Raw genomic sequence first — 42,466 nt, 5'->3', positions numbered from 1 at the left:
CGTAGGGCAGCACGATGGTGTGCGCCTGCGCGTGCGGCAGGTTGAAGCTGCCGCCGAGCGTGTGGCACAGCTTGTGGTGCAGGGCCATGCCAACCGACCCCAGGCAGGCGCCGGCCAGCCAGGCGCCGTACAGCGCGCCGGAGCGGGCTTCCAGGTCGGCCGGGTTGTCCATCACCGCCGGCAAGGCCACGGCGAGCGCACCGATCGACGCCTCGGCCATCAGGCTGATGATCGGATTGGCATCCTGCGCGTACAGCGCCTCCACCGCGTGCGCCATCGCGTTCATGCCCGAGCAGGCCGACAGTTGCGCCGGCAGCGTGAGCGTCAGCTCCGGGTCGTAGATGACGGTACGCGGCAGCACGCGCAGGTCGCGCCCGGTCTTCTTCAGGCCGCCATCGGTCAGGCCGTAGATCGGCGTCATCTCCGAGCCGGCATAGGTCGTGGGCACCGCTACGATGGGCAGGTCGGAGGTCAGCGCAATGGCCTTGCCCAGCCCGATGGTGGAGCCGCCGCCAACCGCCACGCAACAGTCGGCGCCAAGCCGCGCGGCCTCGGCGCGCGCCGCCTCGGCGGTCTCCATCGGCACATGCATCTGCGCCTTGTCATGCACGCCGGCCGCGCGCGCCCCGAGCGCCTGCGCGACGCGCTCGCCCAGTGGCCGTTGCTCCGGCGTCGTCAGCACCAGCGCGCGGCGGGCGCCGAGCTTCTCCACCTCTTCCGGCAGCCGTGCCAGGCCCCCGGCTTCGAACACCACGCGCGACGGCAGCGACTGATAGGCAAAGCGCAGCATGATCCCTCCTCAGCGCTTGAAGTGCGGCGGCACCTTGGCATCCACGTTGACCCAGACGGAGCGGGCCTCGGTGTAGTCGTGCATGGCTTCGAAGCCCATCTCGCGGCCGTAACCGGACTGGCCGACGCCGCCGAACGGGCTGCCGGGATTGACGCGCTTGTAGCAGTTGATCCAGCACATGCCAGCGTGGATGCCGCTGGCCAGCTTGTGTGCGCGCGACAGGTCGCGCGTCCACAGGCCGCTGCCGAGCCCGTAGGCGGTGCCGTTGGCGATGGCCAGCGCCTCCTCGTCGGTGCCAAAGCGCAACACCGTCACGAACGGGCCGAACACCTCCTCCTGCGCAACCCGGTCCTCCGGCTTCGCTTCGACGATGGTCGGCTGCACGTAGTAGCCCTGTGCCAGCGTGGCGGCATCCGGCGCCTTGCCGCCCGCCAATATGCGCGCGCCCTGCTCCTGGGCGACCGCCACATAGGACAGCACGCGGTCGCGGTGCTGGGCGGACGTCAGTGGGCCCATCTCGGTCTCGGGGTCGAGCGGATCGCCCAGCCGGATCGAGGCCGCCAGCGCACTGAAGCGCTCCAGGAAGGCGTCGGCGACGCGCTCGTGCAGCACCAGCCGCGAGCCAGCGATGCAGGCCTGCCCCTGGTTGTGGAAGATGGCCCAGGCCGCGCCGTTGACAGCGGCATCGAGGTCGGCATCGTCGAACACGATATTGGCGCCCTTGCCGCCCAGTTCGAGCTGGACGCGCTTCAGGTTGCCCTGCGACGCCTCGACGATGCGGCGACCGGTCGCGGTAGAGCCGGTGAAGGCGATCTTGCCCACGCCGGGATGCTCGGCCAGCCGCTGCCCGGCGGTGTGGCCGTAGCCGGGCACGATATTGACCACGCCGGGCGGGAAGCCGACCTCGGCCATCAGCTCGGCGATGCGCAGCGTTGACAGCGGCGTCAGCTCCGACGGCTTGAGCACCACCGTATTGCCGGCCGCCAGCGCGGGGCCCATCTTCCAGCTGGTGAACATCAGCGGGAAGTTCCACGGCACGATCTGCCCGACCACGCCGATCGGGGCGCGCTGCACGTAGTTGAGGAAACCCGTTTCCACCGGGATGACCGAGCCCTGCAACTTGTCGGCCATGCCGCCGAAATAACGGAAGCACGCCGCGGTGCGCGGCACGTCGAGGCCACGCGAATCGCGGATCGGGTGGCCGGTGTCGAGCGATTCGAGGTGCGCCAGCTCGTCGCCGTACTGCTCGATCTTGTCGGCGAGCTTCAAAAGCAGGCGGCCGCGCTCGGCGGCGGCCATGCGCGACCAGGCCGGGAAGGCGCGCGTGGCGGCGGCCACGGCAAGGTCGACGTCGGCCGACTCGGCGGCGGCGATGGAAGTGATGACGCTGCCGTCGTGCGGGTTGTACACGTCGATGGTGCCGCCCGCGAGCGCGTCGACGAAGCGTCCGTCGATGAAGAGTTTGGTCAGGATAGGCAAAATCGTCTCCTCGCGGCACGGGAAGTGCCGTGCCGCGCGATGGGTCGATGGGGTTCGATGGGAAGCACGGGCTGGCCGCGCCGGGAAGTACCGGGGCTGCCGGCCTTCAGAAATCGACCGGATAGGGCTTCAGCTCGCCGCTCTCGTAGCGCTGGGGCAGGCCGGGGGTGGCGTTCTCCCACACCAACAGCATCGAGCGCTTGGTGGAATAGCCCTGGTGGCGGATGTCGGCCGGCATGGCACAGATGTCGCCCGCGCGCATGGTCACGCGTGCACGCGGCGCGCCGGTGTTCTTGTCGCCGATGTCCCAGACGATTTCGTCGGACAACTGCAGGAACCATTCGACGCGGTCATTGCCATGGAAGACCGGCAGGATGAACTCCTCCGTGGTCGGGCAGAACAGGCTCTGGCCGCATACCGAGGTCACCGACGGGTTCCACGTCACGTCCGAGCGCGACAGGTACTTGAACAGGTTGAATGCGTGCAACTGGCCTTCGAAGCCAGGTTCGACATGGACTTCCGGCTCGTCCTGCGCCACATCGGCAAAGGCACGGTTGACCGGCAGGTCGTCGCGCAGCGGCGAGTCATCCTTCAGGCCTGGCATGCGGCGCGTAGCGATGCGCGAGCGCTCGATGGCGGCGCCGTTCTCGCCGTGCTTGCGGCCGAACGCGGTGCCGGTTTCCGCGGGCGCGGCGAACGGGTCGAAGCCCTCGTTGGTCCAGTCGTGCAGCATGGCCTTGAAGGTGGCCATGATCACGGGCGTCTCGAAGGTCTCGGTGTAGTCCACTCCGGCTTCCTTCATCACGCCGTTGAACGAGCCGGCGTAGACGTCCACCTTGCCATAGTGGTTGCGCGTGCCGAAAACATGGTCGAAGTTGACCCAGCCGTAGAAGAAGCCCCAGGCCACGTCGCGCATCAGTGCGCGCAGGAAGGCATCGGCCGGGATGGCGTGGGTGCGGGCCTGGCCGCCGGATGGCCAGTGGATCTTGGCAAAATATTCGTCGCGCGTGAACTCGAACCGGCCGAGGCGGAAGGTCTTGTAGCCGGTGACGGCATCGGGTCCTGTGGACACCACCTTGTCGGCGGCGAAGGTGGTGGGCTTGTCTGCAATGTCGAGCATGGCCATGGCTGGAATCTCCTTTCGGATCTTGTCTGTTCAGTGCAGGCAGATGTCCGCCCACTTCTCCACCGACAGCTCGCCGATGCGCGTCTGCACCAGCAGCACGCCGGCCCGGCTTGCCGTGAAGCGGTACGCGGCACCGGCCGGCAGCAGCGCCTGATGACCCTTGCGCAGAATCACATGACCCATGGCTTTGCCAGCCGGCGCGTCGCCGGCAGGCACGGTGCCCTGGCCGGCGGTCACCGGCTGCGGCGGGGCGATGAAGTCGATGCGCGCCTCGCCGTCGAGCAGGATGGCGAACTCATCGTGCGCACAGGTGAACCACGGCGACACGCCCTCGGCGCGCAGGGTCTCGATCACGTACTCGAGATTCTTGCCGACCACGACCTTCTCGTAGGGCGCGGATTGCGAGGCGACTTCGAACACATTGGAAAACACATAGTGTTGCGCGCTGCCCTGGGTCAGCTCGATGCCGCCCTTGCGATAGTGTTCGAGCGAACCGAACTCGGTCTTGAAGGTGGTACTGGTCACGTCTGTCTCCTGGGTGGTGCCAATCGTCTTGTTGCTGCTTTGTTGCTTCAAAGATAGGTTCTATCGCAGCGCAACAACAATTGGCCTGCCGGCGACTGCCGTGTTCGCGGATCGCGAATAGTGGGGGCCCGGAGGACGCCTCAGCGCACCCAGCCGCGTTCGAGCAGCGGCACGTCCCAGGCAGGTTCGCCCGCCAGCGCCGCCGACAGGTACTCCACCAGCACCCGCACCTTCACCGCCTGCCGCTGCGTGGCCGGATAGACCGCCGCGAAGGTGTAGGAGGCCAGCGTGTAGTCGGTCAGCACCGGCGCCAGGCTGCCGTCGAGCAGTGCTTCGCTCGCTACCAGCGTCGGCAGGCAGACCACACAGCTACCGCCGAGCGCGTAGTCGCGCAGCATGTGCACCGAATTCGAACGCACCTGGCCCGGCATTTCGATCTCGACGGTCGGCTCGTCGCCGCGCTGGAATGCCCAGCGGTTGCGCGACGGGTAGCCCGAGTAGAGCGCCACGGTGTGGCTCAGCAGTTCCACGGGCTTCTGTGGCGTGCCGTGGCGCTCCAGGTAGGCCGGTGCCGCGCAGAAGAGGCGGCGCACGGGAAAGAGCCGCTTCTCGATCAAGGACTCGGAAATCGGCGGAAAGATCTGGAAGGCCACGTCGAAGCCTTCCTCGATCGGATCGACCACGCGGTCGTTGACGATGATGTCGAGCTGGATGCTGGGGTAACGGTCGGTGAAGCCCGCCAGCAGGCGGGCCAGATGCTTGATCGCGAAGCCGGGCAGCACCTGGATGCGCAGCTTGCCGCTCGGCGTTGCGCGCACGTCGCACATCTGGTCGGTCAGGCTGTTCAGGCGCGCGACCGCATCCGCGCACTCCTTGTAGTAGGCCTCGCCCACCTCCGACAGCCTGACGTGGCGCGTGCTGCGGTGGAAAAGCGGCGCGTCGATGAATTTCTCGAGCTGCTGGATGCGGTTGGTCACCACCGAGTTGGTCACGCCGAGCTGGCGCGCCGCCTCGGCGAAACTGCTGGTCTCCGCTACCCGGACAAAAGCTTCAAGGCTGAGAAAGCGGTCCATGGCGTCTCCGTAATATCCGGCAGGTTCGATTTGCCTGCCTGCTGGCTTGCGTCATTGCCGCGAGGGGGATCGCCCACCGCTGGCTCACCGAGAGCATAGCAAAGATCGCCGCCGCGCCCTGCGCACCCTGATCTGCGACGCCCCCCGGCGTTATTCGCGAATCCCGAATACGGCAGTCGCGGCCCGCCGCATTGTGATACCCCGGCCAATCGCCCTATCGTTCGCCCCTGGCTGCGCACAAAACATAACGAACATAACGACCGAGGAGACACGAAGATGCACTCAGACCACGCAACGCGCCATCGATGGATCCTGAAACTGGCGGCCTGTGCCGCGCTGGCGACACCGGCTGCGTCGCAGGCCACCGAGGGCGGCGGCTCGATCTATCCGGTCGGCGCCGAGAACTACGGCTGCTGCGCCCTGCCGCCGCCCGGCGTCTACGGCCAGGTCTTCGGCCAGCAATACAACGCCTCGACGCTGCGGGACAACCATGGGGATCGCATTCCCGTGCCGAATTTCCGGGTGGAAGCCACGGCCATCGTGCCGCGGTTGATCTGGGTGACGCCAACGCAGATCCTCGGCGGCTCGCTCGCCTTCCACGGCATCCTGCCACTGGTGACGCTCAAGGTTAACGCGGGCGCTGAAAGCCAGCGCAACACCGGCATCGGCGACATGACCTTCGGCACTGCGCTGGGCTGGCACTTGTCCCCGACCCTGCACCTGCTGGCCGGCGTCGATGTCTTCGCGCCGACCGGCGGCTATCGCCAGACCGACCTGGCGAACATTGGCCGTCACTACTGGGCAGTGCAGCCGCTGGTGGGCGTGACCCGCATGGACCCCGAGGGCGTGAACGCCGACCTGAAGCTTATGTACACCTTCAACGGCAGGAATGACGCCACGGATTATCGTTCGGGCCAGGAGTTGATCGCCGACTATTCGCTCGGCTACGGCATTCTCCGCAACTGGGTGGTGGGTGTCGGCGGCTACTACTACCTGCAGACCACCGACGACCGGCAGGCCGGCGCGACCGTGGCGAATAACCGGGGCCGCGCCTTCGCCATCGGCCCCTCGATCAAGTACGACAGCGGCAAGGGCTGGTTCGTCAGCCTGAAGTATCAGGCCGAGACCGGCGTGCGCAACCGTGCGGACGGTGGCGCGCTCTGGCTCAAGGCCACGTTCCCGCTGTACTGAGCGAAGGCCGGCGGCCTGAGCAACGCATCGCGTGATCGAAGCACGCGTGCGATGGCGGACTGTGCTTGCGCACTGAGGGGGTGCGCTCGCCACCTGCCCATGGTCGCCTTGGCCGCGCGACAAATTCGATCAATCGTTCTTGCGAGAAAATGGAGTTGACACATTGGCGGGTACTGGGAACTTGCCTTGGTGAGCGACACATCCGGTTCCTGCAACGGGAGCGCAATATTACGCGGTGTCCATTTGGGCCACTCGTCCGGGCAGTCAAAGAAGCATTGGGCCTTTGCGTAGCGCCACTACCGTGCTCCGATGTTGCAAACGCTGTGCCTAGACGAAACAACGCGGAGCTTGGAAGTCGATTACGCCACGGACAATCTCGCGCATCGCCAGGATCAACGGCCGGGTGTCATCGCGGCGCCACTGCACTGCATAGTGAAGCGGCTCCAGAGCGTCGCTATCCGGCAAGAATCTGAGTGCTCCCCGTTCGACAAGTGCGTCAGCCCACAACCTCGGAACGAATCCGAAACCCAGCCCTTCAACCAGCATTCCAACGACAGCGCCCCAGCTATTGCACATCAGGCGCCGGCCGACCATGAGCCCACGGCGAGCCAGCCACTGGTCGAGCACCCTGGTCCCCCCGGCACCAACGGGGAGCGTCAGCAACGTCTGCTCTCCCATGAGCATCCGTGGCTCGTCAGTGCCGGCCGTCTTGAGGAACGACTGGCTAGCGACCCACGCAAAGTCCACCTGGCCAATCCGCTCGGCTGCCAAGCTGCTGCGGGTGGACGGCCCGGCGAGAACGCCGATATCCAGCTCCCCGTCATGGAGGCGCTGCTCAAGGACCTGCCCGATATCGAGATGGGGCTCCAGCAATAGGCCCGGGTGGCGTGACGACACTTCACGCACGAGCCTGGGCAACCAGGTAAGTCCGCTCAACTCGCCCAAGCCGATACGGCATCGTCCAATCAAGCCCTGACGCTGCCCCGCGGATTGCCGCAACTCTGCGGCGGCGTGCAGCATCGCGCGAATCTGCGGCAGCATCTGCTCGCCCTGCGCGGTCAGTTCGGCGCTTCGCCCGCTGCGGTCGAACAATTCCACGCCCAATGACGCCTCCAGTTCGGCAATCCGTTTTGAGAGGGACGAGACGGACAGGTGGACGCGCTCCGCCGCCACCGTGAAGTTGACACAGGTTGCCGCCCAGTAGAAAGCTTCGAGTTGCTTAAGAGTCATAGCGAGTCCCAACGACCGATGGTCGACTTTTTCCAAAAAGCGAAATTATATCTTCGGTATTTTTCACTTTTTTCGTTGCGTGCGGGTTGCTAGATTTGCTCCAACCCATAGCAATCGCTCCCATGTCGACCGCTCCCCTCTACGATGCCGCACAGACTTCTGCACTTCACCCCGGTGGCAAGGATACCGTTGAAGCAAGCGGGCGCGACATCGCCTGGCTGAAGCAGCAGGTGTTGTCGCTGAAGGACTTCGAGCCGTTGGCTCGCAAGCGGCTGCCCAAGCCGCTGTACGCCTACGTAAGCGGCGCGGTCGAGGACAACATCTCCCTGGGTCAAAACCGACGGTCGTTCGAGGAAATCGCACTGCGACCACGCGTGCTGGCGGGCGTCTCTACGCGAGACCTGAGCTTAACCCTGTTCGGCCAACGATATGCCGCGCCATTCGGTCTTGCACCCATGGGTATCTCCGCACTTTTCGCGTACCGCGGGGACGTCGTCATGGCACAGGCAGCTTGCCAGGCGTCCGTACCGGCCATCATGAGCGGTTCGTCCCTGATTCGGCTCGAAGAGGTCATGGAAGCCGCTCCAGGGACTTGGTTCCAGGCCTACCTGCCCGGTGACATGCGCCACATCGAAGGCCTGCTTGCGCGGGTTGAAGCGGCCCGGGTCGAGACCCTCGTCATCACAGTGGACACGCCCGTGGCGGGCAACCGCGAAAACAACGTGCGTGCGGGCTTTTCCACCCCGCTACGGCCTAGTGCGTCCCTCGCCTGGCAAGGCATCACCCATCCGCGCTGGCTGCTCGGCACCTTCGCCCGAACCCTGCTGCGCCACGGCGTGCCGCACTTCGAGAACGCCTACGCCCACCGCGGTGCACCCATCGTCTCGCGCGACGTGCAGCGGGACTTCTCGGACCGCGCCCATTTCACTTGGGACCACCTGGCGACCATCCGTCGCCGCTGGCGGGGGCAGCTCGTCGTCAAAGGCATCCTGACTGCAGAAGATGCGCGCCTCGCTCATCAGCACGGCGTCGACGGCATCATCGTGTCCAACCACGGTGGCAGACAGCTTGATGGCGCCATCGCTTCAATGCGAGCCCTGCCTGAAATCGTCGAGGCCGTCCCGCAACTGCCTGTGATGCTCGACAGCGGCGTGCGTCGCGGCACCGATGTCATCAAGGCACTCGCCCTGGGCGCCCGATGCGTTTTCATTGGGCGACCGTTCGCCTATGCAGCGACGGTCGGTTCCCGCCATGGCGTTGCACATGGCATCGACCTGATGCAAGCCGAGATTTCTCGCGACCTGGCCATGCTGGGCATCACGCGCGTGACAGATGTTGATGCACATTGCATCCAGCGCCCCCTTCCGAACTGAGTTGCAGCTTCCAAGTCAATCCAACAGGTCCTTCACGGCCGACACAGGAGACAGAACAATGACTTCGCCGCATGGTTTTCGCATCCATCCGCGCCCCGCACACCTTGTCAGTTCCTCGCTGATGGAACGGTACCGGCATTTCCCCGTCGCCAACGTCAGCGACGCGATGAGCCGCACGACCGGAACCAGTCAGCTGCGCCCGTTTCACCGCCGCGATGGCAACCTGGTCGGACGAGCGCTTACCGTTCGCACGCGTCCGGGCGACAACCTCATGGTTCACAAGGCAATTGACCTCTCTGGCCCTGGTGACGTTATCGTAGTAGATGCGGGTGGCGTGGGACCCAATGCAATCATCGGCGAGATCATGCTTGCGCTCGCCATCTCGCGCGGAGCAGCCGGCTTTGTCATCGATGGCTTGATTCGCGACAGTGACGCGATTGGCAAGGAGCCACTGCCTGTCTACGCGCGCGGTGTCTCGCACCGTGGCCCCTATAAGGATGGTCCGGGTGAACTCCACGTACCGGTCTCCATCGACGGCATGGTGGTCCGACCTGGCGACCTGATTATTGGCGATGGTGATGGACTGCTGGTGGTTCCCGCCGAAGAAGCCGAAGCGATAGCGGTCCACGTGGAAGACGTACAGCGGACCGAAGCCGGCATTCTGGAATCGATCGCACAGGGTCGCGCGGACCGCGCCTGGGTGGACCGCTCGCTGGCTGACAAGGGGGTACTGTGAGCCAGTCCATCACAACCATTCAAGGGCAGCGTCAGGTAGTGCGCTTTGACTACTGGCTCGACCCTGCCTTTAACCGGATTGTGGGCGAGCGCCCCGGCATCAGTCTGCACACATGCCAACGCGAAGGCGCTGACGACGAGGCTTGGGCGCGCCTGTCTCAGGCACACGTGTACCAGATTACGGCCGCCAAGGACGAACTGCCCCGGCGCTGGTTCGTTACCGCGGAACTGCTTGCGCGTTGCCCGAATCTCATCGCGGTGTCATCAAGCGGGTCTGGCTGCGACACGATTGACATCGATGCCTGCACGGCAGCGGGCGTTGCCGTGATGAACCAGGCCGGCGGAAACGCCGATTCCGTAGCTGAAATGGCAGTGGGATTGATGTTGTCCGTCATGCGACGCATCCCCGAATCCGACCGTCGCATGAAAGCGCATGGCACCGGAAGCCGCGAAGACCTGATGGGCCACGAACTACGCGGGCGCACGCTGGGTCTGGTCGGGGTCGGACATGCCGGAAGTCGTGCTGCAGCACTTGGCCGTGCTTTCGGCATGCGCGTGATTGGCTATGACCCCCTTCTCAATAGTGCGGAGATGGCCAAGCGAGGCGCCGAGTTTGTCTCCTTCGGCGAGTTGCTGCGCACCGCTGACGTCGTTTCGCTGCACTGCCCCCGAAACGCCAGCACCCTGGGGATGATGAATGCAGACACCTTCGCGACAATGCGCCGCGGAAGCATATTCGTCAGTACGGCGCGTGGAGGCATCCACGACGAACAGGCCCTATATGCCGCGTTGTCGTCCGGCCACCTTGCCGGAGCCGGTCTGGACGTCTGGGACCAGGAACCGCCACCGCCAAGCCATCCGCTCCTGACCCTTGAGAACGTCGTAGCCACCTTCCACACGGCCGGAGTAACGCATGACGCTCGTCGCAGGAACGCGACGTTGGCCGCCACGCAAATTGTGGAGCTGCTCGCAACAGGCGAGAAGCCCGAGCGCCTTGTGAATCCCGAAGTCTGGCCCAGGGCGAGGCAACGGATAGAGGCCGCCTTGCTCGCTGCCGCCGACTGACCAAGCAATAGCCACAACAATACGCCGACTTCATGAGGGCCGGCGAGGAGACAAAACCATGCATTCCACTCCCGACTTCCGTCGTCGGCGTCTATCCGTTCTCCTGGCTGCGTGCTCGCTCGCCGGCATGGTTGGCGCTTTGGCGCCAGTCGCAGCCAGGGCCGAAGCCGCACCATGGCCGAATCGCCCAATCGAGATGATTGTCGCGTACGCTCCTGGCGGCGGCACTGACCTGATTGCCCGCTTGCTCGCACGACATCTCGAGAAGGAGCTAGGCGCAACCATTGTGGTCCAGAACAAGCCAGGCGCGGGTGGCGCCATTGGCTTTGCCGAGCTGGCACGCGCCGCACCGGACGGCTACACCGTCGGCTTCATCAACACGCCGAACCTGCTGACTATTCCGATTGAGCGCAAGACGACGTTCACCTGGAAGAGCTACGATCTCATCGGCAACCTGGTGGACGACCCGGGCGCATTCACCGTCAGCCAGTCCAGCAACATCGATTCCTTGGCCACGCTCGTGAAGTACGCCAAGGCGAACCCGGGCGCGGTCACTGTAGGCACCACGGGCGTGGGCTCAGACGACCATCTCGCCATGCTCTTGTTTGAAAAGGCCTCCGGCGTAAAGATGACGCACGTGGGCTACAAGGGCGCCGGCGAAGTCCGTGGCGCCCTGACCGGTCAACAGATTACGATTGGCGCCATCAATGTGGGCGAGGCATTGGCGTACCAGAAGGGTGGCACGCCACTCAAGTTCCTGGGACAGATGGGAGCTGCACGCGCGGTACTTGCGCCCAATGTGTCGACCTTCCGCGAGCAGGGCTACAACATCGAGCTGGCATCCTTGCGCGGGCTCGCCGCGCCCAAGGGCCTGCCGGAACCGGTAAGGAAGAAGCTGGTCGCCGCCCTGGCGAAGGTTGTCGCGGACCCGCAATTCAAGCAGCAAGCCGATGCCATGTTTGCGCCGCTGCGCTACCTTGATCCTGCCGCATATGCCGCTGAACTCGAGCGCGGTGAGGCGGGCTTCCGTCAACTGTGGAAGGAGATGCCATGGCAGGAAAAGTAAGCCGGCTTCTCCGGACTGCGGCTGGCTCCGCGACACTCGCCTGGTCCACGCTCCTGTTGGCGCAGCCGGCGTTGCCGCCCGGTCCGATTACCATGGTCGTCGGATGGCCTGCGGGCGGCCCCTCGGACGCCGTTGCCCGTCTGGTGTCTGCGCAAATGTCCAAGGCGCTGGGGCAGTCCATCGTCATCGACAACCGCGCAGGGGCAGGCGGCAACATCGGCACGGATGTCGCCTCTCGCGCGAAACCGGATGGCAGCACCATCATGCTTGCCACGGTGGCCTCGCACGGCCTGAATTCCGCGCTTTACAGCCGGCTGAACCACGACCCGATCAAGGACTTTGCGCCAATTGGCCTGATTACGACCTCACCAGGCGTGATGCTCGTTCCCAAAGACTCTCCATATCGCTCTGTCCAGGACCTGATTAAAAAGGCGCGCGCTCAGCCTGGTCAGCTGAACTTCGGCTCAGGCGGTGTCGGCTCAAGCCAGCATCTCGCGGGCGCGGTGTTCAGGAAGCTGGCCAACGTGGACGTAGCACACATCCCGTTCAAAGGCACCGCCCCTGCAATGACCGACCTGATGGCCGGCCGAGTCGACTTCGTCATCACGACGGGAGCACTCCCCTTCATCCGTTCTGGCAAGGTTCGTCCGCTTGCTGTTGCCGCGCATCAGCGACTGCCAGCGCTTCCCGACGTGCCAACTTTCGACGAAGCCGGCGTGAAGGGGTTCTATACCGATTCTTGGTATGGGTTGGTGGCGCCAGCGAACACGCCAAGGCCAGCGCTGGAGAAGCTGAACGCCGCGCTGAACCAAGCATTGCGAGACCCTGAGCTTCATAGACAGTTCTCGGAGCAAGGCTCATTGCCTGTCAAGCCGATGGGTGTGGATGATTACTGGACCTTCGTCAAGAAGCAGATGCCCATCGCTGCAGAACAAGTTCGCATCTCCGGGGCAAAGGTGGACTAGAGAAGACTCGACAACGAGAATGGCTTGGGACGCTGTCCCCGGAATAACCCACGCGTACATGGCCACTACGCCTTCATCCAACCGTATTTTTTTCGCCCCTGAACTGCTTCGCAGTGGGCAACCAGGGCAGAGAGCCCTGGTTGCCCACTGCTGCTGTATGATGCGACGGTTGGCTTTGAGAAGCCTGCTCTATCACGCAACGCCCCGTGGAAAACGAAACCTACCTGCAGTTTGACACCCTGCAAGCTCTCGCCCGCCGTACTGATGCCGTAACTGTCGACTGTGCGTGTAGCGCCCCTGAACTTGATGGTTGGACTTCTTTGCCGGTCTCCTTCCCAGAGCAACAGCTTGGCGCCATTGGCACCTTGGTTCGCGATATCTACACCGAGGCGACCTTTGAGGAGTATCACCCTCAGGACACAACCCTCTGGTCGGCCGAAGCACCGATTGCCGCCCTCTACTATCCGTACAACCGCTGCACCGTCTCGGAGTGCAACGCATGCCAACGCGCGTATTTGCGCTACGTAGAGGGTGGAGGGTACTTTGTCGACCCGCGCATCCGTCGACTGAGGACCGGTGTTCTTGTGGACGCCCCACTCTCTGAATAGGCCGGAACCTCCGGTCCTGTCCAAGCTGCGCTACTCGGCGTAGACGCCTGCCGCCTTAATGACCGGGGTCCAACGTGCGATTTCCGCCTTGGTGCGTGTCCCGAGCGTCGGCGCATCTTGCCGCGCTGCGGTCGGAACGGTGACCCCCATCTGGGCAAACCGCTGCAATACGGCCTGGTCAGCAAGCGCGAATCGCAAGGCTTGGTTCAATCTTTCGATGACTGCCGGCGGCGTACCCTTCGGCGCGTAGAGACCGTGCCAAACCTCGAGCTCGAAGTTTGACAAACCCGCCTCGGCGAACGTGGGGACATCTGGCAGGCTCGGTTGCCGCAAGGCTGCCGCCAGGGCATAGGGCTTCAACATTCCGCTCTTGATGTAGGGGCCGGTCGCCACTGGTTGGTCACATAGCAGGTCGACTTGTCCAGCAAGCAGGTCCTGTAGCGCCGGTCCGGTACCGCGATACGGCACCATGGTCACCTCCGTGCCGAGCGTCTTGGCCAGCAGCATCGCGCAGAGATGCGATGTCGAGCCGTTACCCGCGTGGCCGAAACGCACCGAGCCCTGTTTCTGCTTGATGAAGGCAATGACTTCCTTCAGGTTCGAAGGCGCGAAGCCCTTTGTTCCTACGAGAATCATCGGCACGTCAGCCGCTTGGCCAATCGGCTCCAGGTCCTTGGTCGAGTCGAAGCTCAGCTTCTTGTACAACGCCGGCGCGGTGGCAATGCCCATGTTGTGGAAGAGCAGCGTGTAGCCGTTCGCCTGTGCGTTCACAACCCGCGCCGTCCCAATCGTCCCACCCGCGCCCCCGGAATTCTCAATGACGACCGGTTCCTTGAGGTTGCGAGCCATGGCTTCACCCAATGCCCGCCCAATCACGTCAGTAGACCCTCCCGGTGCATACGGGATGATGACCTGAATCGGCTTCGTTGGATACGACTGAGCAGTCGCGATTGCTGAAGTCAGCGCTATGGCAATACCCGTGGCTGCTGCGAAAATTCGTTTCATGATGTCTCCAGTCTGAACGGCGACTTCTGTCGATTCGCCTTGTTTTTTTTGGCTTGTGGCCGTCGTAGGGACGAGCGTGACCCACCGCGCCTTTCGGCGCGGCAAATCCATACATCGAAGAATCCGGGAGCCTCCCAGCCTATCCGCTTCCGGTCGGAAGCCTTGTCGAAGCGGCTTGTTGGCCCGCGACTATGGGTGCTCGACGAAGCGGTACATTTCCGTGTGGTCCGCGCCCTTCCCTAGCTCTTTGGATGCTTGCGTACATAGAGCGTTGACATGCACGCCTAGCGGCATGGCGGCGTCTACTGCCTCGGCAAGAACGGCCGCGATGCCGACATCCTTTGCCATCAGGGCGAGCGAGAACCCGGAATTGAACGCACCGGAAAGCATGAACTGCTTTGCCTTGTTTTCCGTCGTGTTGTTCTTCCCGGTGGAGCTGTTCAGGACATCGACCATGACGTTGGGGTCGATGCCAAAGCGCTGGCCGGCAATCAACGCTTCCGCGGTAGCAATCAAACCAGCGGCCGACACGTAGTTGTTCAGCGCCTTCATTGCATGGCCTGCGCCAATGCCGCCCACATGAGTGAGCGTGGAACCCAAGTGTCCAAGGAGCGGCCGCACCCTGTCGACATCAGCGGCATTCCCGCCGGCCATAATCGCCAGAGTCCCTGCGCGCGCCCGGCTTACCCCGCCAGAGACGGGAGCATCAATCATCGTCAAGCCTGCCGCCTTGACCGCTTCCAAAAGCGTTCGCGTGCGCACCGGGTCGGCGGAACTCATGTCGACCACGAGGGCTCCTCGCTGCAGAACCTTGGTCAACGTGAGGACGGCTTCGTCGACGATTTCAGAGTTGGGCAGCATTGTCACGACTGCATCGCAGTCGCCGAACTCTTGCAGGTCCGCCGCTACACGGCCTGCCTTGTGCTCGGCAGCGAAACGCTCCCGCGTCTGCGCGACCACGTCATAGGCCAGAACGTTCACCCCCGCTGCGACCAGGCGGCCGGCCATGGGGAAACCCATCATGCCAAGGCCGACGAATCCAATCTGCTTCATGGCCGACTCCTTAGATGTCCATTTCCTTGAACACTTCCCGGGCGATGCGGAACGAGTCAATCGCCGCCGGCACGCCGCAGTAGATGGCCACCTGCAGGAAGACCTCTTTGATTTCATCCTTGGTCAGCCCGTTGTTGATGGCGCCACGCACGTGCAGCTTCAGCTCGTGCGGCCGGTTGAGCGCGGCAATCATCGCCAGGTTCAGGAAACTGCGCGTGCGACGCTCCAGGCCTGGGCGATTCCAAACATCCCCCCAGCAGTACTGGGTCACCAGTTCCTGCATATCGCGATTGAAGTCGTCGGCATTCTTCAGCGATGCATCGACGTACTCGCTGCCCAGCACTTCACGACGGGTCTTGAGGCCTTTATCGAACAGGTCTTGATTCATGTGTCTCTCCTTTGGCTAACGGGTCCCATCGTAGAGCGCACCTTTTCGTAAGTCAATAAGATTGTCTTACAATCTGTTTGGTTGGAAATCTGGGATAATTCCTGGCAACCAGCGTGGCGACCTATGGAAACTGACCTTTACATCAAGCGAGACATGACAACCCTTCGTCAACAAGTGACGGATAGGTTGCGGCAAGCCATCCTTTCCGGCCGTTTCGTCCCGGGTGCGCGACTCGTCGAACGGGAGCTCTGCGAAAACCTGGGGGTGAGCCGACCGCTTCTACGCGAGGCGCTGCAGCAGTTGCAGGCAGAGGGGTTGATTCACCTGATTCCTCACAAGGGCCCGGTGGTAGCCACCATTTCCGAAGAAGAGTCGCGCCAAATCTATGCCGTGCGCGCCTATCTCGAGGCGTGTATCGGTGAAGGATTCGCGCGCAACGCAACGGACGTGCAGATTTCCCGCCTGAGGGAAGCACTGCAGTACCTGGCCACGCCCGAAGCTTCCGCAGACACAGATGCCTTGCTCCTAGGCAAGAACACCTTCTATGCAATCTTGATGGAGGGATGCGGGAACGAGATTGCCGGGCAGATGCTGACCCAGCTCAACAACCGCATTACCCTCTTGCGCCGTCTGTCACTCGGCCGCACCGGACGGCTTGCCGAATCCATCAAGGAGCTCGATGCAGTTGTCTCGGCAATTGAGAAGCGGGATGCGGAGACCGCTCGTCAACTGTGCTTTGACCACGTTCGGAGCGCGGCAAAGGCTGCAGAGGACGCTCGCTCCCTCACTCACGCTTGAAATTAACAGCTGGTTGCACCAGGCATCTTCAACTTGCCACTCATGCCGCCGCCGGTCGTAACGCGCTGGCCCGCGAGCGCTCGTCAAGGCCATCAGCACCTTTTTTCGCAGAGCTCGACTTGTACCAGCCAGAAGATGGCCAGCAACCTATCGACGGCCGGAAGTGCAAATTGATATGGCCCGTCGCACAAAGCGACAGGCCATTCCCTCTTCAATCGTTCTGCGCTATCCGTTCACCACCGGACGCCGAGCTTGCCGAAGCGACAGTTCGCGTTCCTCCACCGCAGGCGCGGTCTCGCGCATTGTCAATGCGCAGAGCGTCGAGGTTACCCCGAGCAGCGAGAACAGTAACGCCGGACCGATCCAGCCGACAATGCCATACAAGCCAGTCGCGAGGAACGGCAGCGTGCCGGCCACCAGTGAAGCACCGTTGTATCCGAGCGAGATACCAGACGAACGCACATTGGGCGGGAACTGTTCAGCAAACCAGCTAGGTTCCACGGCAAATATCGGGTCATGACTCAGCAGCAAGGACAGCGAAATCGCGGTCACCACCATGACGCCCGCGCCCGTGTTGATCAGCATGAACATCGGGATGCCGAAGGCGATCGTAAACAGCGCTCCGATGAAGAAAACCGGGCGGCGGCCAATGCGGTCACTCCACGCGCCGTAGATCAAATGGCTGACGAGACCGATTGCTGAACCGATCATCGTGCCCCAGAGCACGTTTTCCTTGGTCGAGACCTGGGCCAGCACCACATACGACAGCATGAAGCTCGTCGTAATGTAGTAGCCGCCAGTCTCGGCCAGTCGAACGCCAACGATGCGCAGCACCTTGCGCCAGTCATTGCGCAAGACGTCCATGGCCGGCTGCTTGACGATCGTGTTCTGTGCCTTCATCGCTTCAAAGTCCGGTGATTCCTTCACGCTCAGACGAATGAAGATGCCAATTACCACCATGACAATCGAAACCAGAAAAGGCATGCGCCATACCCAATCGCCCTCAAAGAGGGCGACGGATAGCAGGAAGGCGCCATTGGCCATCAGCAGCCCCATTGGAATGCCGATCTGCGGCACGGCTCCGAAGAAGCCGCGGCGACGCGGCGGCGCATGTTCACACGCCATCAGAACGGCGCCGCCCCATTCCGCACCAAAACCAATGCCTTGAATCATTCGCAGCAGGATCAGAAGGACGGGCGCGATGACGCCGGCCTGTTCATAGGTAGGCAAAGCTCCGATCAATACGGTAGCACCACCCATGGCCAACAACGACCAAAAGAGCACGGACTTGCGCCCGATGCGGTCGCCATAGTGACCTGCGAGGTAACCTCCGAGCGGGCGCATAAAAAAACCGACCGCCAGTGTGGCGAAGGCGGCCAGGATGCCGACAATCGGCTCCGTGGTGTGGAAAAAGACCTTGCCGAACCAGCCGGCCGCGGCCGTGCCATAAATGAAGAAATCGTAGCTTTCCACCGCCGAGCCAATCATGGATGCGATGGATACCTTGACAGCACCGTCCCTCTTCGGCGCGCCTGTGGATGTCACTTGTGTCATGGGGTTGTCTCCAATGTCTTTATTGTTAGCGGCGAAGACTTCGCTGCTCCTGCCGCGAAACGTTGCTGCGTGGTCGTTGCGCGGCTATTGCCAGGTTTCAATTACCCGGCTGTCGTCACGAGCCCCTAGACCCGCGTCTGCCGCTTGGCAATAGCGTGCATGAGCGATGTCCAGGAGCGGCACTTGTGCGTCGCAGCCGCGAGCAGCATCCGCGACGAGGCCGCTATCCTTGACGAAGATGTTGATAGCGCTGGTCACCTCCACGTCCGTGCCGGCCAACATGCGCGGACCACGGTCCGATAGCATCCATGAACCGGCTGCGCCTTTCTCGATCAGTGGCAGTACTTGTGCGGGATCCAGGCCAAGCGAGCGCGCCAGACTAAGCGCCTCTGCGGCCGCCACGATGTGTACCGAGCACAAATGTTGGTTGACGACTTTGATAGCCTGGCCGTCGCCAAGCGTCGTGCCTGTGTTGCGCACAACGCCCATAGCGTCCAGCACCGGCCGCACCGCTTCGATGTCGTTGGTTTCCCCAGCGGCGAAAATCATGAGCTCACCGGTGCGTGCGCGCGCCACCCCGCCGGTAACGGGCGCATCCACGACGCGTGCTCCCGCATTGCGCAGTTTTCCGCCTTGTTCGCGGACGCTGGCAGGTCCGACGGTCGACATAATGATCCAGTGCTGGCTGGCTAGTTCACTTGGTGCCTTCTCGATAGCCTCGTCGACGAGCTTCGCGAGTTGGTCCGGCGTGGCGACCATAACAACCACAACATCGCCCGCAGGGAGATCCACCACGCGATTGACGGCATTGATGCCTTGCGCTTCGGCCTTTTCGCAGGCGGCTGTCATGACGTCCATGCCTGCGATGGTGTGGCCGGCGCGATGGATTTGCAAGGCCATAGGCAGGCCGATCGCGCCTAGTCCGATGAAATTGACCTTCATGGATGCATCCTTTATTTCAGCCATTGCTTGATGTTCTCAACCATCATTGCGGTCGAGATGCCATAGCGGTCATGTAGTGTCGGCAAGGCGCCGGCGTCCAGGAACTGGTCCGGCAGAGCAACGACCTTGAATTCCGGTTGCAGGCGCGCTTGCATCAGCGTCATGGCGACGGCCTCGGACAGGCCGCCCACGCGGCTGTGGTTCTCCGCGACGATGACCAGCCGCCCGCTACGGCGGCACTGCTCGATAATGGTCTCTTCGTCAAGCGGTTTGATCGTCGGCACGTGCAGCACACCCACGTCAGCGGCGCCGCCCGACATGGCCTGGGCTACCTCGAGTGCACGCATGGTCATCAATCCGGTGGAGATGATCAGCACATCTTTGCCGTCGCGCAGCAGCTTGGCCTTCCCGAGTTCGAACTTGTAGTCGTATTCATCGAGGACCAGGGGTACCTTGCCGCGCAGCAAGCGCATGTAGACCGGGCCCTTGTGCTCGGCGATGGCTGATACTGCCTGCTCCGTATCCAATGCGTCGCAGGGGTCGACGATGGTCAGGCCCGGGATGCCTCGCATCAGCGCGATATCTTCGGTAGCCTGATGGCTCGGCCCGTAGCCTGTGGTCAGGCCGGGCAGCGCCGCGCAAATCTTGACGTTGAGGTTCTCCTCTGCGATGACCTGGTGGATGAAGTCATAGGCACGCCGTGTAGCGAACACCGCGTACGTAGTGGCGAACGGCATGAACCCTTCCTTCGCCATGCCGCCTGCTGCAGCCATCAACAACTGTTCCGCCATTCCCATCTGGAGGTGGCGCTCAGGGAACGCCTGACTGAAGATGTGCAAGTCGGTGTACTTCGAGAGGTCGGCCGTCATGCCGACAATTTCCGGGCGCTTCTCAGCTTCCGCCACCAATGCGTGGCCGAACGGCGCCGTGCGCGTGCGCTGCCCTTCGGCAGCAATCGAAGCAATCATGGCCGACGTCGTCAGGCGCGGCTTTGCGGTATTGGTGGCAGCGCTCATTGCTGGGTTTCCTTAGCGTAGTTGGCATCCAGATCGGCGATGGCCTTTTGCCATTCGTCGGCTTCTACGCGAATGAAATGGTTCTTCTCACGCGTTTCCAGGAAAGACACGCCCTTGCCCATCAGCGTGTCAAAGAGGATGACGCGTGGAACCGGGTCCTTCACGGCACGCGCCCGGTCAAACGCGTCGATCACGGCCGGCAGGTCATTGCCGTCGACGCGCTGGACATGCCAGCCAAAGGCGCGCCACTTGTCGTGGGCCGGCTCGAAGCCCAGCACCTCATGGGACACGCCGTCCGCCTGCTGTCGATTGATGTCAACCAGCGCAATAAGGTTGCCCAGCTTGTGGTGCGCGGCGGACAGTGCGGCTTCCCACGTCGCCCCTTCATCCAGTTCGCCGTCGGACATCGAGTTGTAGACGAAGGCCGAACTACCCTTCATGCGCAATCCCAGCGCCATGCCTACGCCGATGGCCAGTCCCTGGCCAAGGGATCCACCCGAGATTTCCATACCAGGCGTGTACGTGGCCATTCCCGACATCGGCAGGCGGCTGTCGTCGGAGCCGTAGGTATCCAGTTCGGCCTCGTCGATAATGCCGGCCTCGATGAGCGCCGCGTAGAGGGCGATAGCATAGTGGCCATGCGACAACAGGAAGCGATCGCGGCCCTCCCATTCAGGTTCCGCGGGACGCAGTTGCATCGCATGGCAGTACGCCGTTGCGAGGACATCTGCATAGCCCAGTGCCTGGCCGACATAACCTTGCCCCTGTACCTCGCCCATACGCAGCGCGAAGCGGCGGATACGCCATGCATGCCGTGCTACGGCGTCGTGCGACGCGACGGTTGCCTGAGGTGACTGAATTGCTGTCATTGTCTCCGTTCCTATGTTGGTACACCTTTCTTCCCACCGGTCCGCGCCTAGGGTTAACGTGAAGCTAATTCACTAATGACTGGCTACAGAAAAGGTTACGTGAAGGCTATCATCGAGATTTCGGCCGCACAAAAGAAACGTTTGCAGCAATGAATGAATCTCGCTCACGAATCCAGTCCTTACGCAAGGTGCCCTTGCCCCTCATGCGGGTGTTTGAGGCAGCCGGACGCACGTGCTCATTCGCCGTAGCCGCGGATGAACTTGGCCTTTCGCCCAGCGCTGTCAGCCACTCCATTCGCAAACTGGAAGAGACGACTGCCTTGCGGCTGTTCGAACGCACCACGCGAGAGGTCAAGTTGACCCGTGAAGGCGAGTTGCTGCTCGAACATGTGCAACGAGGATTGGAGGAGATGCGGCGCGGCTTCGCTTTGGTGACATCAGACGAGCCTGCACCGCTGCGCTTGCATACCGCTCCCAGCTTCGCCACGCAGTGGCTCCTGCCGCGGCTCGCGCGATTTGTCAGAGACCATCCGCAAATCGATTTGCGGATCTCGGCAAGCACCGAGTACGCTCGCTTCGAGAATGACGACTTTGATTTCGATATCGTCTACGGCGAACCGCGGCCATCGCCCTATGAGAAGATTCCATTGGCGATGGAGAAGCTGACCCCGCTGTGCAATCCGGAGATCGCGCAACAGATTCAGACTGCTGAGGACCTGTACCGACAAACACTGATCCAGTGCGACGTGCAGATGTTCCAGTGGAAGGGATGGTTCGAAGCTAACCGGCTGGTGCCGCCGCATCACTATGGCTTGCGCTTCGATCGGAGTTCGATGGCCATTTCAGCAGCAGTGGATGGACTTGGCGTCGTGCTGGAATCGACGCTGCTTGCCGATCGCGAGCTGGCGAAAGGCACGCTGGTGTGCCCGCTACGCGGTAAGACGCAGGATGTGCAATATGTTGGGCACCACCTCGTCTACCCAAGGCGAATCCGGCAGCACGATTCATTTGAACTGTTCAAACAGTGGCTCTTGGGAGAGTTGCCAGAGGCTTGATGACCGTTGATGCATCACCGTCTTACACCTGATCCGTTCCACATTGTCCTAGGAAGGCTTCGACTGTTCCTTAGCTGGAGCCGGACATTTAAGAGCCCGTCTGAAAATTCGCCGTTGATGTGTTCCAACGTTCGGATGTGGGAAAAAGAACATCGAGAGCGGCAGGCAAGCATGCGGCCAAAATAAAGCGGTAGCCGTATCAACGGTGACAGTAAAAGATAACGAGAGAGTACCGGTCTTCGTCGCTTGCAGGCGGCCGGAAAACATCGTGGCAGTTGCAAGTGCGGCGGCATCCCCGGCCTGGACAGTCGTTGGGTAAGTGAAATCAGCGAAGACGATGTAGGGGTAGCCTTGGTCGTCGACAACTTCTGCGTAGGTAGTTGGATTTTCGTAGGTGGTTGTTGTCTGAGAAAGAGGAGAAGAACTACCGTTCACCGTGACCGTCCCAGTCACTGTTTCCGTCGTCTTGAGGACAGCAATGCCGTTCAACGTTGCGGAAACAGCCTTGGCGTCCGCAAACGTACCAGAACCTGTTACGGCAGCGCTCGCATCACCGGTCCAACCCGAGATTGCGACGTTGACCGTCATGCCGTTATTGACCAGATTCCCGACGGCCGTGAGAAGAGGCACAGACAGAGTTTGCGTGGTCGCACTGCTGCTACCGTTGCCGCCGCCCCCGGAACCAGCAAAGAACAGAGCGAACAGCAGCGCCAACAAGGTCCTGAGCATCGCAGCCCCTTGCAAGAAATGACCCCATTTGAAACTTGTTCCCGGGCATGGTGCTGCTGAAATTAAATGCTCTACCGGTGGCAAGCTTTGCCTGACCTGCGCCCCAGATTCGGGGCTAGATAGATGGCATCACCTGGACGACCGCAACCTTTCACTCCTTCTCCATCCAGTACACACCTTCGGTCCTGGACTCATTGAAGCCTTTTGCTGGCTCGGCTAGATTTGTGTTGTGCAACACACCACGAATAGCCCGAAACTTCCCTGTCCCTCCTGTGAATATCGTATTTCCCGAGACGTGTCGCCGACCAGACGGCTGCTCACCGGTTCCTTGCGCAGTCCCCTCATATCTCCCATAGATTTTGTCCCCATTTTGCATGGCGTACACCACATAGCCGACGACGTGGCCATCGTCGCCTAGGTTGTCAGTCACCGCACGAACCCAAGATTCTTTGGTGGGTACTCCGGCGAACAGGGGTGGGTCTTTGGGATAGATGCGATGGATTTCGAAAATGCGAATCTGGTGACCAGGCATGTCCCCTACGTCAAGGGCATGCTGTTGCGTGTACTTCGTATTCTCGGCAGAAACTTGAAATGAAATTGCAGTCTTTTGCTGTGCCTGCGCCCAGCCTTTTGGAACGCTTAGCGGCATGGCGCCGGCAACGACCATCACGACAAAAACGGCGCCCGCGTAAGCACGAATCAGCTGCTTCATAATAGCCCTCTCTTTCGCTGGTCCCCGGCTGTGATGACGCAAAGCTGAAACGACTGAAGCCTGGCTTGTCGGCTACAGGCCTTTGACGGCACCCTGTAGGTACCCACCGCTGCTCAGCCGGCATATTTATGAGGCTTGGACACCAGATATAGCCCAGAGCATTGTCTATGCCAGGAGCGACAAGTGTATGAATTCTTTGGCATAGGTAGAGCGATGCCCTGTGACAGCCAGGAAAAGACGCCAAAGCTGATTCAAACTTGAGACAGGGCTTGACCATTGTTCCCTTCGGCCATAGGAAATACCGAGTGCCCCGGCTTGGGGCAGTTCCAGAACCTGCGTTCCGAATGAGACATCCTTCGGCAGGCGGACAAATGGTCCGCAGTTCGAGCTGTTCCTGACCTTCCGGTTACGGCAGCCTGGCACGGACCGCGTCGATTGTGTGGCGAACGAAGAAACGGAGCGTCGGCGCGATGCGGCCTTCGACGCGCTCCAAAAATGCCCGCTTCCGTCTGACGTTTCGCGGGCGCAATTCACACTACTGGTGCCGGTCAAGGCAACGACCTCGTAACTTGAACGACACAGCAGTAGAAGGTTGCAATCCGTCAAATGCTGGCCTATTTTGTAGCAAGAATTAAATAGAAGTACTGCCCACCTCATCGTGGGCCTGCTTGGTGTCCGGGGCGGCAGGTAGTTAACTAAGAACAAGCGGCGCCTATGGACACTTGCTTCCAGCACACACTCTCGATACCCCGTCAGTAGCGTCCTACAGCGCACCATCTCCGGCGTACGCACGTGCTTGCCTCTACCGCTTCCTAAGTCCAGAGGCACCACGCCTGTGCGTTTGCTCATCCTTTGGTCCATCTGGAGATGGACGTTACACGGCACGCCGTGCGAAGCCCGTTGCTACAACGCCGAAACTATCCACCATGGGGCGCCGCAGTGCCATTTCGACATCTCCCGACTTCTCTGAAGGAGTTTTACCGTGAAGAAGAAAAACTGTTCCCTAGTGCTTTTGGCGGCCCTATGCATGCCGCGTCGCCATCCCAACCAAGAGAAACTGACGAGCCATTATCGTAATGTATTGCGCCACATCCTGCTGTCCGCAGCGTTGGGGTTAAGTGCGTTGTCGGTTAGCCAACCCTCGACAGCACAGGAATTGTTCATTGGCGACCTAGGGGATAACTCTATCAAGGGTTTCGATGTCGCCGGCGGCACGTATCTTGGCGCCTTCGTCCCTTCTGGGACTGCCGGACTGAAGGGGCCCATAGGGATGATTTTTACGGGTGGGAAACTTGTGGTCGTGAACCAAAATATAGACACCAATCTTTCCGGCGAGATTCTGCAGTTCGACAGCACGACCGGCACTTTTGTTGGCAAACTCGTCGCTTCGAGCGACAGAAACGCGCCCTTTTTTCCGCAGGGTATCGTGCGTGGAGGGCCCGACCAAGGCTTCTACTTGGCCGATGTCGGTATCAAGAATGGCCAGTGTGCCAATCAAGGCAACATAAAGGAATATGACGCGGCAGGCGCCTTTCTGGGCAATCTGGACCAGCACAGGTTTACTGCCGAGTTCCATCCACGAGGCGTGGTTTTCGGGCCAGACGGTCTCTTGTATGTCTCAACCATAGGTTGCCTCGACCCGACGGACCCGCACTTCAGCCCCATTGCGGGATACATCCTGCGCTTCAATGCTAGTACCAAGGCATTTGTTGACGTGTTTGCATCCAACAGTACCGTCCCGGATTTACACCGCCCTGAGGGCTTGGTCTTCGACAGCGCAGGCAACCTCTGGGTCACGAGCTTCCGCGCAAATACCAGCGATATCGACAAAATCCTCAAACTTGATGGCAGGACTGGCGCCCTTCTCGACAAGCTCATGTTATGGACGCCACCGGCCCCCAGGGCTTATGCACAGGCAATCATTTTCGGCCCGGGCGGCAATCTGTATATCCCTATCACTGGCGGCGATGCCACGACAGCAGGTCAGGTGCGGCGTTGCAACCCCACAACAAAGCATTGCGACGTCATCGTCCCGGCCAACTCCTCCGGTGGCGCACTTCAGAAACCGTGGTTCTTAATCTTTAGAAAGAGTGACGCCGCGACGCTGAACTACGAAGACAAAGACTAAAACTTACATTGGGTATGGACAGGATTGGCCTGGCTCCGTGCCAGGCCTTGCTTGTTGACAGCGAGGTCAAAAGGCCGAAAGGGCTTCCACGGGCCCAGCTCCATTCCCTTTGATGCAGTCTTCGTCGTATCGTGGGTGAAATCTTTTCGGGTTTCAGTAGCTCATTCGATTCCATACCGCTCACACTTCCATTATGTAGTTAGGGCTATATGCCTGTGGCACGACTCTCGCTAGTCCACATCGTCACCCGGCTTCCCTGGATGACATCTGTGCTGACGATTTGTGCGCGCTATTGGGCCGGTCGCAGCTATGTGATGACGTCCGATATCCAATGGATAGGGAGGTCCGAAATGATTGCACGCTCTCTCTTGTCGCCTCGCCGTGGCTTGTCCAAGGCAGCTCGAGTCCTCGCTGCTACGTGTGTCGTTCTCAGTGTTGCCGCTGCTCCTAGGGTGTTCGCTCAAGGCGCGAACTCAGGAGTCCTTCCGCCGGGCAGCACAATTTCCGACCTCGTGTATGGAACGGGGATTGCAGCGTGGTGGTACGGCATATGGTCTGCAGTGTGGTGGCAATGGCTGTTGGCAATACCGACTGGGCCTGGCACGGACCAAAACCCCCTGCATGATTCAACGGGTATGTACTGCGGCGCCAATCAGTCTGGACCCGTGTGGTTTCTGACGGGGACGGTGGCCAATGGTCAGCCTGTCACGCGAAACTGCCTGATTCCATCAGCAATGCCAGTTTTCGTTCCATTGGCTATGGTCAAATGCTCAACTCTAGATGCTTCCCCTTTTCATTGCACGAATGCGACATCCTGCCGAATTTGCGCCACAACTATCGTTGATGGGATTAACCTCAGTTCCTTAACCATCTCGATTGACGACATGCAGATAAAGGATGGAATAGAAGCCTATCGTTCCATATCGCCACTCTTCAGCTTCCTGGTGCCTGGACAAAATATCCTAAACTCGTCCTCAGGCTCTGGTATGGCGGTCAGCGCCGGATACTGGCTTATGCTCAAGTCTATGTCTCCGGGCCGTCATACAATCCACATTCAGGGACAAGATGTACGCGGGCTCAACGTAGGCGTTTCGGAGGACGTGACATATAGCATCGACGTAACGCCGTGACGACCGCCAGGACACCTAATGATGGCAATCTAGGTTTTAACGCCAGTACTTGCGCAACCTTTAGATTCCGTCACAAAAGCTTCATAGAACTGCGTGACCCCCTGCGCGATTCGGAGCGCTCGCCGATGTCTACAGGATGGTGGTTCCGCTTGCCTTAACCCTGGGGACAATGCGCGTTGGAAGCACTGAAGTCCGGTAGAGCCGACGTCGTGGGCAGCGTCAAGCCAATCCTGTTCGAGATGTCCAAACAATTGCCTGGCTCGCGAGTTCTCGACGGTCGGCCTGGCATTGACCCGCATGCGATGGCCATGCCGAAGGGGCGGGACGCCGGCCTAGCCTACGCACGCAAGTTCATCGAGGACGCGAAGTCCGAGGGTCTGGTCAAAGCCGCAGTCGAACGGGCCGGGGTACGAGGCGTGGTCGTCGCCCCGCTCAAATGAGACTTGGGCCTGTCACGTTGCACTTGCCTCCGTAAGGGGCGCCGAGGCCCGCCAAGTTAGGTTGGGAGGCCGGCCAGCCCCCAACCATGCGGGCTGCTGGGGTCTCAGGCAAGCTTTTCCTTCAGGAACGCCACGAGATACGGAGTAGCGGCGGCAGCCACGGTCGATGCGGTGGACGGGTCAATGCCCATTTTCGCCGCAAGCGACTCAGCGACCCGGCCGGCCAGGATACCCTCCCCGCCCTCCGCCAGGGACTTGAAAAACCCGTCGCCCCGGACCAGTCCTGCGGCGAAAGCCGCAAAAAAGCTCCTACCCGGATGCTCGCCCATTAGACCGGCATTCTGTTCCTCAGCGTGGGCATGCGCTGTCTCTGCGGCCTGGCTCAGCATCTGCTGGGCGTCATCGGCACTGATGCCCTGAGCTGCCAGCGCCTGGGCAGCCTCGCTCCCATGCTCGGAAGCGAGAAATTCAGAAACGAGTTGCTGTACATCCATGGGACACCTTCCTGCAAAAGTTACGGTTTAGAGACCCGAACGAGGGCTGAGGCGACTGACCTGCGGACGCCACCTGACGATGTTATCAGCCCTATGTGAAGCCTGACCGAACAGCGCCCAACAGCCTCGGAACGGGACAGTTCCGGGCCGGTTGTCGAAGGACACGGTCGCCAGTACGGCCGGACGCGGGCTTCGCGCCTGCCCTGCTGTGGCGACGCTTGTCTTAGCCCAGACACCCTTCCGATGCTGTCGGCGAAGAACCATAAAGGCAGGAAGAATCAGAGCTGCGGCAAAGAAGCTAGCGACGGAGGTGAATGATGTGCCCGCCGTCCGCCCCCTTGCAGGCCAGCCGGCGTTTCGCACATGCCTCCACCAGCTAGCTCAGTTCTATCCTCCGCAGAGCGTGCCGGTCCGGACGCAAAAAGGAAATCCCGAACGTCGAACGTTCATTTGGGCTGTCGCAAAAGCCTTTTATAGCCATTTCCGAGACTTTCACGTTGAAGCCATCTCGGAAATCGTTGCACTTCTATGGCCGAATACCGATGAACGCAATGTTCGTCATGAGCTCACCGCGGAACGGAAGGCACAGATTGCGGAAGCTGCCAAAGCGGAAATGACCATTGCCAGCGACGCCGTACTCGAAACTGCAGCCTTGGTGAGCCGCGCCCAACGTACTACGCATACTCAAAGCTCGGCGGACCTCACTGATAGTCAACGTGTCCAGCAAGCCCTGGGCCTGCTTGCAAGTATTGGGGACAAGGAACTGGCGACAAGCCTGGTTCAAGGGCTGCACACAGTCTTGTCCGACTTTGATTTCGGGCTGGCCGAAGACTGAGCGGACATCAAAAGCAGAAAAACCGCGTCTTTGTGTCCGGATACGACGAGGCATGAATACAAAAGGTGCTGCCTTCTGCTCATGGCGGTGTTGGTTGGATGATTACGGCATGTCCAACCGCGCCGCACTGCGGTCGCCTCGAATGAACCTTGAACTCTTTTCGCAGCGGGACGAACCCGAACGGAACTGGCCTAGGACTTCCCTGGCCACAGCTACTACAAGGCCAGACCAGCTTGCTGCCATCTACAGCAAGTCTCGCGGCAACCACCACACAACACAAACTGCGCGGATGGCGATGGCCCTCAAAGAACTGGGGTCAGTATCCACTTATGAGTGCCGCCAGTTTCTGGACATCTATTGCCCACCTGCTCGCAAGTTTGACCTGGTTCAGCAGGGCTACCCTATTGAAACTCAGTGGCAGACCATCCAGGCAGAGAGCGGTGAACAGCGTCGTGTTGGCGTCTATGTGCTGAAATCTGAGCGGAGAACGCCAGCAAGGCAGACGGGTGCGCGAAAGTTAGCGCATGCCAACAAGACTGACAACGGTATGGGCATCCGCTCTGTAGCAGTCCATCCCAAGTGCATTTAGCCAGTTGGCGACGTCAGTCTGCTTCCAGCGGAGGGGGAAATTGGGACCAAGGGCGGCCGGGGGAGGTAAGGATTGGGGCTTGGTCCTGGCCCGGCGGAGGATGGTGGCAGGGGTGACCTTCAGCAGGACAGCGAGGTCGGAGGCATCAAGGTAATTGGACAATGGTTGCATGCATAGCATAGCGAACCAGTTTTACTAATGAGGCTACCGGGTGGGCTAGTGGCCAAACGCAGTGAAGCGATATGCGAGGTCCGTCTAAATCGATTTAGACGTGTCGCTCTGCGACCCTAGTAGGCCGGCAGTAGATAAAACGAATCCCTAAACGAAAAGGCTACGATTCTGGGAGCTGAAAGTGGTTTATTGTGAGCTCAGAGGGGCGCAAATGATGCGATGAGTGCCCATGAATGTGAGCGCATACCGACCATCTTACTTGCCAGTCCGAAGGGGGTTAGGGCGGGCTCACCACGACAAAGCGAATGACAAATACATAGCCGCAACCCTTGCCCAGCAAGGGTTGCGGCCAGATTCAGCAGTGCAAAGCGCTTATCTGTTTGCGCCTTCCGCCGTTATGTTTTTTTCGTTGCCAAGCGTGCCCCCAACGCCCCAACTCACCCCTGCAGATACTTAAACAGGTTCATCCCCTGAATCTGCATGAATGACTGCTGCGCAGCCTGCAGCGCGGTCTGCTTCTGGTAGTACTGGGTAATGGCCGAGTAATAGTCCAGATCCTGCAAGCCCGAAAGTGTCTGCGTGTAGTTCAGGGTGCGGTTCGAGCCAATGGTGTTGAGCGCATCCAGTTCCTGCATGCGCGAGCCGACCGAGGATTGCACCGTGCTGACATTGTCCAGCGAGTTGCTCATCTTGCGGTTCGCGGTGGCCAGGGCGTTGGCCAATGCGGCCCGGTCGGCGTCGGTCGCCACGGGCTTCTTCAACGCGTTGATCACGTTCTGCACGTTGGCAAAAATGTCCGTGCCGGCCTGTTGCGCGGGCTGAAGGCTGACGCTGTCGCCATTCGCCGGCGTGCCGCTGACGGTAATCGAAAGCCCGGCGACCTGGATGCCGGTGCCGCTCACATAGTCTACCGGTGCGACAACGGCTGCGGGCGGTACGGCGCTCTGGTCTATCACCTGGTACTGCATCTTGCCAGTGGTGGCGCTGGTGGCGAAATTGAGCGAGAGGTTGTGCCCGTACAGCGGATTGGTCGGGTCCGTGACCGTGACCGCGCTGTATGTCGCCGTGCCCGTGTTCGCGGCGGGCGCCGAGGCCACGTAGGTCGCCGTGCCCTGCACGCTCATGAACACCGAGCGGCCGTCGTCGCCGGCGGGCATCTGCCGCGCCACGTCGACCTGCAGCAGTTGCTGGCCCGTATCGCCGTTGTATTGGACTGCGCCGCTGGCGTTCGTGGCGAACGGCGGCGTGGCGGACTGGTAGCCGGCGAACATGTATACGCCGTTGCCGTCGTTGCTGTTGGCAAGGCCCAGCAGCTGGTTGTAGTTGTCCTGCAGCTCCGTTGCGACCGAAGCGCGGTCGGCATCGCTCAGCGATCCGCTGCCTGCCTGCACGACCAGCGTCTGGATGTTCTGGATGGTGGTGACCACGCTCGTCAGCGTGTTGGACTCCATCGACAGATTGATGTTGGCCTGCTTGCGCGAGGTGGCGTATTGGTCGTTGACCGCGCTGGCCTGCGTCACCTCCAGCGCGCGGCTGGCGGCGACGGGGTCGTCGGACGGGGTCAGGATGCGCCGGCCGGTACCGAGCTGCTGCTGCACGTGCAGCAGCGAGCTTTGCTGGTTGGTCATCGAGGCCAGGCCTTGCTGATACAGCATCGAGCTTGAAACGCGCATATCTGTTCCTTTGAGGTCCGTTTCTTCAGGTCGTTCAGTTGATGCCGAGGATGGAGTCGAACAGCGTGGAAGCCGTCTGGAGCACTCGGGCATTGGCCTGGTAGAGCTGCTGGAAGCGCATCATCGAAACGGTTTCTTCGTCCATGTTCACGCCGGATACGGCTTGCTGCGCGTTCTGCGCCTGGGTGGTGATGCTGTCCTGAGATGTCGAGGCGATACTGATCGACTTCGCCTTGCTGCCGATGTCGTTGACCAGCTGCGCGAAGGCGTCGTTGAAGTTGGAGATGCCGCCGATGGTCTTGGCGGTCTGCAGCTTCGCCATGGCCAGCGCATTGGTGTTGTCCGACACGCCAGCCAGATTCGGCGTCAGCGTGAAGGAGTCCTTGGCCTTGGGCGTACCGCCAAGCGTAACGGTGATGCCGTTGAAGGTGTAGTCGGTGCCGTTACCGCTGGCATTCGGGGCGGAGGAGGTTGGCGTCACCGTGGCGCCGGAGGCATCGGTGAAGACGTAGCTGGCACCGTTGTAGGTCGCGGTGATCGCCGACGCGGGCATGCTGAAGCCGCTCGTCACTTTGGTGACCGTAGCGGTGCCGCTGCCGGTGTTGGTAGCGGCCGCGGTGGTGCGCAGCGGACCGGCAGCGGCGATCTTGGCCGGATCGGTGATCGCCATGTCCATCAGGCCTGCCACATTGCGGGTCGGCTGGATCTGGAACGAGTCATTGGCCGACATCGCCGAGCTGACCTGGATATTCAGGCCGTCCGCGGACAGCGTCATCGGGAAGGTGGCGCCGGCGCCCGCTGCGGTCGCCACGGTCTTGTTGTCCGACGCGCGCACCAGGTTGTAGTTGGTGCCATCGTAGCTCAGCGTGTAGTCGCTGGTGGTCAGGTTCGCCGTGTTGCTGATGGTCGCCGTCACCTGGGCAGAGCCGGTGTTATTGGTGTTGCCGATCGCGACGGGAGAGCCGATCTTGAAGAGGTTCCCGCCGGTCTGCCCCGTCAGGTCCACCCCAAGGGCCTGCTGGGCATTGTATGCCTGCCCCAGCGTCACCGACAGGCGCCCGATCGCGTTCTGGGCGCTGTTGAGGGTCTGCGAGCGGTACTGCAGCATGCCGCCGATGGAGCCACCCGTGATCGTGCTGGTGTCCATCTCGACCGAGTTGCCGTTGGGCAAGGTGTAGGCGATCGTCGTGCTGGACGGGTCCGCCGCCGATGCCACCGCCTTCAGGCTGAACGCGTTGCTGCCCATCACCAGTGCCTGCCCGCTGCCGAAGGTCATGTTGTACACGCCGCCGTCCTGCACCACCACCTTGGCGCCGATCAGCTGGGTCAGCTGGGACGCCACCTGGTCGCGCTGGTCGAGCAGGTCATTGGGGGGCTGCCCGCCGGCTGCGGCGGTTGCCTGGGTGATCTGGGTGTTGAGCTGCGCGAGCTGCTGGGCGTAGGCGTTGACCTGGGTCACCGAGCTTTGCAGCTGGCTGTTGACGCCTTGCTGCAGTTGCTGGAAGTAGTTGTTGACCGAGCGCATCTGGCCGGCCAGGGACTGCCCGGCATTGAGGAGGGCCTGACGCGCGGACGGGTCTGCCGGGGTGTTCGATACGCCCTGGACCGCGGAGAAGAAGCTCTGCATCACCGGGGCCAGGCCGCCGCTCTGGTCGCCCAGCAGATTATCGATCTGACTGATCTGGTTGGAGTACGTCGACAGCTGGGCGCTGGCGCCCTGCGCATTGCGCAACTGGCTATTCAGGAAATCGCTATAGACGCGGACTACGGAAGTGGTGTTCGAGCCCTGGCCGTAGTAGCCGCCAGCGCCGGGCTGGGCGCCCGCCGAGGCGATCAGGGTGTTCTGCCGGGAATAGCCTGTGGTGGCAGCGTTGCTGATATTGTGGCCAACCGTCGTCAGCGCGTTCTGCGCCGTGTTCAGACCGGAAAGACCGATAGAGAAGAGAGACATGCTCGAACCCCGCAACTGTTAGCTGCCGCAGGCCAGGCCTGGCGATCCGGACATCCGGCAAGCCGCGGGGCCGCCGATACCGGGTCGCCGCGGCCGGGCTCGACGGCGGTGAATGAGGTAGGTAACGGCAGTTTCGCCAAGAGACTTTAGTGCGCTGCCGACAATTTTCGTACTGGCCGACGTCTTCCCGGCTGGCCGTGCCGGTATTGCCACGGCGCTGCGCGCATGCCGCGCCGCGCCCGCTTACTGTTTGCCTGCCCACGCCGTCTGTTGTGCGACCGCGTCGCGCGCCGCCGTGGCCATGCGACCCGGGCATGCGAGTGCCATGTTCCCGCGCTCTCGCCCGCGGGCGCGCTACGGCAATCCGCTCAGACCGGCACTTTCCGCATGATGCGCACCAGCTTCTCGCCGTAGGCAGGATCGGTGGCATAGCCCGCGCGCTGCAAGCCACGCGCGGCCTCGTCGGGCGTGGCCGCCGCAAGGACCTGCGCATAACGCGGATTGTTGCTCAGCAGCTTGCCATAGTCGGCGAAGGCTTCCTCGTACGAGCCGTAGGCACGGAAGCGCGCACGCACCTTCTGCGGCTGTCCATCGACGTATTCGGTGGTGGTGATCTCGGCGACCGGGCCCTTCCAGCCGGAACCGGCCTTGATGCCGAAGACATTGAACGTGGTGCTGCCGTCCGGGTTGGCGATCTCGCGCCGGCCCCAGCCGCTTTCCAGCGCCGCCTGCCCCAGGATCAGTCTCGCCGGCACGCCGGTGGCGCGCGCCGCATACTGCGCCGGGCCCGCCATGCGGGAGACGAAGGCGCTGATATGAGCGGGCGTATCTTCCGGCAAGACGCCGCTGCCGCCCTGCCACGCGTCCGCCTCCTGCGCCTGGTACTGGCGCAGTCCGGCGGTGGGATTCCAGCTGGGGCCGGCAACCACGCTGCCCACCCGCGGCGTATCCGCGTCGCCGTTGCGCATATCGAGCACGCGCGCCAGACCCGGAGCGGCCTCGTCCATGCCCGCCTGCAGGCCGGAAGCGGCCTTGGCCGCGGCCGAACCTGCGCCCGCGGCCAGCTCGGGCGGAAGCCCGCTGCCGTTGGCGCGTGCAAGCTGGCGCATCATCACATCGGCCAGGCCGATCCCGCGCGTGGACATCTGCTGTGCCAGCTGCTGGTCCAGCATCGACATATACAGCTTGGTCTGCTCGTTGTCGAACATGCCGTCCTGCGGCGTCGCGTCGCGCATGCTCTTGAGCATCATTTGCGTGAATACGGCCTCGAACTGACGTGCCGCGGTACGCAGCGTGTTGTCGCTGGCACCGGTGCGCGCATTCTGCTTGAGCATCTCGAAGCCCTGGGTATCGAGTGCGAAGCGTTGCGACAGGTCGGCCTGGGCGGCCATCTGGCTGGAGGACATGATCAGATGATCTCGAGTTCCGCGCGCAGGGCGCCGGCCGCCCGCATCGCTTCCAGGATGGTCTGCAGGTCGGCCGGGGTGGCGCCCAGGGCGTTCAGGCCCTTGACCACCGCAGCCAGGGAAGCGCCCGCCTTGACCATCTGCAGCGCGCCGCCTTCCTGCTTCATGTTGATCTGCGACACCGGCGCCACCACCGTCTGGCCACCGCTGAACGGGGCCGGCTGGCTGATCACCGGCTGGGTGTTGATCACCACGGAGAGATTGCCGTGTGCGACGGCGCAATCGTCAACGGTGACGGCCTGGTTCATCACGATGGAGCCGGTGCGCGCATTGAGGATGACCTTGGCGGCCGCCTTGGCGCGCGTCACATCGATATTCTCGAGGCGCGCCATGAAACCCACCCGCGCGCTCGGTGCCGAAGGCGCACGCACCTGGACCACGCGGCCGTCAAGCGCGGTAGCCACGCCGCCGCCCATGGTGCGGTTGATGGCCTCGACCACGCGCTCCGCCGTGCCATAGTCGGTATCGCGCAGTTCGATATTGAGCAGGCCGCCTTCAGGCTGGAACGACGGCACCGCGCGTTCGACGATGGCGCCGTTGGCAATGCGGCCCACCGCCAGTTGATTGACCTGCACCTTGCTGCCGTTGGCCGACGCACCTGCGCCGCCCACCAGCATGTTGCCCTGCGCCAGCGCATAGACCTGGCCGTCGGCGCCCTTGAGCGGCGTCATCAGCAAGGTGCCGCCGCGCAGGCTTTTGGCATTGCCCATCGACGACACCACCACATCGAGCGGGCTGCCGGGCTGGGCGAACGGCGGCAGGGTGGCAGTGACCATCACCGCCGCCACGTTCTTGAGCTGCATGTTCTTGCCGGCCGGCAGCGTAACGCCCAGCTGCGACAGCATATTGGTCAGGCTCTGCGTGGTGAACGGCGTCTGCATGGTCTGGTCGCCGGTATTGTCCAGCCCGACCACCAGGCCATAGCCCACCAGGGGGTTGTCACGCACGCCCTGGAAGATGATGAGGTTCTTCAGCCGCTCCGCATGCGCCGCCCCCGCCAGCACGCCCAGCATCAGCGCAATCAGAAAGGCGCGGACGAAGCGGCAGCGCGGGACGGTAAGCGAAAGCTGGAACATGACGCGATCAGTACGGTGAGACATTGAGGAAGAAACGCTGCAGCCAACCCATGTTCTGCGTCTCGTCGATATAGCCCTTGGCGGTGTATTCGATACGGGCATCGGCCACCTGGGTGGACGACACGCCGTTGTCGCCAGTGATCGTGCGCGGGTTGACCACGCCGGAGAAGCGGATATATTCAGCCCCCTGGTTGATCGCCAGCTGCTTCTCGCCGGACACCACCAGGTTGCCGTTGGGCAGCACTTCCAGCACGGTCACGGTAATGGTGCCATTGAAGGTGTTGGCCGCGGTGGCGCCGCCGCTGGCCTTCAGGCCGTTGGCGCCGCTCATGGAGGCATTCTGGCTGCTGCTGAACAGGCCGCCCAGTGCCCTGGGCACGGCGTCGAACGTCAGCGCGCTATTGGACGTGCGCGTGGCGTTGGTGCCGGAGGCCTTGGTGGCGTTGACGTTCTCGCTGATCACAATGGTGAGGATATCGCCGACGTTGCGCGGGCGGCGATCCTCGAACAGCGGATTGCCTGCGTACGAGGACTGGTAGATGGATCCGCTGGCCCGCCCCACGGCGCGCGGCTCTGCGCGCGCGGTGGTCGGCAATTGCACCAGCGGTTCGCGCGGCGCCAGCGCGCAACCGGTCGCGAGGCAGCACAGGGCAAGCGCACCCAGGCGAGTCAGCGAGGCAACCATGATCATCCGCCGAGCTGGGTCAGGCGTTGCAGCATCTGGTCGGACGTCTGCACCGCCTTGCTGTTGATTTCATAGGCACGTTGCGTCTGGATCATGCTGACCAGCTCTTCCACCACGTTCACGTTGGACGTCTCCACGTACTTCTGCTGCAGCGTGCCGGAGCCGTTCAGTCCCGGCACCGTGGTGTTGGGTGCACCCGATGCATCGGTCTGGGCGTACAGGTTCTCGCCCATGCTTTCCAGGCCGGCCGGATTCATGAAGGTCGCCAGTTGCAGCTGGCCGACCTGGACGTTGTTGCTGGCGCCCGGCTGGGTCACCGACACGGTGCCGTCGCGCCCCACCGTCAGCGAGGTCGAGTTGGCCGGAATGGTGATGGCGGGCTGGATCACAAAGCCGCTGGAGGTCACCAGCTGGCCGTTCTGGTCCGTCTGGAACGAGCCGTCGCGCGTGTAGGCGGTGGTGCCGTCCGGCATCGTCACCTGGAAGAAGCCCTGGCCGTTGATGGCGACATCCCTGGGGTTGCCGGTTTGCTGCAGGTTGCCCTGGAGATGGATACGCTCGGTGGCCACCGGGCGCACGCCGGTACCGATCTGCATGCCCGACGGCAGGGTGGTCTGGTCCGACGACAGCGCGCCCGGCTGGCGTACGGTCTGGTACATCAGCTCCTCGAACACGGCGCGGCTGCGCTTGAAGCCATTGGTGGAAACGTTGGCCAGGTTGTTCGAGATCACGTCCATCTGCGTCTGCTGCGCATCGAGGCCGGTCTTGGCAATCCAGAGTGAGCGGATCATGGTTGTCCTCACAAGGCCGCCGGTGAACCCGGCGGCACATCAATTCAGTTTCAGTTGGTCGACAGCAACGCATTGGCGCGCTGGTCATTGGTGTCGGCGCCCTGGATCATCTTCATCTGCATCTCGAAGCGGCGGGCATTGGCGATCATGTCCACCATCGCCTCCACCGGGTTGACGTTGCTGCCTTCGAGCGCACCGGGAGCCACGCGCAGGGTGGTGTCGGCCTGCAGCGGCTGGGCACCTGCGCGCAGATGGAACAGGCCATCGTCGCCGCGCGCGATGGATTCAGGCGTCGGGTTCACCAGCTTCAGCTTGCCGACCTGGGCCAGGCCGGCAGCCGCCTCGCCCGGCCCGCGCGCCGTGATCGCGCCGTCGGTACCGATGGTCACGCTGGACCCCGGCGGCACGCTGATCGGGCCGCCATCGCCCATCACCGGCAGGCCGGTTGCGGTCTGCAGCTGGCCGTCGGCCGCCACCTGCAGCGCACCGGCGCGGGTGTAGGCTTCGCTGCCGTCCGGTGCCTGCACCGCCAGCCAGCCGTTGCCCTGCAGGGCAACGTCGAGCGGCCGCCCGGTGTAGCTCAGCGGGCCCGCCTTGAAATCCGCGCCCGGCGTGGAAGCCAGTGCAAACGCGCGCGTTTGCGCCTCCGGCCCCACCACCGGCACCGCGCGGAACAGGTTGATCTGCGCGCGGAAGGCCGGTGTCGAAGCATTGGCCAGGTTGTTTGACACCGCGGCCTGCTGGTCGAGCGTCTGCTTGGCGCCCGACAGGGCGGTGTAGATCATGCGGTCCATGGCGGGCCCTCAGTTGCTGCTCATCGTGCCGGGAGCGCGGATCACAGGTTGACCAGGGTCTGCATGACCTGGTCCTGCGCCTTGATGGTCTGCGCGTTGGCCTGGTAGTTGCGCTGCGCCACGATCAGGTTCACCAGCTGGCCGGACAGGTCCACGTTGGAGGCTTCGGTCGCATTGGACTTGAGCGTACCGGCGCTGCCGCCAGGCGCCGAGAGCAGTTCCTGGCCGGACGAACCGGTCGCCGACCATACGTTGCCGCCCTGCGACTGCAGGCCCTGCACGTTGCCGAAGTTGGCCAGCACGACCTGGCCCAGGCTTTGCGTCTGCTGGTTCGAATAGCTGCCGAGGACAGAACCGTCGGGCTGAACCGCGAAGCCAAGCAGGCTGCCCGAGGTATAGCCGTTCTGCGTCAGTGACTTGGTATCGTTGCCCGCGCCGAACTGGGTGGTGCCGGTCAGGTCGAGCTTGACGGCCATTGCCGCCGCGCCATTGGCCGCGGGCAGCGTGAACGTCGGCGCGGTAGCGGTGGTCGGCGAGGTCAGCACACCGCTGCTGCTGAATTGCATGGCGAACGGGGCGCCGCCAACCAGATTGCCGGCCGAATCCGTCAGGTTCATCTGCCAGTCCGAGCCGCCGGCGGTGGTACCGGGGCCGGCGGCCTGCTTGCTGAAGTACGCCGTCAGCTGCTTCGCATTGCCCAGGGAATCGTACGTCGTGATGCCGGTGCTGTAGTTGAACATGCCCGACGTGGGCAACGCGCCCGGCGCGCTCGTGAACGCGGTGGCCGGTACGGTGCTGCCCGAATTCAGGTTGAACTGGGCGCTGACCGAAGTGGTCGCCTTGGGCTGCATCTGCGCATTGGAGATCACCAGCGGCTGCGGCTGCACGCCACCGCCCGCGACGACGCCTGCCGGGTAGCCGGTCAGCTTCAGTCCCGCCGCGTTGGTGATGGTGCCGTCATTCTGCTTCTGGAACTGGCCGTTGCGCGAGTAGAAGATCGCGCCGCTGGAATCAACCAGCCGGTAGAAACCGTTGCCATTGGTAATGGCCACATCCAGGGAGTTGCCGCTCGACTCGATATTGCCCCCGCTGAACGACTGCACCACCGCGTTCACGCTCGTGCCCAGGCCGATCTTGGTCCCGGCATAGACGTCGGCGAACTGCGCGGTCGACTGCTTGTAGCCAACCGTGTTGGCGTTGGCGATATTGTTGCCAATCACATCCAGATTGGCGGCGGCAGCGTTGATGCCGCTTACCCCTTGACCGAAACCCATGATTTTCCCCTTGTTACCTGTGATTCGTGGAAAGCCCGCGCAGCTGCGTCAGGCGGGTGATTAAAGGATGCGGCGAACGTCGTTGACGTTCGCGGTGGTGCCATTGGCGAGACCCACCAGCACACCCGTCGAGTCGCCGCTGATGCTCTGTACCGCGCCGTAGACCAGGGCCACCGGCTTGACGTCGGTGCCATTGGCGGTGGCGGCAACCTTGAAGCTGTAGGTACCATCGGCCACCGTGGATCCGGCATCGTTCTTGCCGTCCCAGACGACGTCCTGAACGCCGGCACTCTTGCCGTTCAGGTTGATCGTGCGCACGGTTTTGCCGGAGCTGTCGAGCACGCTTACCGTCACGGAGTCCGCGGCGGACGGCAGGTCGACACCGATCTTGGTAGCGGTGCCGCTGGCGACCGACACGCTGCTGCCCGGCACCATTACGGTGCGACCGATCAGCGATGCCGAACCCATTGCACGCCCGGCGCTGACCTGGCTCAGCAGCGAGGTCAGCGTCGTGTTCATGGTCTGCATGGCACTCACCTGGCTGATCTGCGCGAGCTGCGAGGTCAGTTGGGAGTTGTCCATCGGGTTGAGCGGATCCTGGTTGTTCATCTGCGTCACCAGCATCGTCAGGAAGTTGTTCTGCAGGTCGGACGCGCTGGCGCTGCTGCCTTGCAGGGTACTGGCGATGTCGGCGGCGGATTTGCTGCCGTTTACGTTGGAAGTCGAGGTCATTTCGTATCCCGGTTTACTGACCGATGGTCAATGTCTTGAGCATCATGTTCTTGGCGGTGTTGAGCACTTCCACGTTGGCCTGGTAGGAGCGCGAGGCCGAGATCATGTTGACCATCTCCTCCACCGGGTTGACGTTGGGCATCGTGACGTAGCCATTGGCGTTGGCAAGCGGATGCGTGGGGTTGTAGACCATGCGCGGCGGGGACGAGTCCTCCACCACGCCTTCCACCTGCACCCCGCCGACATCGCTCTGGCCCGGCGTGGGCGCCAGTCCGAACACCACCTGCTTGGCGCGGTATGGCTGGCCATTCGGTGTCACGGCACTGTCCGCATTCGCCAGGTTGGATGCGGTCACGTTCATGCGCTGCGACTGCGCAGCCATGGCCGAACCGGCAACTTCGAAGATATTCAATGCTGGCATGGCGCGCTCATTGCTGGATGGCCGACAGCATGGTCTTGATCTTGGCGCTCATGACGGTGAGGCCGGACTCGAAGTGCACCGCATTGTCGGCAAAGGCGATGCGCTCGGTGTCCATTTCCACGGTATTGCCATCGATGCTCGATTGCAGCGGGATGCGATAAGCCAGGTTCCTGTCGTCGGCGGTCGGCGCCTGGCCCGGCAGATGCCGGGCCGAAGTGGTGGTCAGCGTGACGCCTTCGGCCTGCTTGCCGCGCTCCACGGTCTGCGCCAGCGTGCTGGAGAAATCGAAATCGCGCGCTTTGTAGCCGGGTGTGTCGGCATGCGCGATATTGGAGGCAATGACCGCTTGCCGCTGGGTCCGCAAGCTCAGTGCTTCCTGCTGGAAGCGTAATGCCGCATCGAGTCTGTCAATCATGTCTGTGTCTCGCTTGAAGGGGAGAGCAACGAAGGTCGACCTTCTTCAGGTGTGCCATCTTAGGGGTAGCCCTGTCATGCCAATCGCATGAATAGGACGAAAAAACCTGCGTATTTCGGCCCGAGCAAGACAGCGGGGCTGCCTACAATGGGACCCGTTCCTACGCACCTGGAGCGTGCCCTCACGACGCGCGCCAGGACGTTTCCTTGCTGGATGCCCACATGAATCCTCGTTTCCGCGCCGCCGCGACGCGCGCCCTGCTTTGCGCGCTGGCCGCCGGCGGCACGCTCGCCGGCAGCGCCGGGGCGGCGCCGCCCTCGCCCTTCCCCGAAGACCCGGTGCGTACCGCGGTCGAGCAGTTTCTCGAGCGCCAGACCGCCGGCCTTCCCGGCAAGGCCAGCATCCAGGTGGTGCCGCCGTCTGGCGGCCGGGCTCCGGATTGCCCCTTGCCCGAGCCCTTCCTGCCTCCGGGCGCATCGCCCTGGGGCCGCGTTTCCGTTGGCGTGCGCTGCGCTGGCGAGCGTCCCTGGACGCGCTATGTCCAGGCGCGCGTCTCGGTGGTGGCCGACTACTATGTGGCGGGCCGCAACCTCATGCCCGGCGAGCCCATCGAAGCGGCCGACATGGAAGTACGCCAGGGCGACCTGGCCATGCTGCCCCGTGCCGTGGTGACGGACCCGGCGCAGGTCACCGGCGCGGTGGCGTCCAACCGCATCTCCGCCGGCTCGCCGATACGGATGGATCTGCTGAAGAAGGCCATTGCCGTTCGGCAAGGGCAAAACGTGACAGTGATGGTGGAAGGCGACTCGTTCCAGATCAGCAGCGAAGGCAAGGTCATGGCCGAGGCCGCGGTGGGCAACAACGTGCAGGTACGCCTCAAGAGCGGTCAGGTGGTCAATGCGCTGGTGCGCAGCGGCGACACGGTGGTGCTGCAGCAATAAGCGGGGAGGATGGCGCGCGGGCGCGCCCTCGCCCTCGGGTTGCGTGGCGGTCTCATGAGACAATGCCGCATCCTGGGCGAATGGGCAGCCCCCCTCGGAGGACGCCCCAAACAGCGTCCCGGCGGCATAATTCGCCCTAAAGTTTTGCCTGAACCATCCGATAAGCCTGAGGAACCCAGCAAGGAATCATCGTGAAGATCAATCAGACCACCTCGTCGAGGCCGGGCGACGCCAGCGACGGCGCCGTGCGCAGCGTGGCCAGCGCCCCCGCACAGACCCCGGCCCCGACGCCGGATACGACCGGCGTGCGAGTAAGCCCCCTGGCAGCCCAGGTGCGCGAGATCGGCTCGCGCCTGGTTGAAGACAGCGACGACGACATCGATACCGCCAAGGTCGATGAAATCCGCCAGGCCATTTCCGAAGGCCGCATCAAGATCGACCCGAGCAAGATCGCCGACGGGCTGCTCGCCTCGCTGCGCGAGCTCAACGGCAGCGCCTGAGAACGCCAGCGCATAGCCAACCTCCACCCACGATAGGCACGCCATGAGCCAGCCCCTGATCCAGAACCTGAACCGCGAAACCGAACTGGCGAAAGAATTCGCAGCAGTACTCGGCGAGGAAAGAGCCATGATCAAGGCGGGCAACTACGAGGCCCTGGCCAGCCTGCTCGAACGCAAGGTTGAACTGGCCGGCTTGCTGGGCGCCCTGACCCGCACGCGCGAGGCGCAGATGGGCGCGCTGGGCATTCGCCTGGGTGCCGGCGGGCAACTCTTCGGCCGCGAGATCGATCCCGTGCTCGAGTCGGCCTGGCGCAAGCTGCTATCCGCGGTGCGCTTGGCCAGCGACGCCAATGCCGTCAATACGGCGGTGGTGGACGCGCATCTCGAATTCACCAAGGAAGCGATTCAGGTGCTGCGCCAGCGCGGTGACAGCGGGCCGTTGTATGGGCGGGATGGGCTGACCAGGACGGGGCCGCAGGGTGTTAGTCTGGCTAGCGGTTGAGTATTTGGTGGATGTGGGTTTTTTGGAGGACCTGATGGATGCTTTCTTGGCGCCTGGAGGGTCCTTTTGCGTTTGTAGGGACCTGATTCAGGTCTGCAGGGCCTAAAGGCG

43 protein-coding genes are annotated in these 42,466 nt (G+C 62.4%); 16 read left to right on the top strand and 27 right to left on the bottom strand.

Annotated elements, in window-relative coordinates; all coding sequences use genetic code 11:
• From P3W85_RS15750 to P3W85_RS15730, 5 genes are all read right to left on the bottom strand, one after another.
• Positions 1-790, bottom strand: a 790-nt coding sequence (locus tag P3W85_RS15750; protein ID WP_276265482.1) for a maleylacetate reductase, incomplete at its 3' end; no start/stop codon positions are given.
• Positions 791-799: 9 nt separating this feature from the next.
• Entirely contained in the window at positions 800-2,263 is a 1,464-nt protein-coding gene (locus P3W85_RS15745) for an aldehyde dehydrogenase family protein (RefSeq protein WP_276265483.1), read from the bottom strand.
• 112 nt (positions 2,264-2,375) lie between these two features.
• Complete coding sequence (locus tag P3W85_RS15740; protein ID WP_017230829.1) at positions 2,376-3,395, bottom strand: hydroquinone dioxygenase large subunit; 1,020 nt, start codon at positions 3,393-3,395, stop codon at positions 2,376-2,378.
• Positions 3,396-3,425: 30 nt separating this feature from the next.
• Positions 3,426-3,920: a hydroxyquinol 1,2-dioxygenase gene (locus P3W85_RS15735; RefSeq protein WP_276265481.1), complete on the bottom strand. Its 495-nt coding sequence runs from the start codon at positions 3,918-3,920 to the stop codon at positions 3,426-3,428.
• A 140-nt stretch (positions 3,921-4,060) separates the two neighbouring features.
• Positions 4,061-4,993: a LysR family transcriptional regulator gene (locus P3W85_RS15730; RefSeq protein ID WP_276265480.1), complete on the bottom strand. Its 933-nt coding sequence runs from the start codon at positions 4,991-4,993 to the stop codon at positions 4,061-4,063.
• A 276-nt stretch (positions 4,994-5,269) separates the two neighbouring features.
• Between P3W85_RS15730 and P3W85_RS15725 the strand changes: the two genes are divergently transcribed.
• Positions 5,270-6,184 (top strand): SphA family protein, encoded by a 915-nt coding sequence (locus tag P3W85_RS15725; RefSeq protein ID WP_276265479.1) that lies wholly within the window; start codon positions 5,270-5,272, stop codon positions 6,182-6,184.
• 327 nt (positions 6,185-6,511) lie between these two features.
• Here P3W85_RS15725 and P3W85_RS15720 read toward each other — a convergent pair whose 3' ends face one another.
• Positions 6,512-7,414: a LysR family transcriptional regulator gene (locus P3W85_RS15720; protein WP_017230825.1), complete on the bottom strand. Its 903-nt coding sequence runs from the start codon at positions 7,412-7,414 to the stop codon at positions 6,512-6,514.
• A gap of 122 nt (positions 7,415-7,536) precedes the next feature.
• On the opposite strand from P3W85_RS15720, the gene P3W85_RS15715 reads away from it, so the two are divergent.
• From P3W85_RS15715 to P3W85_RS15690, 6 genes are all read left to right on the top strand, one after another.
• Positions 7,537-8,787: an alpha-hydroxy acid oxidase gene (locus P3W85_RS15715; protein ID WP_276265478.1), complete on the top strand. Its 1,251-nt coding sequence runs from the start codon at positions 7,537-7,539 to the stop codon at positions 8,785-8,787.
• Positions 8,788-8,845: 58 nt separating this feature from the next.
• The gene (locus P3W85_RS15710) at positions 8,846-9,523 is read left to right on the top strand and encodes an RraA family protein (protein ID WP_276265477.1); all 678 of its coding nucleotides are present in this window, start codon (positions 8,846-8,848) and stop codon (positions 9,521-9,523) included.
• Positions 9,520-10,587 (top strand): hydroxyacid dehydrogenase, encoded by a 1,068-nt coding sequence (locus P3W85_RS15705; RefSeq protein ID WP_276265476.1) that lies wholly within the window; start codon positions 9,520-9,522, stop codon positions 10,585-10,587. The genes P3W85_RS15710 and P3W85_RS15705 overlap by 4 nt, the downstream gene beginning before the upstream one ends.
• 58 nt (positions 10,588-10,645) lie before the next feature.
• Positions 10,646-11,653 (top strand): tripartite tricarboxylate transporter substrate binding protein, encoded by a 1,008-nt coding sequence (locus P3W85_RS15700; RefSeq protein ID WP_276265475.1) that lies wholly within the window; start codon positions 10,646-10,648, stop codon positions 11,651-11,653.
• Positions 11,638-12,618, top strand: coding sequence for a Bug family tripartite tricarboxylate transporter substrate binding protein (locus P3W85_RS15695; RefSeq protein WP_017230820.1), 981 nt, complete (start codon positions 11,638-11,640; stop codon positions 12,616-12,618). Before P3W85_RS15700 ends, P3W85_RS15695 begins: the two co-directional genes overlap by 16 nt.
• 206 nt (positions 12,619-12,824) lie before the next feature.
• Positions 12,825-13,226, top strand: coding sequence for a hypothetical protein (locus P3W85_RS15690; protein ID WP_276265474.1), 402 nt, complete (start codon positions 12,825-12,827; stop codon positions 13,224-13,226).
• A 30-nt stretch (positions 13,227-13,256) separates the two neighbouring features.
• On the opposite strand, the gene P3W85_RS15685 is transcribed toward P3W85_RS15690, so the two are convergent.
• The 3 genes from P3W85_RS15685 to pcaC all read right to left on the bottom strand — a co-directional run bounded on the left by P3W85_RS15685 (position 13,257) and on the right by pcaC (position 15,672).
• Complete coding sequence (locus P3W85_RS15685) at positions 13,257-14,231, bottom strand: tripartite tricarboxylate transporter substrate-binding protein (RefSeq protein WP_017230818.1); 975 nt, start codon at positions 14,229-14,231, stop codon at positions 13,257-13,259.
• A 189-nt stretch (positions 14,232-14,420) separates the two neighbouring features.
• Positions 14,421-15,284, bottom strand: coding sequence for an NAD(P)-dependent oxidoreductase (locus P3W85_RS15680; protein WP_276265473.1), 864 nt, complete (start codon positions 15,282-15,284; stop codon positions 14,421-14,423).
• A 10-nt stretch (positions 15,285-15,294) separates the two neighbouring features.
• Positions 15,295-15,672, bottom strand: coding sequence for a 4-carboxymuconolactone decarboxylase (gene pcaC / locus P3W85_RS15675; RefSeq protein WP_017230816.1), 378 nt, complete (start codon positions 15,670-15,672; stop codon positions 15,295-15,297).
• A gap of 123 nt (positions 15,673-15,795) precedes the next feature.
• Here pcaC and P3W85_RS15670 point away from each other — a divergent pair, with 123 nt between their 5' ends.
• Positions 15,796-16,470, top strand: coding sequence for a GntR family transcriptional regulator (locus P3W85_RS15670; RefSeq protein ID WP_017230815.1), 675 nt, complete (start codon positions 15,796-15,798; stop codon positions 16,468-16,470).
• A 225-nt stretch (positions 16,471-16,695) separates the two neighbouring features.
• On the opposite strand, the gene P3W85_RS15665 is transcribed toward P3W85_RS15670, so the two are convergent.
• The 4 genes from P3W85_RS15665 to P3W85_RS15650 form a co-directional block, all read right to left on the bottom strand.
• Entirely contained in the window at positions 16,696-18,024 is a 1,329-nt protein-coding gene (locus tag P3W85_RS15665; protein ID WP_276265472.1) for an MFS transporter, read from the bottom strand.
• A gap of 84 nt (positions 18,025-18,108) precedes the next feature.
• Complete coding sequence (locus P3W85_RS15660; protein WP_276265471.1) at positions 18,109-18,966, bottom strand: NAD(P)-dependent oxidoreductase; 858 nt, start codon at positions 18,964-18,966, stop codon at positions 18,109-18,111.
• Positions 18,967-18,977: 11 nt separating this feature from the next.
• Positions 18,978-19,982 (bottom strand): transketolase family protein, encoded by a 1,005-nt coding sequence (locus tag P3W85_RS15655; RefSeq protein ID WP_017230812.1) that lies wholly within the window; start codon positions 19,980-19,982, stop codon positions 18,978-18,980.
• The gene (locus P3W85_RS15650) at positions 19,979-20,851 is read right to left on the bottom strand and encodes a transketolase (protein ID WP_051078632.1); all 873 of its coding nucleotides are present in this window, start codon (positions 20,849-20,851) and stop codon (positions 19,979-19,981) included. Before P3W85_RS15650 ends, P3W85_RS15655 begins: the two co-directional genes overlap by 4 nt.
• A 149-nt stretch (positions 20,852-21,000) precedes the next feature.
• Between P3W85_RS15650 and P3W85_RS15645 the strand changes: the two genes are divergently transcribed.
• Entirely contained in the window at positions 21,001-21,906 is a 906-nt protein-coding gene (locus P3W85_RS15645) for a LysR substrate-binding domain-containing protein (protein WP_051078631.1), read from the top strand.
• A 48-nt stretch (positions 21,907-21,954) separates the two neighbouring features.
• Here the strand turns inward: P3W85_RS15645 and P3W85_RS15640 are convergent, their stop codons facing one another.
• Both P3W85_RS15640 and P3W85_RS15635 read right to left on the bottom strand, forming a co-directional pair.
• Positions 21,955-22,620 (bottom strand): hypothetical protein, encoded by a 666-nt coding sequence (locus P3W85_RS15640; RefSeq protein WP_276265470.1) that lies wholly within the window; start codon positions 22,618-22,620, stop codon positions 21,955-21,957.
• A 166-nt stretch (positions 22,621-22,786) separates the two neighbouring features.
• Positions 22,787-23,347, bottom strand: coding sequence for a hypothetical protein (locus tag P3W85_RS15635; RefSeq protein ID WP_276265469.1), 561 nt, complete (start codon positions 23,345-23,347; stop codon positions 22,787-22,789).
• A gap of 982 nt (positions 23,348-24,329) precedes the next feature.
• Here P3W85_RS15635 and P3W85_RS15630 point away from each other — a divergent pair.
• Together P3W85_RS15630 and P3W85_RS15625 are read left to right on the top strand one after the other, a co-directional pair.
• Positions 24,330-25,475 (top strand): Vgb family protein, encoded by a 1,146-nt coding sequence (locus P3W85_RS15630; RefSeq protein ID WP_276265468.1) that lies wholly within the window; start codon positions 24,330-24,332, stop codon positions 25,473-25,475.
• A gap of 1,306 nt (positions 25,476-26,781) precedes the next feature.
• Positions 26,782-27,045 (top strand): hypothetical protein, encoded by a 264-nt coding sequence (locus tag P3W85_RS15625; protein ID WP_276265467.1) that lies wholly within the window; start codon positions 26,782-26,784, stop codon positions 27,043-27,045.
• A gap of 104 nt (positions 27,046-27,149) precedes the next feature.
• Here P3W85_RS15625 and P3W85_RS15620 read toward each other — a convergent pair whose 3' ends face one another.
• Complete coding sequence (locus tag P3W85_RS15620; protein WP_276265466.1) at positions 27,150-27,539, bottom strand: hypothetical protein; 390 nt, start codon at positions 27,537-27,539, stop codon at positions 27,150-27,152.
• A 310-nt stretch (positions 27,540-27,849) separates the two neighbouring features.
• Between P3W85_RS15620 and P3W85_RS15615 the strand changes: the two genes are divergently transcribed.
• Positions 27,850-28,374, top strand: a complete 525-nt coding sequence (locus P3W85_RS15615) for a hypothetical protein (RefSeq protein ID WP_276265465.1) — start codon at positions 27,850-27,852, stop codon at positions 28,372-28,374.
• Positions 28,375-28,426: 52 nt separating this feature from the next.
• On the top strand, positions 28,427-28,963 hold the full coding sequence (locus P3W85_RS15610; RefSeq protein WP_276265464.1) for a helix-turn-helix domain-containing protein: 537 nt from the start codon (positions 28,427-28,429) through the stop codon (positions 28,961-28,963).
• Positions 28,964-29,571: 608 nt separating this feature from the next.
• On the opposite strand, the gene flgL is transcribed toward P3W85_RS15610, so the two are convergent.
• The 11 genes from flgL to flgB form a co-directional block, all read right to left on the bottom strand.
• The gene (gene flgL, locus P3W85_RS15605; protein WP_276265463.1) at positions 29,572-30,807 is read right to left on the bottom strand and encodes a flagellar hook-associated protein FlgL; all 1,236 of its coding nucleotides are present in this window, start codon (positions 30,805-30,807) and stop codon (positions 29,572-29,574) included.
• Between the two features lie 34 nt (positions 30,808-30,841).
• Positions 30,842-32,758, bottom strand: coding sequence for a flagellar hook-associated protein FlgK (gene flgK / locus P3W85_RS15600; RefSeq protein WP_017230805.1), 1,917 nt, complete (start codon positions 32,756-32,758; stop codon positions 30,842-30,844).
• A gap of 368 nt (positions 32,759-33,126) precedes the next feature.
• On the bottom strand, positions 33,127-34,164 hold the full coding sequence (gene flgJ / locus P3W85_RS15595) for a flagellar assembly peptidoglycan hydrolase FlgJ (protein ID WP_276265462.1): 1,038 nt from the start codon (positions 34,162-34,164) through the stop codon (positions 33,127-33,129).
• A 2-nt stretch (positions 34,165-34,166) separates the two neighbouring features.
• Complete coding sequence (locus P3W85_RS15590) at positions 34,167-35,300, bottom strand: flagellar basal body P-ring protein FlgI (RefSeq protein WP_276265461.1); 1,134 nt, start codon at positions 35,298-35,300, stop codon at positions 34,167-34,169.
• Between the two features lie 7 nt (positions 35,301-35,307).
• Positions 35,308-35,991 (bottom strand): flagellar basal body L-ring protein FlgH, encoded by a 684-nt coding sequence (gene flgH, locus P3W85_RS15585; protein WP_276265460.1) that lies wholly within the window; start codon positions 35,989-35,991, stop codon positions 35,308-35,310.
• Entirely contained in the window at positions 35,988-36,776 is a 789-nt protein-coding gene (gene flgG / locus P3W85_RS15580; RefSeq protein ID WP_276265459.1) for a flagellar basal-body rod protein FlgG, read from the bottom strand. Before flgG ends, flgH begins: the two co-directional genes overlap by 4 nt.
• A gap of 50 nt (positions 36,777-36,826) precedes the next feature.
• Positions 36,827-37,570 carry a flagellar basal-body rod protein FlgF gene (flgF, locus tag P3W85_RS15575; protein ID WP_017230801.1) on the bottom strand — a complete coding sequence of 248 codons (744 nt, stop codon included), beginning with the start codon at positions 37,568-37,570 and terminating at the stop codon, positions 36,827-36,829.
• 41 nt (positions 37,571-37,611) lie between these two features.
• Positions 37,612-38,844, bottom strand: a complete 1,233-nt coding sequence (gene flgE / locus P3W85_RS15570; protein ID WP_276265458.1) for a flagellar hook protein FlgE — start codon at positions 38,842-38,844, stop codon at positions 37,612-37,614.
• A 60-nt stretch (positions 38,845-38,904) separates the two neighbouring features.
• Entirely contained in the window at positions 38,905-39,576 is a 672-nt protein-coding gene (locus P3W85_RS15565) for a flagellar hook assembly protein FlgD (RefSeq protein WP_017230799.1), read from the bottom strand.
• Positions 39,577-39,589: 13 nt separating this feature from the next.
• Positions 39,590-39,997 carry a flagellar basal body rod protein FlgC gene (gene flgC / locus P3W85_RS15560; protein ID WP_017230798.1) on the bottom strand — a complete coding sequence of 136 codons (408 nt, stop codon included), beginning with the start codon at positions 39,995-39,997 and terminating at the stop codon, positions 39,590-39,592.
• 7 nt (positions 39,998-40,004) lie between these two features.
• A complete protein-coding gene (gene flgB, locus P3W85_RS15555) occupies positions 40,005-40,412 on the bottom strand; it encodes a flagellar basal body rod protein FlgB (RefSeq protein ID WP_276265457.1) in 408 nt (135 codons plus the stop codon).
• Between the two features lie 221 nt (positions 40,413-40,633).
• On the opposite strand from flgB, the gene flgA reads away from it, so the two are divergent.
• From flgA to P3W85_RS15540, 3 genes are all read left to right on the top strand, one after another.
• The gene (gene flgA, locus P3W85_RS15550; protein ID WP_276265456.1) at positions 40,634-41,353 is read left to right on the top strand and encodes a flagellar basal body P-ring formation chaperone FlgA; all 720 of its coding nucleotides are present in this window, start codon (positions 40,634-40,636) and stop codon (positions 41,351-41,353) included.
• Positions 41,354-41,544: 191 nt separating this feature from the next.
• On the top strand, positions 41,545-41,853 hold the full coding sequence (flgM, locus tag P3W85_RS15545; protein WP_017225144.1) for a flagellar biosynthesis anti-sigma factor FlgM: 309 nt from the start codon (positions 41,545-41,547) through the stop codon (positions 41,851-41,853).
• Positions 41,854-41,896: 43 nt separating this feature from the next.
• Entirely contained in the window at positions 41,897-42,355 is a 459-nt protein-coding gene (locus P3W85_RS15540; protein WP_017225145.1) for a flagella synthesis protein FlgN, read from the top strand.
• Positions 42,356-42,466 lie beyond the last annotated feature (111 nt).

Source organism: Cupriavidus basilensis (genome assembly GCF_029335485.1).
GTDB classification, from domain to species: Bacteria; Pseudomonadota; Gammaproteobacteria; order Burkholderiales; family Burkholderiaceae; genus Cupriavidus; species Cupriavidus basilensis_E.
The sequence above is the reverse complement of the archived record's forward strand: the minus strand, read 5'-3'. Positions and strand labels throughout refer to the sequence as shown.

Coding starts and splice junctions, on each gene's coding strand:
- flgJ (WP_276265462.1), bottom strand. CDS start 34,164: ATGTCCTCCAGCCAGATGGCCGCCCAGGCCGACCTGTCGCAACGCTTC.
- P3W85_RS15565 (WP_017230799.1), bottom strand. CDS start 39,576: ATGACCTCGACTTCCAACGTAAACGGCAGCAAATCCGCCGCCGACATC.
- flgA (WP_276265456.1), top strand. CDS start 40,634: ATGAATCCTCGTTTCCGCGCCGCCGCGACGCGCGCCCTGCTTTGCGCG.
- pcaC (WP_017230816.1), bottom strand. CDS start 15,672: ATGAATCAAGACCTGTTCGATAAAGGCCTCAAGACCCGTCGTGAAGTG.
- flgF (WP_017230801.1), bottom strand. CDS start 37,570: ATGGACCGCATGATCTACACCGCCCTGTCGGGCGCCAAGCAGACGCTC.
- flgC (WP_017230798.1), bottom strand. CDS start 39,997: ATGCCAGCATTGAATATCTTCGAAGTTGCCGGTTCGGCCATGGCTGCG.
- flgE (WP_276265458.1), bottom strand. CDS start 38,844: ATGGGTTTCGGTCAAGGGGTAAGCGGCATCAACGCTGCCGCCGCCAAT.
- flgG (WP_276265459.1), bottom strand. CDS start 36,776: ATGATCCGCTCACTCTGGATTGCCAAGACCGGCCTCGATGCGCAGCAG.
- P3W85_RS15730 (WP_276265480.1), bottom strand. CDS start 4,993: ATGGACCGCTTTCTCAGCCTTGAAGCTTTTGTCCGGGTAGCGGAGACC.
- P3W85_RS15645 (WP_051078631.1), top strand. CDS start 21,001: ATGAATGAATCTCGCTCACGAATCCAGTCCTTACGCAAGGTGCCCTTG.
- P3W85_RS15540 (WP_017225145.1), top strand. CDS start 41,897: ATGAGCCAGCCCCTGATCCAGAACCTGAACCGCGAAACCGAACTGGCG.
- P3W85_RS15725 (WP_276265479.1), top strand. CDS start 5,270: ATGCACTCAGACCACGCAACGCGCCATCGATGGATCCTGAAACTGGCG.
- P3W85_RS15685 (WP_017230818.1), bottom strand. CDS start 14,231: ATGAAACGAATTTTCGCAGCAGCCACGGGTATTGCCATAGCGCTGACT.
- P3W85_RS15695 (WP_017230820.1), top strand. CDS start 11,638: ATGGCAGGAAAAGTAAGCCGGCTTCTCCGGACTGCGGCTGGCTCCGCG.
- flgB (WP_276265457.1), bottom strand. CDS start 40,412: ATGATTGACAGACTCGATGCGGCATTACGCTTCCAGCAGGAAGCACTG.
- P3W85_RS15740 (WP_017230829.1), bottom strand. CDS start 3,395: ATGGCCATGCTCGACATTGCAGACAAGCCCACCACCTTCGCCGCCGAC.
- P3W85_RS15720 (WP_017230825.1), bottom strand. CDS start 7,414: ATGACTCTTAAGCAACTCGAAGCTTTCTACTGGGCGGCAACCTGTGTC.
- P3W85_RS15710 (WP_276265477.1), top strand. CDS start 8,846: ATGACTTCGCCGCATGGTTTTCGCATCCATCCGCGCCCCGCACACCTT.
- flgH (WP_276265460.1), bottom strand. CDS start 35,991: ATGATCATGGTTGCCTCGCTGACTCGCCTGGGTGCGCTTGCCCTGTGC.
- flgL (WP_276265463.1), bottom strand. CDS start 30,807: ATGCGCGTTTCAAGCTCGATGCTGTATCAGCAAGGCCTGGCCTCGATG.
- P3W85_RS15665 (WP_276265472.1), bottom strand. CDS start 18,024: ATGACACAAGTGACATCCACAGGCGCGCCGAAGAGGGACGGTGCTGTC.
- P3W85_RS15680 (WP_276265473.1), bottom strand. CDS start 15,284: ATGAAGCAGATTGGATTCGTCGGCCTTGGCATGATGGGTTTCCCCATG.
- P3W85_RS15590 (WP_276265461.1), bottom strand. CDS start 35,300: ATGTTCCAGCTTTCGCTTACCGTCCCGCGCTGCCGCTTCGTCCGCGCC.
- P3W85_RS15700 (WP_276265475.1), top strand. CDS start 10,646: ATGCATTCCACTCCCGACTTCCGTCGTCGGCGTCTATCCGTTCTCCTG.
- P3W85_RS15715 (WP_276265478.1), top strand. CDS start 7,537: ATGTCGACCGCTCCCCTCTACGATGCCGCACAGACTTCTGCACTTCAC.
- P3W85_RS15660 (WP_276265471.1), bottom strand. CDS start 18,966: ATGAAGGTCAATTTCATCGGACTAGGCGCGATCGGCCTGCCTATGGCC.
- P3W85_RS15620 (WP_276265466.1), bottom strand. CDS start 27,539: ATGGATGTACAGCAACTCGTTTCTGAATTTCTCGCTTCCGAGCATGGG.
- P3W85_RS15655 (WP_017230812.1), bottom strand. CDS start 19,982: ATGAGCGCTGCCACCAATACCGCAAAGCCGCGCCTGACGACGTCGGCC.
- P3W85_RS15635 (WP_276265469.1), bottom strand. CDS start 23,347: ATGAAGCAGCTGATTCGTGCTTACGCGGGCGCCGTTTTTGTCGTGATG.
- flgK (WP_017230805.1), bottom strand. CDS start 32,758: ATGTCTCTCTTCTCTATCGGTCTTTCCGGTCTGAACACGGCGCAGAAC.
- P3W85_RS15650 (WP_051078632.1), bottom strand. CDS start 20,851: ATGACAGCAATTCAGTCACCTCAGGCAACCGTCGCGTCGCACGACGCC.
- P3W85_RS15670 (WP_017230815.1), top strand. CDS start 15,796: ATGGAAACTGACCTTTACATCAAGCGAGACATGACAACCCTTCGTCAA.
- P3W85_RS15610 (WP_276265464.1), top strand. CDS start 28,427: ATGAATACAAAAGGTGCTGCCTTCTGCTCATGGCGGTGTTGGTTGGAT.